The 56880-nt window shown below is 62.8% G+C and carries 52 protein-coding genes, 2 tRNA genes, 1 other RNA gene and 1 pseudogene (2 of these 56 cut by a window edge); 18 read left to right on the top strand and 38 right to left on the bottom strand.

Annotated elements, in window-relative coordinates:
* The 5 genes in view from TQ98_RS22905 to TQ98_RS22925 are tightly spaced (at most 59 nt apart) and all read left to right on the top strand, a layout consistent with a single transcriptional unit that may run on beyond the window.
* A protein-coding gene (locus TQ98_RS22905) for a DUF748 domain-containing protein (RefSeq protein WP_044874083.1) crosses the window boundary here: on the top strand, positions 1-2755 show its 3' portion. Its footprint begins 179 nt before the window's first position; only the last 2755 of its 2934 coding nucleotides appear in the window; its start codon lies off the left edge, out of view; the stop codon is at positions 2753-2755.
* An 8-nt stretch (positions 2756-2763) separates the two neighbouring features.
* Positions 2764-3060: a DUF2845 domain-containing protein gene (locus TQ98_RS22910; protein WP_044874082.1), complete on the top strand. Its 297-nt coding sequence runs from the start codon at positions 2764-2766 to the stop codon at positions 3058-3060.
* A 46-nt stretch (positions 3061-3106) separates the two neighbouring features.
* Positions 3107-3412, top strand: coding sequence for a DUF2845 domain-containing protein (locus tag TQ98_RS22915; RefSeq protein WP_044874081.1), 306 nt, complete (start codon positions 3107-3109; stop codon positions 3410-3412).
* 59 nt (positions 3413-3471) lie between these two features.
* Positions 3472-3762, top strand: coding sequence for a DUF2845 domain-containing protein (locus TQ98_RS22920; RefSeq protein WP_044874080.1), 291 nt, complete (start codon positions 3472-3474; stop codon positions 3760-3762).
* A gap of 10 nt (positions 3763-3772) precedes the next feature.
* On the top strand, positions 3773-5227 hold the full coding sequence (locus tag TQ98_RS22925) for a rhomboid family intramembrane serine protease (RefSeq protein WP_044874079.1): 1455 nt from the start codon (positions 3773-3775) through the stop codon (positions 5225-5227).
* A gap of 62 nt (positions 5228-5289) precedes the next feature.
* Here TQ98_RS22925 and TQ98_RS22930 read toward each other — a convergent pair whose 3' ends face one another.
* The 17 genes and pseudogenes from TQ98_RS22930 to TQ98_RS23010 all read right to left on the bottom strand — a co-directional run bounded on the left by TQ98_RS22930 (position 5290) and on the right by TQ98_RS23010 (position 22411).
* Complete coding sequence (locus TQ98_RS22930; protein ID WP_044874078.1) at positions 5290-5649, bottom strand: BON domain-containing protein; 360 nt, start codon at positions 5647-5649, stop codon at positions 5290-5292.
* A 205-nt stretch (positions 5650-5854) separates the two neighbouring features.
* Positions 5855-7273: a hypothetical protein gene (locus TQ98_RS22935; RefSeq protein WP_044874077.1), complete on the bottom strand. Its 1419-nt coding sequence runs from the start codon at positions 7271-7273 to the stop codon at positions 5855-5857.
* A 92-nt stretch (positions 7274-7365) separates the two neighbouring features.
* Positions 7366-9474, bottom strand: coding sequence for a polyribonucleotide nucleotidyltransferase (gene pnp, locus TQ98_RS22940; protein ID WP_044874076.1), 2109 nt, complete (start codon positions 9472-9474; stop codon positions 7366-7368).
* Between the two features lie 153 nt (positions 9475-9627).
* On the bottom strand, positions 9628-9897 hold the full coding sequence (rpsO, locus tag TQ98_RS22945) for a 30S ribosomal protein S15 (RefSeq protein WP_044874075.1): 270 nt from the start codon (positions 9895-9897) through the stop codon (positions 9628-9630).
* Positions 9898-9991: 94 nt separating this feature from the next.
* Positions 9992-10909, bottom strand: a complete 918-nt coding sequence (gene truB / locus TQ98_RS22950; RefSeq protein WP_044874074.1) for a tRNA pseudouridine(55) synthase TruB — start codon at positions 10907-10909, stop codon at positions 9992-9994.
* Between the two features lie 4 nt (positions 10910-10913).
* Positions 10914-11303: a 30S ribosome-binding factor RbfA gene (rbfA, locus tag TQ98_RS22955; RefSeq protein ID WP_044874073.1), complete on the bottom strand. Its 390-nt coding sequence runs from the start codon at positions 11301-11303 to the stop codon at positions 10914-10916.
* Positions 11304-11397: 94 nt separating this feature from the next.
* Positions 11398-13944 (bottom strand): translation initiation factor IF-2, encoded by a 2547-nt coding sequence (infB, locus tag TQ98_RS22960; RefSeq protein ID WP_044874072.1) that lies wholly within the window; start codon positions 13942-13944, stop codon positions 11398-11400.
* A 26-nt stretch (positions 13945-13970) separates the two neighbouring features.
* A complete protein-coding gene (nusA, locus tag TQ98_RS22965) occupies positions 13971-15452 on the bottom strand; it encodes a transcription termination factor NusA (protein WP_044874071.1) in 1482 nt (493 codons plus the stop codon).
* Between the two features lie 47 nt (positions 15453-15499).
* On the bottom strand, positions 15500-15958 hold the full coding sequence (gene rimP, locus TQ98_RS22970; RefSeq protein ID WP_028630011.1) for a ribosome maturation factor RimP: 459 nt from the start codon (positions 15956-15958) through the stop codon (positions 15500-15502).
* Between the two features lie 130 nt (positions 15959-16088).
* Positions 16089-16165, bottom strand: a tRNA-Met gene (locus TQ98_RS22975).
* A 97-nt stretch (positions 16166-16262) separates the two neighbouring features.
* Positions 16263-16348, bottom strand: a tRNA-Leu gene (locus tag TQ98_RS22980).
* 10 nt (positions 16349-16358) lie between these two features.
* Complete coding sequence (gene secG / locus TQ98_RS22985; RefSeq protein WP_044874070.1) at positions 16359-16742, bottom strand: preprotein translocase subunit SecG; 384 nt, start codon at positions 16740-16742, stop codon at positions 16359-16361.
* 4 nt (positions 16743-16746) lie between these two features.
* Positions 16747-17502, bottom strand: a complete 756-nt coding sequence (tpiA, locus tag TQ98_RS22990) for a triose-phosphate isomerase (RefSeq protein WP_044874069.1) — start codon at positions 17500-17502, stop codon at positions 16747-16749.
* Between the two features lie 65 nt (positions 17503-17567).
* On the bottom strand, positions 17568-18908 hold the full coding sequence (gene glmM / locus TQ98_RS22995) for a phosphoglucosamine mutase (protein ID WP_044874068.1): 1341 nt from the start codon (positions 18906-18908) through the stop codon (positions 17568-17570).
* A 17-nt stretch (positions 18909-18925) separates the two neighbouring features.
* Positions 18926-19777, bottom strand: coding sequence for a dihydropteroate synthase (gene folP / locus TQ98_RS23000; protein ID WP_044874067.1), 852 nt, complete (start codon positions 19775-19777; stop codon positions 18926-18928).
* A gap of 9 nt (positions 19778-19786) precedes the next feature.
* Positions 19787-21700, bottom strand: a complete 1914-nt coding sequence (gene ftsH / locus TQ98_RS23005) for an ATP-dependent zinc metalloprotease FtsH (RefSeq protein WP_044874066.1) — start codon at positions 21698-21700, stop codon at positions 19787-19789.
* 200 nt (positions 21701-21900) lie between these two features.
* Positions 21901-22411, bottom strand: a pseudogene (locus TQ98_RS23010) (RlmE family RNA methyltransferase).
* A 76-nt stretch (positions 22412-22487) separates the two neighbouring features.
* On the opposite strand from TQ98_RS23010, the gene TQ98_RS23015 reads away from it, so the two are divergent.
* Positions 22488-22802, top strand: a complete 315-nt coding sequence (locus TQ98_RS23015) for a YhbY family RNA-binding protein (protein ID WP_044874065.1) — start codon at positions 22488-22490, stop codon at positions 22800-22802.
* Positions 22803-22824: 22 nt separating this feature from the next.
* On the opposite strand, the gene TQ98_RS23020 is transcribed toward TQ98_RS23015, so the two are convergent.
* From TQ98_RS23020 to grpE, 9 genes are all read right to left on the bottom strand, one after another.
* The gene (locus TQ98_RS23020) at positions 22825-23271 is read right to left on the bottom strand and encodes a hypothetical protein (RefSeq protein WP_044874064.1); all 447 of its coding nucleotides are present in this window, start codon (positions 23269-23271) and stop codon (positions 22825-22827) included.
* Positions 23249-23725 (bottom strand): transcription elongation factor GreA, encoded by a 477-nt coding sequence (gene greA, locus TQ98_RS23025; protein ID WP_044874063.1) that lies wholly within the window; start codon positions 23723-23725, stop codon positions 23249-23251. Before greA ends, TQ98_RS23020 begins: the two co-directional genes overlap by 23 nt.
* Entirely contained in the window at positions 23722-26943 is a 3222-nt protein-coding gene (gene carB, locus TQ98_RS23030; RefSeq protein ID WP_044874062.1) for a carbamoyl-phosphate synthase large subunit, read from the bottom strand. The genes greA and carB overlap by 4 nt, the downstream gene beginning before the upstream one ends.
* 19 nt (positions 26944-26962) lie before the next feature.
* A complete protein-coding gene (gene leuE / locus TQ98_RS23035; RefSeq protein ID WP_103103172.1) occupies positions 26963-27613 on the bottom strand; it encodes a leucine efflux protein LeuE in 651 nt (216 codons plus the stop codon).
* Positions 27614-27639: 26 nt separating this feature from the next.
* On the bottom strand, positions 27640-28776 hold the full coding sequence (gene carA, locus TQ98_RS23040) for a glutamine-hydrolyzing carbamoyl-phosphate synthase small subunit (RefSeq protein ID WP_103103061.1): 1137 nt from the start codon (positions 28774-28776) through the stop codon (positions 27640-27642).
* A gap of 184 nt (positions 28777-28960) precedes the next feature.
* Entirely contained in the window at positions 28961-29764 is an 804-nt protein-coding gene (gene dapB, locus TQ98_RS23045; protein ID WP_044874058.1) for a 4-hydroxy-tetrahydrodipicolinate reductase, read from the bottom strand.
* An 81-nt stretch (positions 29765-29845) separates the two neighbouring features.
* Positions 29846-30973: a molecular chaperone DnaJ gene (gene dnaJ / locus TQ98_RS23050; protein ID WP_044874057.1), complete on the bottom strand. Its 1128-nt coding sequence runs from the start codon at positions 30971-30973 to the stop codon at positions 29846-29848.
* A 128-nt stretch (positions 30974-31101) separates the two neighbouring features.
* Positions 31102-33015 carry a molecular chaperone DnaK gene (dnaK, locus tag TQ98_RS23055; protein WP_044874056.1) on the bottom strand — a complete coding sequence of 638 codons (1914 nt, stop codon included), beginning with the start codon at positions 33013-33015 and terminating at the stop codon, positions 31102-31104.
* Between the two features lie 100 nt (positions 33016-33115).
* A complete protein-coding gene (grpE, locus tag TQ98_RS23060; protein ID WP_044874055.1) occupies positions 33116-33685 on the bottom strand; it encodes a nucleotide exchange factor GrpE in 570 nt (189 codons plus the stop codon).
* A gap of 156 nt (positions 33686-33841) precedes the next feature.
* Between grpE and recN the strand changes: the two genes are divergently transcribed.
* Complete coding sequence (gene recN, locus TQ98_RS23065) at positions 33842-35515, top strand: DNA repair protein RecN (RefSeq protein WP_044874054.1); 1674 nt, start codon at positions 33842-33844, stop codon at positions 35513-35515.
* A gap of 57 nt (positions 35516-35572) precedes the next feature.
* Here recN and fur read toward each other — a convergent pair whose 3' ends face one another.
* Positions 35573-35977, bottom strand: a complete 405-nt coding sequence (gene fur / locus TQ98_RS23070; RefSeq protein WP_044874053.1) for a ferric iron uptake transcriptional regulator — start codon at positions 35975-35977, stop codon at positions 35573-35575.
* A 99-nt stretch (positions 35978-36076) separates the two neighbouring features.
* Here fur and TQ98_RS23075 point away from each other — a divergent pair, with 99 nt between their 5' ends.
* The gene (locus TQ98_RS23075; protein WP_044874052.1) at positions 36077-36604 is read left to right on the top strand and encodes an outer membrane protein assembly factor BamE; all 528 of its coding nucleotides are present in this window, start codon (positions 36077-36079) and stop codon (positions 36602-36604) included.
* 53 nt (positions 36605-36657) lie between these two features.
* Here the strand turns inward: TQ98_RS23075 and TQ98_RS23080 are convergent, their stop codons facing one another.
* Complete coding sequence (locus TQ98_RS23080) at positions 36658-36978, bottom strand: RnfH family protein (RefSeq protein ID WP_044874051.1); 321 nt, start codon at positions 36976-36978, stop codon at positions 36658-36660.
* Positions 36971-37405 (bottom strand): type II toxin-antitoxin system RatA family toxin, encoded by a 435-nt coding sequence (locus TQ98_RS23085; protein ID WP_044874155.1) that lies wholly within the window; start codon positions 37403-37405, stop codon positions 36971-36973. The genes TQ98_RS23080 and TQ98_RS23085 overlap by 8 nt, the downstream gene beginning before the upstream one ends.
* 156 nt (positions 37406-37561) lie before the next feature.
* Here TQ98_RS23085 and smpB point away from each other — a divergent pair, with 156 nt between their 5' ends.
* The gene (gene smpB, locus TQ98_RS23090; RefSeq protein ID WP_044874050.1) at positions 37562-38041 is read left to right on the top strand and encodes an SsrA-binding protein SmpB; all 480 of its coding nucleotides are present in this window, start codon (positions 37562-37564) and stop codon (positions 38039-38041) included.
* Positions 38042-38125: 84 nt separating this feature from the next.
* Here the strand turns inward: smpB and TQ98_RS23095 are convergent, their stop codons facing one another.
* Positions 38126-38893, bottom strand: coding sequence for an FCD domain-containing protein (locus TQ98_RS23095; RefSeq protein ID WP_044874049.1), 768 nt, complete (start codon positions 38891-38893; stop codon positions 38126-38128).
* 324 nt (positions 38894-39217) lie between these two features.
* On the opposite strand from TQ98_RS23095, the gene TQ98_RS23100 reads away from it, so the two are divergent.
* The 5 genes from TQ98_RS23100 to TQ98_RS23120 all read left to right on the top strand — a co-directional run bounded on the left by TQ98_RS23100 (position 39218) and on the right by TQ98_RS23120 (position 45961).
* A complete protein-coding gene (locus TQ98_RS23100) occupies positions 39218-40906 on the top strand; it encodes a lactate permease LctP family transporter (protein ID WP_044874048.1) in 1689 nt (562 codons plus the stop codon).
* Between the two features lie 75 nt (positions 40907-40981).
* Positions 40982-42127, top strand: a complete 1146-nt coding sequence (gene lldD / locus TQ98_RS23105; protein WP_044874047.1) for an FMN-dependent L-lactate dehydrogenase LldD — start codon at positions 40982-40984, stop codon at positions 42125-42127.
* Positions 42128-42181: 54 nt separating this feature from the next.
* Positions 42182-44995, top strand: a complete 2814-nt coding sequence (locus TQ98_RS23110; protein WP_044874046.1) for an FAD-binding and (Fe-S)-binding domain-containing protein — start codon at positions 42182-42184, stop codon at positions 44993-44995.
* Positions 44996-45301: 306 nt separating this feature from the next.
* Positions 45302-45580: a hypothetical protein gene (locus TQ98_RS23115; protein ID WP_044874045.1), complete on the top strand. Its 279-nt coding sequence runs from the start codon at positions 45302-45304 to the stop codon at positions 45578-45580.
* Positions 45581-45715: 135 nt separating this feature from the next.
* On the top strand, positions 45716-45961 hold the full coding sequence (locus TQ98_RS23120) for a hypothetical protein (RefSeq protein WP_044874044.1): 246 nt from the start codon (positions 45716-45718) through the stop codon (positions 45959-45961).
* A gap of 37 nt (positions 45962-45998) precedes the next feature.
* Here TQ98_RS23120 and TQ98_RS23125 read toward each other — a convergent pair whose 3' ends face one another.
* Positions 45999-48917: an ATP-binding protein gene (locus TQ98_RS23125; RefSeq protein ID WP_103103062.1), complete on the bottom strand. Its 2919-nt coding sequence runs from the start codon at positions 48915-48917 to the stop codon at positions 45999-46001.
* Positions 48918-49058: 141 nt separating this feature from the next.
* Between TQ98_RS23125 and ssrA the strand changes: the two genes are divergently transcribed.
* Positions 49059-49433: a transfer-messenger RNA gene (gene ssrA / locus TQ98_RS23130) on the top strand.
* 166 nt (positions 49434-49599) lie between these two features.
* Here ssrA and TQ98_RS23135 read toward each other — a convergent pair.
* The 4 genes from TQ98_RS23135 to TQ98_RS23150 form a co-directional block, all read right to left on the bottom strand.
* Entirely contained in the window at positions 49600-50256 is a 657-nt protein-coding gene (locus tag TQ98_RS23135; RefSeq protein ID WP_044874041.1) for a DUF2931 family protein, read from the bottom strand.
* A gap of 4 nt (positions 50257-50260) precedes the next feature.
* Positions 50261-51847, bottom strand: a complete 1587-nt coding sequence (locus TQ98_RS23140) for a DUF2235 domain-containing protein (protein WP_082073276.1) — start codon at positions 51845-51847, stop codon at positions 50261-50263.
* Positions 51848-52280: 433 nt separating this feature from the next.
* Complete coding sequence (locus tag TQ98_RS23145; protein WP_044874040.1) at positions 52281-52580, bottom strand: hypothetical protein; 300 nt, start codon at positions 52578-52580, stop codon at positions 52281-52283.
* A 73-nt stretch (positions 52581-52653) separates the two neighbouring features.
* Entirely contained in the window at positions 52654-52908 is a 255-nt protein-coding gene (locus TQ98_RS23150; RefSeq protein WP_044874039.1) for a hypothetical protein, read from the bottom strand.
* A gap of 120 nt (positions 52909-53028) precedes the next feature.
* Here TQ98_RS23150 and TQ98_RS23155 point away from each other — a divergent pair, with 120 nt between their 5' ends.
* From TQ98_RS23155 to TQ98_RS23170, 3 genes are all read left to right on the top strand, one after another.
* Entirely contained in the window at positions 53029-53301 is a 273-nt protein-coding gene (locus TQ98_RS23155; RefSeq protein ID WP_044874038.1) for a helix-turn-helix transcriptional regulator, read from the top strand.
* Between the two features lie 300 nt (positions 53302-53601).
* Positions 53602-53838, top strand: coding sequence for a helix-turn-helix transcriptional regulator (locus TQ98_RS23160; RefSeq protein WP_044874037.1), 237 nt, complete (start codon positions 53602-53604; stop codon positions 53836-53838).
* Between the two features lie 647 nt (positions 53839-54485).
* Positions 54486-55091, top strand: coding sequence for a hypothetical protein (locus TQ98_RS23170; protein WP_044874036.1), 606 nt, complete (start codon positions 54486-54488; stop codon positions 55089-55091).
* Positions 55092-55415: 324 nt separating this feature from the next.
* Here TQ98_RS23170 and TQ98_RS23175 read toward each other — a convergent pair whose 3' ends face one another.
* The 3 genes in view from TQ98_RS23175 to TQ98_RS23185 are tightly spaced (each overlapping or abutting the next) and all read right to left on the bottom strand, a layout consistent with a single transcriptional unit that may run on beyond the window.
* Positions 55416-55853: a lipocalin-like domain-containing protein gene (locus TQ98_RS23175; RefSeq protein WP_044874035.1), complete on the bottom strand. Its 438-nt coding sequence runs from the start codon at positions 55851-55853 to the stop codon at positions 55416-55418.
* Positions 55850-56692 (bottom strand): alpha/beta hydrolase, encoded by an 843-nt coding sequence (locus TQ98_RS23180; protein ID WP_044874034.1) that lies wholly within the window; start codon positions 56690-56692, stop codon positions 55850-55852. The genes TQ98_RS23175 and TQ98_RS23180 overlap by 4 nt, the downstream gene beginning before the upstream one ends.
* Positions 56689-56880, bottom strand: the 3' portion of a protein-coding gene (locus tag TQ98_RS23185) for a VOC family protein (protein WP_103103064.1). 768 nt of this gene lie beyond the right edge of the window; 192 of the gene's 960 nt are visible here — the last part of the coding sequence; its start codon lies beyond the right edge, outside the window — the gene reads right to left on this strand; the stop codon is at positions 56689-56691. The genes TQ98_RS23180 and TQ98_RS23185 overlap by 4 nt, the downstream gene beginning before the upstream one ends.

Here is a 56880-nt window from a genome sequence, read left to right on the forward strand (position 1 = left end):
GCTGACCCTCTGGGGCCTGCATATCGGTGACGACAAGGCCGAGCAGGCAGGCTTCGAGCGGCTCTATGCCAACCTGCAATGGGACAGCCTCTGGTCCGGTGCCCTGCACCTGGCGGACGTGGAGCTGGACCGATCCACCACCGAGGTGCTGTTCGCCAAGGACGGCACGTTCAACCTGACCCAACTGTTCAAGCTGCCACCCAGCGAACCCAAGCCCGAAGAGCCTGCCGGCGAGCCCTTTCCCGTCCGGGTCGATCGCATCGAGCTGACCGAGGGAGGCATTCACTTCCAGGACCTGCGCCCCAGCGAGCCAATCGAGTTCGTCTACGACTCCCTCAACCTGGAACTGCACCACCTCAGCACCCTGCCCGACGACAATGCCGAGATGTCCCTGGTGGCCACCGGCCCGAATGGCGGGCGCGTCGACTGGCAGGGCCAGATCAGCGTGGTGCCCTTCACCTCCAGCGGCCAGCTGAAGATCACCGACGGCAAGATGAAAGCCTTCTGGCCCTATGTGCGTGACGCCGTGCCCCTGGTGCTGGAACAGGGCGTGATGAGTCTTTCCACGGACTACACACTCAGCCTGGCCAACGGCACCCACCTGAACCTGGACAAGATCTGGATCAAGGTCGCGCCCTTCGCCATCAAGGCGCCGGACAATCGCCCACTGGTCAATCTGGAGCTGCTGGAAGTCAGCGACACCTCCCTCGACCTGGCCAAGCAGGAAGTGGTGGTGGGCAAGATCCACAGCCAGAACCTGGAAACCTGGGCCGCCCGCGAAGCCGATGGCCAGCTGGACTGGCAGAAGCTCTTTGCCAGCGAACCCAAGCCCGCCGCCCAGGCGGAGGCAAAGCCCGCTGCCGAGCAGGCCGATACCCAGGCCGGATCCGCCAAACCCTGGGTCGTGAAGCTGAAGGACACCCAGCTGCGCGGCTACAAGGTCCACCTGGCCGACCGGGTGCCCAAGGAGCCGGTACAGCTCGAACTGGGCCCGCTGAACCTGGACCTCAAGGACTTCGACAGCCGTGGCGAGTCCCCCTTCGGCCTCAGCCTCGACACCGGCCTCGGCAAACAAGGCAAGGTGCAGGCGGTGGGCCAGGTCCAGCTCAAGCCCACCACCGCGCAGCTCCAGGTACAAACCCGCGATATCGACCTGCGGGTGGCGCAGGCCTACATCAGCCCCTTCGTGCGCCTGGAACTGCGCAGCGGCATGCTCGACAGTGACCTCAACGTCGACCTCAAGAGCACCGAACCCCTGGCCCTGGGCATTACCGGCCGCGCCCTGGTCAACCAGATGCACACCCTGGACACGATCAAGGAGCGCGACTTCGTCAAATGGCAGCAACTGCTGATCGACGGCCTCAACTACCAGCACGGGGACAGCCTGAACATCGAGAAGGTGAGCCTGAACCAGCCCTATGCGCGCTTCATCATCAACGAGGACCTGACCACCAACGCCAGCGACCTGGTGATCAAGCAGGCCGCAGCCGACGCTCCGGCTGCCGCCAATGCCCAGCCGGCCGCGAACGGCAGCGCCGAACCCGCCGGCAAGCCTCTGGGCATCCGCATCGGTGGCATCGAGATCAAGGACGGCTCGGCCAACTTCGCCGACTTCAGCCTGACGCCGAACTTCGCCACCGCCATCCAGCAGCTTAACGGCGAGATCGGCACCCTGGACAACCGCAATCCCAAACCGGCCAAAGTGGCGGTGAACGGCAAGGTGGATCGGTACGCACCGGTGACCATCAAGGGCAGCCTCAATCCCTTCAATCCGCTCGATAGCCTGGACATCGCCACCAGCTTCAAGCGCGTCGAACTGACCACCCTGACGCCCTACTCCGGCAAGTTCGCCGGCTACCGCATCCGCAAGGGCCGCCTGAACCTGGACCTGCACTACCAGATCGAAAAAGGCCAGCTGAAGGCGGATAACCACCTGGTGCTGGAACAACTGCAACTTGGCGAGCAGGTCTCCAGCCCCGACGCGGTGGACCTGCCGGTACGCCTGGCGGTGGCCCTGCTCAAGGACACCGAGGGCAAGATCGATATCCAGCTGCCGGTGGCCGGCAACCTGAACGATCCCACGTTCAGCGTCGCCCCCATCGTCTGGCAGACCCTGCGCAACCTGGTGCTGCGCGCGGTGCAGGCGCCTTTCAACTTCGTCGCCGGCCTGGTGGGCGGCAGCGCCGAAGACCTGGGCCAGGTGCCCTTCCCGGCCGGCAGCAGCGAACTGGATGCCGAGGCGCAGAAGTCCCTGGATACCCTGGCCGACGCCCTCAAGAAACGTCCGGGCCTGCGCCTGGAGGTGGAAGGGGCCAGCGCCAAGTCTGCCGACGGCCCGCCGCTGGCCGAACAGCGCCTGGAGCGGGAATTCCAGAGCACGTACTTCAAGATCGCCCAGCGCCGGGGCGACAAAGTGCCGGCCGAAGCCAGTCAGATCGAGGTTCCGGACGACGAGAAAGCGCCTATGCTGGAAGGCATCTACCGCTCCCGCCTGAAGCAGCAGCCGCCGGCGGAATGGACGGAGCTGGATAGCGAACAGCGCGCCGCCAAGCTGCGGGAAGCCGTGCTGGCGTCCTGGGCCCAGAGCGACCTGCTGCTGCGCCAGCTGGGCCAGGCCCGCGCCGCCAGCATCAAGGACTATCTGGTGGACCGCGGCGGCCTCGCCGATGACCGCATCTTCCTGCTGGACGTCAGCATGGTGGAGCCCAACCAGGCTGGAGAGGTGATCACACCGCTGCACCTGGACAGCGAGTAGGAGACCCCATGCGCACGCTGCCGTTTGCCCTGCTGGCGCTCGCCCTGTCCACTGAGGCCTGGGCCGGGGCTGATACCATGCGCTGCGGCAGCAAGCTGGTCAGCCTCGGCGACCGCACTTTCGAAGTCCTGCAGAAGTGCGGCGAGCCAGTCCATCGCGACCTCGTCGGCTACACCCTGGGCTCTTACGACAATCGTGAGTTCGTCGTCGAGGAATGGGTCTACGGGCCCAACAACGGCATGCTTCGCATCCTCACCTTCGAGGCCAACCGCCTGGTGCGCATCGAAACCAAGCGCGGCCCCTGACACCGGGTGTAGGCTGTCGCCCATCCACCACAATTCGAGCCTTTCCGTGAACCTCCGCCCCCTTCTCTGCCTGCCCCTGCTGCTGGCCCTTGGCACTGCCCAGGCATCCTCCACCCTGCGTTGCAACAGCAACCTGGTCAGCCTCGACGACACCACCAGCGAAGTGCTGGAGAAATGCGGCGAACCGGTAAGCCGCGCCGATCTCGGCTTCAAGGAAGTCATCGACGAGTACTACCAGCGCAATGAAGTCCGGGTCGAGGAATGGATCTATGGCCCGCGCAACGGCATGTACCAATTCCTCCGTTTCGAGGGCAATCGGCTGCGGAATATCGACAGCAAGCGCGGCAACTGACAGGCCTTCGGGCGGGATGCTAGGCTCAGTGCCTTTTCCACGGACAGGATGCCCGCCCCATGAAAGCCGCCGTTAGCCTCTTCGCCCTTGCCCTCCTCCTGGCCTCTGGGGCCAATGCCAGTACCTACCGCTGTGAAAGCAACCTGGTGAGCCTCGGCGATCGCAGCGTGGAAGTGCTGCGCAAATGCGGCGAACCTGCTTCCCGCGACCTGATCGGCTACTCGGAAACCGCCAACGGGCGCGAGGAAATGCAGGTGGAGGAATGGATCTACGGGCCGAGCAACGGTATGTACCACTACCTGAGATTCGTCGGCGGCCGCCTCAGCGAAATCGACAGCAAGCGCAACTGAGCCGCGCGCCATGATCATTCTCCCCGCTGAACAACCCCTGGACTGGCGGCGGCCGCCGGTCATCACCCTGCTGCTGATCCTGCTCAATACCCTGATCTACATCGGTTACCAGGGCGGTGACCGGGAAAGGGCCGAAGAAGCGCAGAAGGTGTACCTCGACGGTGGCCTGCTCAACCGCGAGCGTGCCCTGTTCATCGACCACCTGACGGCACGGGAAAAACTCGACACCGAACAACGCAACGCGGTGGACGCCATGCGCCGCCAGGACCTGGCAGCAGTGATCCTTCGCGACTTGGAGTTCGAGGACTGGCTGCACCGTGCCCCGGCGTACCAGGCTGATCCCGCCTGGCAGCAGGCACGACAGAAGGCCGAGGAGGCGCGCGACAGGATCAGCGCCCAGCGCTTCGGCTTCATCCCCAACAAGTTCAGCGTCCAGGGGCTGTTCGGCGCCATGTTCCTGCACGGCAGCTTCGACCACCTGCTGGGCAACATGATCTTCCTGTTCATCTGCGGCTTCGCCCTGGAAGCCGCTCTGGGGCGCTGGGTCTACCTCGGCCTCTACCTCGCCAGCGGCTTGGCCTCGCACCTGCTCTGGTGGGCACTGGACCCGGCCTGGGTCTCCGGCATCGGCGCCTCGGGCGCGGTCTCGGGGCTGATGGGCATGACCATCGGCGTGTACGGCCTGCGCAAGATCAGGTTCTTCTACTGGCTGGGCCCGCTGATCGGCTACTTCAAGGCCCCCGCCCTGTGGATATTCCCCGCCTGGCTCGGCAAGGAACTGTACGGCGTGCTGCTGGCCGATGACCATGTGAACTACTACGCCCACCTCGGCGGGTTGGCCTTCGGTTTCCTCGCCACCTGGATGCTGCACCGGTCGGGCTTCCTCAAGGTGGACGAGGCCTATCTGAGCAAGGAAGACCCGGACGCACCGTTCAAGCGCGAACTGGCCGCCCTGGACCAGTTGATCGGCCGCTTCGCCCTGGACCAGGCGGTGCCCCGGGGCCTGGACCTGCTGCAGCGTTATCCCGGCCGGCTGGCTTTGCTGGAACGTCTCTACCCGCTGGCCAAGGGGCGCCAGGACAAGGCCCTGCTGGGCGCCGTGCTGAAGCAATTGTTCAGCCTGCCTGAACAGGCCGCGGCGCTGCCGCTTTTGCAGAAACTGGCGGACGATGTCGCCGACCCGCAGCAACGGCTCCTGCAGCATCCGGCGGTACTCCTGCACCTGCTGCAGCGGCTGATCAAAGCTGGCGACAGCAGCCGCGCCCTGGCCCCCTGGCGTCGGCTCAGCCAGGCGGACCCGGCACCGGCCCAGCTACCCGGCCTGACCCTGCAGTTGGCCAAGCAACTGGGCCAGCGTCAGGACCTTCGCGCAGTGGCTGAACTTGGCCAGTACCTGCGACGGACCTTCCCCGACGCCGAGCAGACCCGCCAGTTGGCGCTCTATCAGCAGCACCTGGCGCGCTGAGCTGCCATGCATGAAAGGCCCCGCATTGGCGGGGCCTTCTTTCTTCCGTGCAGGGTGACGGCTTAGTCGGCGGACGTCAGGCCGTCAGCGGACACCGCAGTAACACCCTTGATCTTCTTGGCGGTCTCGATGGCGAGTTCGCGCTCGGCATTGGACTTCACCTCACCTGACAGCGCCACCACGCCCTGATTGGTCTCGACATTGATGTCCATACCGCTGAGGTTCTTGTCAGCCAGGAATTTGGATTTGACCTTGCTGGTGATCCAGGTATCGGAGACCACCTCTTCGGCTTTCTGCAAGGTCTCGTTGGCTGCCAGTATCGTGTGACCGCTGGTTTCTGCGTAGGCACCGATCGCGAACGGCAGGCTCAGGGCGGAAGCAGTGACAGCGGCGAAAGTCCACTTGATGAAAGACTGTTTCATGAGGCACATCTCCTCTTTTCTTCGGGACGTCCACGGCCGACTCCCGACCGCGGGCTTGCCCGGAATGCCGCAAGGGCTGTGCCAGCCTCCCCGAAAAAATAAACCTAATTGAATCAATGAGATGGCGTTTAGCCAGAAATTCATACGGCGTGCAGCCTGCACGTTCGCGGCCGAGTTCGCTTGCAGGCTGCACGACTAGACGGGCTCAGCGGGCGGCGTTCTCCAGCCGGGAAAGCGTGCCCTCCAGAGCGCTGACCTGATCCAGCAATGGCGAGGCGGGATAGCGGGTACGGATGAACGCCAGCAGCTTCTGCGCCGCCTCCACCTGCCCCAATCCTTCAGCAAAGCCGCGGGCTGCGAGCAGGTAGGCACGTGCGATATGCGGGTAATTCGGGAAGCGCTGGTGCAGGTTGCGCAGCAGGCTCAGACCTTCGCGCACCTTGTGACGGTCCAGCAACGCGGCGGCGACCTGTTCGCAGACCAGGGCATCGGCGGGCAGGAAGTCTGCGTCGAGCTGTCGAGCATTGAGCAGGGCGGTAGCGGCCAGGGCGGGATTCTGCCGGGCGGCCAGGGGCAGGTAGTGGTCCAGGTGGCGGAGGCAGCGCTCGCGGGCGCCCAGGCCAAATAGCAACTGGTGGAAGCGCTCGTTCAGCCGCAGGTCGTCAGGGTCACGCCGCAACGCATTGGACAGGGTCTCCAGGGCGCCGTCGCTCTGGCCTTCCTTCAGGCGTATCTCGGCTTCGGCCAACGCCTTGCGACGATGCCATTCGTTTTCGGGCAGGCCTTGCTGGGCGCCTTCTTCCGCGATCGCAAAGCCCAGGGCGCCCTGATACTGGAACACGGCGTAGCCCATCATGCTGCACATCACCACGCCGAAGTAGCCGAAGAGGAAGGTGGCGATGGGCATCAGCACCACCCTGGGCAGGCCGCCGGAAAGCATCCAGGCCACATAGCTGGGTGACTGCCAGAGGATGAACAGGAAAGCGCAGAGGATCAGGTAACGCCAACCCATGGCACGGATCACTTCGCCCACCTCGTCGGGGCTCAGGGCGGAGCCCAGTTCCTTGCTCAGAGCAAGGCGGATGATGCTCGCGGGCAGGAGCAGGATGATGGCGATGTTGACCACCCAGAAGATGACTTCGCTGTTGAAGTCCGCCGCCAGCCAGAGCGCGGCCAGGGCGGTGGCGAATACCGCCATCTGCTTGAAGAAGAGCGAAAAACCGTCACCCCCGAAAGCATCGAGCAAGCTGGGCGCTTCACGCTGCCCTTCGCTGCTGGATTCGATCACGCTGTGGAAATACTTGGTGGCCACGCTCAGCAAGGTGACCCAGAGGAACAACGAGCGGGGCATGAACAGGCCGGCGAGGGCCAGCAAGGCGCTGAATGCCAGGGGGCCGGTCTGCAGGCCATAGACGAAGAACTGCGGCAGGCGCTCCCAGAAGGGCTGGGCGGTGTTCGCGGCACCGAGGAAGGTCAGCGAGGTGCGACACAGCGGACAAACGGGGCTGTCATCCGGGGCATCGGCATTGAGCGGAATGCAGCAGTCGCCGAAGTGGCGCTGGCAGGGGGCGCAATGCCAGGTGGCGGGCTGGGCGGGGTGGTACTGGCAGAGCGTCTTGTCCATGACGTGGGTTCCTGGCGCGATGGCGGTTGGCCATTGTCCAGGCAAAAAAAGAGGGCCCGCAAGGGGCCCTCTCTTCTATTGCGTGACGATTATCAGACGCCGGAAGCTTCGGCAGCTTCTACGTCCTTCATCGACAGCTTGATGCGGCCGCGGTTGTCCACGTCCAGCACCAGGACTTTCACTTCCTGGCCTTCCTGCAGAACGTCGGTGACCTTGTCGATGCGCTTGTCGCTGATTTGCGAAATGTGCACCAGACCGTCCTTGCCCGGCAGGATGTTGACGAAGGCGCCGAAGTCGACGATGCGCTCGACCTTGCCCACGTACACCTTGCCGATTTCGGCTTCAGCGGTGATACCCAGAACGCGCTGACGCGCGGCCTCGGCGGCTTCCTTGGTCTCGCCGAAGATCTTCACGCTGCCATCGTCTTCGATGTCGATGGAAGCTTTGGTCTCTTCGCAAATGCCGCGGATGGTGGCGCCGCCCTTGCCGATCACGTCGCGGATCTTGTCCGGCTCGATCTTCATGGCAATCATGGTCGGGGCGTTGGCGGACAACTCGCTGCGGGACTCGGCGATCACCTGGTTCATCTGGCCGAGGATGTTCAGGCGCGCTTCCAGAGCCTGCTCCAGAGCGATCTCCATGATCTCTTCGGTGATGCCGTTGATCTTGATGTCCATCTGCAGCGCGGTCACGCCCTTGGCGGTACCGGCTACCTTGAAGTCCATGTCGCCCAGGTGGTCTTCGTCACCGAGGATGTCGGTCAGGACGGCGAACTTGTCACCTTCCTTCACCAGACCCATGGCGATACCGGCAACCGGCGCCTTCATCGGCACGCCGGCGTCCATCAGGGCCAGGGAGGCGCCGCAAACGGAAGCCATGGAGCTGGAGCCGTTGGACTCGGTGATTTCGGAAACCACGCGGATGGTGTAGGGGAAATCGTCGCCCTTCGGCAGCATGGCGGAAACACCACGACGGGCCAGGCGGCCGTGGCCGATTTCGCGGCGACCGGCGCTACCCATACGACCGCACTCACCGACCGAGAAGGGCGGGAAGTTGTAGTGCAGCATGAAGGCGTCCTTGCGCTCGCCTTCCAGGGTGTCCAGCAGCTGAGCGTCGCGGGCGGTACCGAGGGTCGCGACTACCAGGGCCTGGGTTTCGCCACGGGTGAACAGGGCGGAACCGTGGGTCTTGTCCAGTACGCCGACTTCGATCTTCAGCGGGCGAACGGTGCGGGTGTCACGGCCGTCGATACGCGGCTTGCCGTTGACGATGTTCTCGCGAACGGTGCGGTATTCCAGCAGACCGAAAGCGTCTTTCACTTCGCCACCCGGGAACTGGCCTTCTTCCTCGCCAGCAAAGCGGGCGATGACCTGGTCACGCAGCTCGTCCAGACGGTTGTAGCGATCCTGCTTGATGGTGATGGTGTAGGCCTGGGAGATGGCCTCGCCGAACTCGGCCTTGATGGCGCTGAGCAGGGCGGTGTTTTCGGCCGGGGCGGTCCAGTTCCAGGCAGGCTTGCCAGCTTCGGCAGCAAATTCCTTGACCGCGGTGATCACGGACTGGAATTCCTGGTGGGCGAAGAGTACGGCGCCCAGCATCTGGTCTTCGGTCAGCTCTTGAGCTTCGGATTCAACCATCAGCACGGCGTCTTCAGTACCAGCCACGACCATGTCCAGGGCAGAGGCTTTCAGCTGCTCGTAGGTCGGGTTCAGCAGGTAGCCGGCGTCTTCGTGGTAGGCCACGCGAGCGGCACCGATCGGGCCATTGAACGGAATGCCAGAGATCGCCAGGGCGGCAGAGGTACCGATCATGGAAGCGATATCCGGATCGGTCTTCTTATTGGTGGAAACCACGGTGCAGATGACCTGAACTTCGTTCAGGAGACCTTCCGGGAACAGCGGACGGATCGGGCGGTCGATCAGGCGCGAGGTCAGGGTTTCCTTCTCGGAAGGACGGCCTTCACGCTTGAAGAAGCCACCGGGGATGCGGCCAGCAGCGTAGGTTTTTTCTTGGTAATGAACGGACAGCGGGAAGAAACCCTTGCCCGGGTCGGCTTGCTTGGCGCCAACCACAGTCACCAGCACGGTGACGTCTTCATCCATGGTGACCAGAACGGCACCGGAAGCTTGACGGGCGATTCGGCCAGTCTCGAGGGTGACGGTCGATTGACCGAACTGGAACTTCTTGATTACCGGGTTCACGGTGTTTTCCTTCTCTGTGTTGCCTTGGGGGAAATCGTGGGAGAGTCGGGAGTCGGACCCGTTTCAATCCCTTAAAAAACCAGAAGCTGGAAAGCCGAAAGCTGGAACGATGTCCAGCTTCCGGTTTTCCAGCTTCCAGCTCATCTGAGTCGCTTAGCGACGCAGACCCAGACGACCGATCAGGGCGCTGTAACGAGAGGTGTCCTTACCCTTCAGGTAGTCCAGCAGCTTGCGGCGCTGGTTAACCATGCGGATCAGACCACGACGGGAGTGGTGGTCCTTGCCGTTGGCCTTGAAGTGATCCTGCAGCTTGTTGATGTTGGCGGTCAGCAGGGCAACCTGCACTTCCGGAGAACCGGTATCGCCTTCAGCTTGCTTGTACTCGTTAACGATCTGGGCTTTTTCAGCAACGCTCAGTGCCATGTTGGGCTTCCTCTGAGAGTAATAGGCCGGAACCTGCGTCCCGTGTTCAAAAAAGAGGAATGACCGTGCCTATTAACAGCCATCCTCGGATCGGTCACTCCGACCGAATCAGTCGACGCGGCGCTACGCGCCCGTCATCGCTCACTTCACCGATACCGATGAAGCGACCGGTATGATCCTGTACCCGCATCATGCCGAACTTCGGCGCTTCCGGAGCCCGCACCGGCTGGCCGTGAAGCCAGTAGTAGGCGCTGTGCTCAGTCAGCTGGATCAGGGGCCAGTGCTCCAGCCCGCTGTCGACCGGCAGGAGGAACTGGTCCAGTGCCTCATTGCCGCCTTCGGCGTGGGCCTTCTCCAGGGTCTCCAGGCTTATCGCCTGGGCCAGTACGAAGGGGCCCGCCTGGGTCCGGCGCAGTTCCGCGACATGGGCTCCGCATCCCAAGGCCTGGCCGAGATCCTCGACCAGGGTGCGGATATAGGTGCCCTTGCTGCAGGCTACGGCCAGTCTTGCCTGGCTGTTTTCACAGGCCAGCAAATCCAAGCGCGCAATAGTAACAGAACGCGCTTCGCGCTCCACTACTTCGCCAGCACGGGCCAGCTTGTAGAGGGGCTGTCCGTCCTTCTTCAGGGCGGAGTACATCGGCGGTATCTGTTTGATTTCACCACGGAAACGGGGAAGCAGTGCTTCGATCTCCGGGCGACCAACGGTCACGTCGCGACGCTCGACCACCTCGCCCTCGGCGTCGCCGGTGGAGGTGGTGACACCCAGCTGGGCCAGGGTCTCGTAGCCTTTGTCGGCATCCAGCAGGTACTGGGAGAACTTGGTTGCCTCACCGAAGCACAACGGCAGCACGCCGGTGGCCAGTGGGTCGAGGCTGCCAGTGTGGCCGGCCTTCTCGGCATTAAGCAGCCAGCGCACCTTCTGCAGTGCCTGGTTGGAACTCATGCCCCGAGGCTTGTCGAGGATCAGCACACCGCTGACATTGCGGCGGATTCGTTTCACCTGGGCCACGCCATCACTCCCCGTCGTTGCCCGGGTGCTTGCGGTCTTCCGCCACGGCACGCTCGATCAGCGCCGACAGCTCGGCGCCGCGGCGGATGCTGGCGTCGTAGTGGAAGTGCAGCTGGGGCACGCTACGCAGCTTCATGGCCTTGCCAATCTGCATGCGCAGGAACCCGGCGGCATCCTGCAGGATGCCCAGGTTCAGCTGGATCTTCTCGGCGTTGTCGTCCTGCCCCATCACGGTGATGAACACCTTGGCGTGGGACAGGTCGCGGCTCACGTCGACCGCGGTAATGGTTACCAGGCCCAGGCGCGGGTCCTTGATTTCCCGCTGGATCAGCAGCGCCAGTTCGCGCTGCATCTGATCGCCGATGCGCTGGGTACGGCTGTAGTCTTTAGCCATTTCGTTTCACTCATGAACGCTTAAAAGCCGAAAGCCAGGAGAAGAAAGCATTGGCTTCCTGCTCCTGGCTCCCGGCTTGTGGCTGGCGCCGCCCTTACAGGGTACGCGCCACCTGGACCTTCTCGAAGACTTCGATCTTGTCGCCGACCTTGACGTCGTTGTAGCTCTTCACGCCGATACCGCACTCCATGCCGGCACGCACCTCGGACACGTCGTCCTTGAAGCGGCGCAGGGATTCCAGTTCGCCTTCGAAGATCACCACGTCGTCGCGCAGTACGCGGATCGGGCGGTTGCGGTGTACCAGACCTTCGGTAACCATGCAGCCGGCGATCGCGCCAAACTTCGGCGAACGGAACACGTCACGCACCTCGGCGATACCCAGGATGTTCTCCCGGACTTCGCTGCCCAGCATGCCGGACAGTGCTTTCTTAACGTCTTCGATGATGTCGTAGATGATGTTGTAGTAGCGCAGGTCCAGACCTTCCTGCTCGACGATCTTGCGCGCGCCGGCATCGGCACGCACGTTGAAGCCGAACAGCACGGCGTTGGACGCCAGCGCCAGGTTGGCGTCGCTCTCGGTGATACCACCGACACCGCCACCGACCACACGCACCTGAACTTCCTCGTTGCCGATGTCGGCCAGGGCGCCCTGCAGGGCCTCGAGAGAACCACGCACATCGGACTTGAGCACGATGTTGAGGGTCTTCTTCTCGTCCTGGCCCATGCTTTCGAAGATGTTCTCCAGCTTGGAGGACTGCTGGCGAGCCAGCTTGACCTCGCGGAACTTGCCCTGACGGAACAAGGCCACTTCGCGGGCTTTCTTCTCGTCGGAAACCACGGTCAGGTCGTCACCAGCATCCGGAGTACCGTCCAGACCGAGGATCTCGACCGGGATGGCCGGGCCAGCTTCTTTCACCGGCTTGCCGTTTTCGTCGAGCATGGCGCGGACGCGGCCATAGTTGACGCCGCAGAGGACCATGTCGCCCTGACGCAGAGTACCGTCCTGGACCAGCACGGTGGCTACCGGGCCACGGCCCTTGTCCAGACGGGACTCGACCACGACACCACGGCCAGGGGCCGACGGGGTCGCAGTAAGTTCCAGTACTTCGGCCTGCAGCAGCACGGCTTCCAGCAGTTCATCGACGCCGGTACCGGCCTTGGCCGACACGGGTACGAACTGGGTGTCGCCGCCCCACTCTTCCGGGATCACATCCAGCGCGGCCAGACCGTTCTTGATGTTGTCCGGGTTGGCTTCCGGCTTGTCCATCTTGTTGACCGCGACCACGATCGGCACGCCAGCCGCTTTCGCGTGCTGCACGGCTTCCACGGTCTGCGGCATCACGCCGTCGTCGGCCGCCACGACCAGGATGACGATGTCGGTGGCCTTGGCACCACGAGCACGCATGGCGGTGAACGCCGCGTGGCCGGGGGTGTCCAGGAAGGTCACCATGCCGCGATCGGTTTCCACGTGGTAGGCACCGATATGCTGGGTGATACCACCCGCCTCACCGCTGGCCACCTTGGTACGGCGGATGTAGTCCAACAGAGAGGTCTTGCCGTGGTCGACGTGACCCATCACGGTCACGACCGGTGCACGGGTCAGGGCCTCGCCTTCGAACTTCAGGGATTCGGCCAGTTGCTCTTCCAGGGCGTTCTCGTTGACCAGCTTGACCTTGTGGCCGAGTTCTTCGGCGATCAGTTGGGCGGTCTCGCGATCGAGCACCTGGTTGATGGTCACCGGGGTGCCCATCTTGAACATGAATTTGACGACTTCTGCGCCCTTGACGGCCATCTGGGCAGCCAGTTCGGCCACGGTGATGGTCTCGCCAATGCTGACTTCACGCACGATCGGTCCTGTCGGGCTCTGGAACCCGTGCTGGTTACGCTTCTTCAGCTTGGACTTGCCGCCACGGCCACCGCCGCGACGACCAAAGGCATCGCTCTCTTCGTCGGTGCTACGCGGAGCCACGCGGGGAGCCGGAGCCTTTTCCTTCTCCTTGAGGGAAGGACGGTGCTGCGCGTGCTTGCGGTCCCGGCGATCATCTTCGTCACGAGCACGCTCGGGACGACGAGGCTCTTCCTTCTTGCGCTCAGCGCCCGCTGCAGCTGCAGCGGTACCCGGAGCTGCGGCGGAAGCGGGAGCGGCAGCCGGAGCGGCAGCAACAGCTTCGACCACCGGAGCGGCGTCTACCTTCGATACCTCGGCAGTCGCCTTGGCGCGGGCGTCAGCTTCGCGGCGAGCGGCCTCTTCGGCGCGCTGGCGAGCTTCTTCCTCGGCCTTCACACGAGCAGCCTCTTCCGCTGCACGTTGCTCTTCAAGCTCACGCTGACGCTCGGCCTCGATCTCGTCGGGGCTGCGCTTGACGTAGGTCTTCTTCTTACGCACTTCGACGTTGATGGTCTTGCTGCCGGCAACCCTCAGCGTGGTGGTGGTCTTGCGCTGCAAGGTAATCTTGCGCGGCTCTTCCACGCGCTCGCCGTGGCTGCTCTTGAGATGGGCCAGCAGGGCCTGCTTCTCGTTGTCGGTCACAACTTGCTCGGCGCTGGTGTGCGGCAATCCCGCCTCGCGCATCTGCAGCAGCAGGCGCTCCACCGGTGTATCGACCACCTGGGCCAGTTCTTTCACCGTGACTTGCGTCATGCACTTCTCTCCTCAGGCCGCAATACTTACTCGAACCAATGGGCTCGGGCGGCCATGATCAGCTTGCCGGCACGCTCTTCGTCCATGCCGTCGATGTCGAGCAGGTCGTCGATCGACTGCTCGGCCAGGTCTTCGCGGTTAATTACGCCACGTACGGCGAGTTCAACAGCCAGATCCTTGTCCATGCCTTCCAGGGAAAGCAGGTCTTCGGCAGGCTGGGCATCCGCCAGTTTTTCTTCGGTCGCGATGGCCTTGGTCAGCAGACGATCCTTCGCACGTGCGCGCAGCTCGTTGACGATTTCTTCATCGAAGCCGTCGATGCTGAGCATTTCTTCCATGGGTACGTAGGCGATTTCTTCCAGGCTGGTGAAACCTTCTTCAACCAGTACCTGGGCCAGCTCTTCGTCCACTTCCAGTTCTTCGACGAAGGCGCGCAGGATGTCGCCGGTTTCAGCTTGCTGCTTGGCCTGGATGTCCGCTTCGGTCATCACGTTCAGCGTCCAGCCAGTCAACTGGCTGGCCAGGCGCACGTTCTGGCCGCCACGGCCGATAGCCTGGGCCAGGTTGTCTTCGGCAACGGCGATGTCCATGGCATGGGCATCTTCGTCGACGATGATTGCTACCACCTCGGCCGGAGCCATGGCGTTGATCACGAACTGCGCGGGGTTGTCGTCCCACAGGACGATGTCGACGCGCTCACCGCCCAGTTCGCCGGAAACGGCCTGGACGCGGGAACCACGCATGCCGATGCAGGCGCCCTGCGGGTCGATGCGCTTGTCCTTGGAGCGAACGGCGATCTTGGCGCGGGAACCCGGATCACGGGAAGCGGCCATCACTTCGATCAGCTCTTCGGCGATTTCCGGCACTTCAATGCGGAACAGCTCGATCAGCATCTGCGGCGCGGTGCGCGACAGGATCAGCTGCGGACCGCGGTTTTCGGTGCGGATTTCCTTCAGCAGGGCGCGGACACGGGCGCCGACGCGGAAAGTCTCACGAGCAATGATGTCCTCGCGAGCCAGCAGGGCTTCGGCGTTGTTGCCCAGGTCGACGATCACGTTGTCACGGGTGACCTTCTTCACGGTGCCGGAAATGATGTCGCCCAGCTTCTCGCGATAGGCCTCCACCACCTGAGCACGCTCAGCCTCGCGCACTTTCTGCACGATGACCTGCTTGGCGGTCTGGGCAGCGATGCGGCCGAACTCGATGGACTCGATCTTCTCTTCGATGATGTCGCCGATCTTGGCGTTCGAATCCCGCTCCTGGGCCTGATCAAGGGTCAGCTGGATAGCCGGATCCTCGAAATCGGTCTCTTCGACCACGGTCCAACGACGGAAGGTATCGTAGTTACCGTTGTGACGATTGATCGACACGCGCAGGTCGACTTCGTCCTCATAACGTTTTTTGGTAGCAGTGGCCAGGGCCAGCTCCAGCGCCTCGAAAATCACGCCGGCCGGTACACCCTTTTCGTTGGATACCGACTCAACAACCAGCAGTACTTCTTTGCTCATCGTACGCCTCGCCTTTCGCAATCCATTGGATCCGCGGGATCCGCGTCTCAGTCAAAACGGGGAATGATGTTGGCCTTGTCGATCAGCTCGATCGGCAGGAGGAACTCGCGGTCTTCGATAAGAACCACCACGTCCTGCTCCTCCACCCCGCGGAGAAGCCCCTGAAAATTGCGTCGTCCTTCAAAGGGAGAACGCAGCTTGATCTTGACCAGCTCACCGGCGTGGGCCGCGAACTGCTCAAGGGTAAACAGCGGACGGTCCATGCCCGGCGAAGATACTTCCAGGGTGTATTCACTACTGATCGGGTCCTCGACATCGAGCACGCCACTGATCTGCCGACTGACCTTCTCGCAGTCGTCGACCAGGATGCCGTTTTCGTGATCGATATAGATCCGCAGCAGAGAATGCCGCCCTTGGGACAGGAACTCGATGCCCCAGCACTGATAACCGAGCGCTTCGACTACCGGGGCCAACAAGGCCTGCAACTGTTCTAGCTTGCTCGACACCTGATCGCCTCTCGCATGCTGTGCAAATAAAAAATGGGCGAAACGCCCATCCCTTCAAACCGTCTGATCTGTGATCGGAGGTCAACTGTCCAGCTAGCAAAAAGCCCCTAAAAAGGGGCTTCGCGACTACTGGTTGCGGGGGCTGGATTTGAACCAACGACCTTCGGGTTATGAGCCCGACGAGCTACCAGACTGCTCCACCCCGCGTCAAAGCTGGTGCGAGAGTATACGGCCAGCACCTTGCATGGTCAACCGAACATCCCGCGAAGAAGAAAGCCCGCATTGCTGCGGGCCTCTCTTTATATGGTACCGAGGAGGGGACTCGAACCCCTACAGCCTATGGCCACTACCACCTCAAGGTAGCGTGTCTACCAATTCCACCACCTCGGCAAAACTTGCCTTACTTCTGCTCTGGAGCCTGAGGCACATCACCCGACTGGGTGGCAGGCTTCTGCTCTTCGAGCACCGGCACATCATCAGCTGCCGGCTTGGCGGGCTGAACTTCGAGAGCCGCCGGATCCGGCAGACCTACTTTGCTCAGCGCCTCAGCCTTTTCTTTAGCGAAGAACGCTAAGCCCAGGCTGGTAATGAAAAAAACCGCGGCGAGTATAGCAGTAAACCTACTCAAAAAGGTAGCGGAACCTTGGCTTCCGAAAACGGTTGCCGAAGCACCGGCACCGAACGAGGCGCCAGCATCCGCACCTTTACCCTGCTGCACCAGCACCAGACCAACAACGCCCAGAGCCCCCAGCAGGTGCACCACAATTACGACTGTTTCCAGCATCTTGTCAGCTTCCTGCGGCGCGACAGATCGCACCGAATTCATCCGCATTCAGGGAGGCACCACCAATGAGCCCCCCATCGATATCCGGCATGCCGAACAAGTCAGCCGCGCTGGCCGCCTTAACGCTGCCGCCGTACAGAATCCGTACACCACTTGCCACTTCGGCGCTTTCGGCCGACAGCTGCGAGCGGATAGCTGCGTGAACTTCCTGAGCCTGCTGCGGCGAGGCCGTCAGCCCCGTGCCTATTGCCCAAACCGGCTCATAAGCAATTACCGCTTGCGCAAACGCGCCCACACCAAGCTCTTCGATCACACTTGCCAGCTGACGCCCAACCACATCGAGCGTTTTGCCAGCCTCGCGCTGCTCCAGGGTCTCACCAATGCAAAGCACCGGCACCAGACCACAGGATTGAGCAGCAGCAAATTTGCGACTCACCACTTCGTCACTTTCGCCCAGAATCAGACGACGCTCCGAATGACCAACCAGGACCAGACTGCAACCCACGTCCGCCAGCTGGCTTGCCGCGATCTCTCCGGTGAGGGCTCCCTGCACCGGCTCCACCGCACAATCCTGCGCACCTACGGCAATCGAATTGCCCACCAGACCTTGAATGGCCTGATCGATGTACAGAGCGGGCGGCATGACCGCGACTTCGACACCAGCAGGCAGGACCAATTGGCGCAAGCCTTTGATCAGCTCTGCGACACTGGCGCGGGTACCGTGCATTTTCCAGTTACCGGCTACCAGAGGTCGGCGCATGCTGAATCTCGTCGATCAAAGTGGGCGCAGATATTACCCAAGAGATTTCCAAGTAGCAAGACAAATCAAGCACATACCTCTTTAACGACTTTCGCCAGCTCTTCCGCATGACCGCGCACAAGGCTCTCGTCGTCGCCTTCCACCATCACGCGGACCAAAGGTTCGGTGCCGGACTTGCGCAGCAGCACCCGACCACGACCCGCCATCTGCTCGGTGACTCGGGCCGAAGCCTCCTTCACCGCAGGATGATTGACCGGGTCCACATCACCACCAGCGTAACGCACGTTGATCAGCACCTGCGGGCACTTGCGCATGCCCTGGCGCGCTTCGGCCAGGGACTGACCACTGCGCTGCAGGGCTAGCAGCACCTGAAGGGCGGAGATGATGGCATCCCCCGTGGTTGTGAAGTGGCTGCAGACGATATGACCGGAGTTCTCGCCGCCCAGGGTCCAGCCATTGGCCTTGAGTTCGCTCATCACATAACGGTCGCCGACCTTCGCACGAACGAACGGGACTTCGAGTTCCTTGAGCGCCAGTTCCAGGCCCAGGTTGCTCATCAGGGTACCGACTACACCGCCACTCAGCTTGTCGCGGTTATGCAGGTCGCGAGCGATCAGGTAAATCAGCTCGTCACCATCCACCACCGTGCCAGTGTGATCGACCATCAGTACGCGGTCGCCGTCACCATCGAAGGCGATGCCGAGGTCCGCATTCTGCTCAACCACGGCCGCCTGCAGGCTGGCCATGTGGGTGGAGCCGCAATCGTCATTGATGTTGAGGCCATTGGGCTGCGCAGCGAGCACACTTACCTGTGCACCCAGCTCACGAAAGACGCTCGGAGCAACCTTGTATGTGGCACCGTGCGCGCAGTCCAGCACGATCTTCAGACCGGCAAAGTCGGTGCTGATGGGGGTGGTGCTCTTGCAGAACTCGATGTAGCGACCAGCGGCGTCGTTGATGCGGGAAACCTTACCCAGCTGCTCCGACTCCACCACCGTCATGGGCTGGTCCAGCAGCTCCTCGATCATCAACTCCACCTCGTCCGACAGCTTGGCGCCCTTGCCGGAGAAGAACTTGATGCCGTTGTCGTGGTGCGGATTGTGAGACGCACTGATGACGATGCCGGCATCAGCCAGGAACGTGCGTGTCAGGTAGGCAATGGCAGGCGTCGGCATCGGGCCGAGCAGCATCACGTCAGCACCAGCCGCCAGCAGGCCAGCCTCAAGGGCGGACTCGAACATGTAGCCGGAAATCCGGGTGTCCTTGCCAATCAGGATGCGGCACTTGCCTTGCTTGCGGAACGCCATGCCGGCGGCCCAGCCAAGCTTGAGCATGAAATCCGGAGTAATCGGGAACTGGCCAACCCGGCCGCGAATACCGTCGGTGCCGAAATACTTTCTGCTCATGAAATGCTCCGTGTTTCTTATTCCGCCGCTTGCACTGCGGCGATCATGCGTACGACGTCGACGGTTTCCGCGACATCATGCACGCGCAGGATGCAGGCGCCCTTCGCGACCGCGAGAGCGGCCAGGGCAAGACTGCCATACAGACGCTGATCGACTTCCCGCCCCAGCGTCTGACCAATCATGCTCTTGCGTGAAACGCCGACCAGCAGGGGAAGCCCCAAAACGTGCAGCGCCTCGAGATGCTTGAACAGGCTCAGGTTGTGGGCCAGCGTCTTGGCGAACCCGAACCCTGGATCAAGGACGATCCGGTCGGCCGGAATGCCCGCGGCAACGCACGCCTGCATGCGCTCCGCCAGGAAACTCTGCACTTCCCCTACGACGTCCTGGTATTGCGGGTCCTGCTGCATATTCCCGGGCTCGCCCAGCATGTGCATCAGGCAGACCGAGAGACCGGAATCCGCCGCAGCATCCAGGGCGCCGTCACGACGCAGGGCACGCACGTCATTGATCATTCCAGCCCCGAGGCGTGCACCTTCGCGCATCACTGCGGGAGTGGAAGTATCCAGGGAAATCACCACGTCCAGCTCGCGGGCGATGGCCTCAACCACCGGCGCGACGCGCTCCAGTTCCTCGGTTGGGGACACCGGACGCGCCCCAGGCCGAGTGGACTCGCCACCGACGTCGATCAAGGTCGCCCCCGCGGCGACCATCTCCGCGGCGTGGCGCAACGCAGCATCACGCCCGCTGAAGCGACCGCCATCGGAGAAGGAATCGGGAGTGACATTGAGGATGCCCATCACCTGCGGCTGGGCCAAATCAAGAACCCGGCTGCCGCAAGGCAACCGGGTCTGGTACTGCACTGACTTCATCTACGAGCCTTAGTGTTCGCCTGCCGGCCCGCCGATGGGAGTTTCGGGGCGCTTGGCCTCCTCGCGCGGAGCAGGAGTACCCGAGGCGCCGGAACCACCCTGCCAGTCTTTGGGCTCGCGAGCCGCACGGCCAGCCATGATGTCGTCGATCTGCTCGGAGTCGATGGTCTCGTACTTCATCAGGGCTTCAGCCATCATGTCGAGCTTGTCGCGGTTCTCCACCAGCAGGCGCTTGGCGGTGGCGTAGCACTCGTCGATGATCCGGCGCACTTCTTCGTCGATCAGCTTCGCGGTTTCACCGGACACGTTGGCGTGCTGGGCTCCTGCGCTACGACCGAGGAACACCTCGCCCTCCTCTTCCGCGTACATCAGCGGACCGAGTTTCTCGGAAAGGCCCCACTTGGTCACCATGTTCCGGGAGATCTGGGTGGCACGCATGATGTCGTTGGACGCGCCAGTGGTCACGCCATCGAAACCCAGGGTCATCTCTTCCGCGATACGGCCGCCGAAGAGCGAGCAGATCTGGCTGATCAGCGCACGCTTGGACAGGCTGTAGCGATCTTCCTCGGGGAGGAACATGGTCACGCCCAGGGCGCGACCACGGGGAATGATGGACACCTTGTAGACCGGATCATGCTCGGGAACCAGGCGACCAACGATGGCGTGGCCCGCCTCGTGGTACGCAGTATTGAGCTTCTCTTTCTCGGACATGACCATGGATTTGCGCTCGGCGCCCATCATGATCTTGTCCTTGGCCAGTTCGAACTCCTTCATCTCGACCAGGCGCTTGTTCACGCGGGCAGCGAAGAGCGAGGCCTCGTTGACCAGGTTGGCCAGGTCGGCACCGGAGAAGCCCGGAGTACCGCGCGCAATGACTGCCGGATCGACGTCGTCGCCCATGGGCACCTTGCGCATATGCACTTTGAGGATCTGCTCGCGACCGCGGATATCCGGCAGGCCGACCACCACCTGGCGGTCAAAGCGGCCCGGACGCAACAGTGCCGGGTCCAGTACGTCAGGACGGTTGGTGGCGGCGATCACGATGATGCCGTCATTCATTTCGAAGCCGTCCATCTCCACCAGCAACTGGTTGAGGGTCTGCTCGCGCTCGTCATGACCACCGCCCAGGCCAGCGCCACGGTGGCGACCAACAGCGTCGATCTCGTCGATGAAGATGATGCAAGGAGCATGTTTCTTGGCTTGGTCGAACATGTCGCGGACGCGGGACGCACCCACACCAACGAACATTTCGACGAAGTCGGAACCGGAGATGGTGAAGAACGGCACCTTGGCCTCACCGGCAATGGCCTTGGCCAGCAGGGTCTTACCAGTACCGGGCGGGCCGACCATCAGCACGCCACGGGGAATCCGACCGCCCAGACGCTGGAACTTGCCCGGATCACGAAGGAACTCCACCAGCTCGCTGACCTCTTCCTTGGCTTCGTCGCAACCGGCAACGTCAGCAAAGGTGGTCTTGACCTGGTCTTCCGACAGCAGGCGCGCCTTGCTCTTGCCAAAGCTCATCGGGCCGCCGCGACCACCGCCGCCGCCCTGCATCTGGCGCATGAAGAACATGAAGACGGCAATAATCACGAGGATCGGGAAGCTGGCCACCAGCAACTGAGTCCAGATGCTCTGCTGCTCGGGCTGCTTGCCTTCGATGATGACGTTGTTGTCGATCAGGTCGCCGATCAGGCCGCCATCCTGAATCGCCGGACGAATGGTCTTGAAGGGTTCGCCATCGTTCCGCTTGCCGGTGATGACGAAACCATCGACCGTCACGCGCTCGACCTTGCCTTCTTTAACCTGCTCGATGAATTCCGAGTAGTTAAGGGTCTGCGGTTCGCTCGGGCTTGAGAAATTGTTCATCACCGTGACAAGCACAGCGGCGATGATCAGCCACAAGATGAGATTTTTTGCCATGTCGTTCAATTAGCTACCCTCTGGAACGGGCCCCTTCCTGGAGCGCACCCCGCATGACGGCTGGTGATTAACCGGCCTAACTTACTACACAACCCCTGCCCCTGGCAGGCGCCGTCTGTAACCCTTTATGAGACCTGACGGCCTCCCTGCGGTGCCGAGCCCATTGAAACGGGACCGGTGGGTCAGGTCACCGTTGCAGTCTATTCCCCACGGAAGCCGCGCGCGAGCAGGGATTGCTCGCACGAGCGGTCACGCGACGAAAGCGGCTTGCGCACCTGCACCTTGCCGAACATTTCGCGCACCGGCTTTCGGTACGCGTCGAAGCCTTCGCCCTGGAAGATCTTGGCCAGGAATTCGCCGCCGGGAGCAGAACGCTCGTCCCGCCAGCTTGCACCGATACATGGCGCCCTGCTGGTCGGCACCCTCACTCCACCCATATTGGGGGTCAATTTCGAAATCACAAGGTCTGCCGGGTTGTCACTGATCGCCTCGATAAGGCGCGAGAAGCCTTCATCATCAGTGAAATCACCCTGAACGACCGTTACATCGGGAATGCTATCCATTTCCAGGAAGCCGGATGCGGTCCTTATCCTGAGTCTCGAGCAGCTTGTAGCTGCCGCAGGAACGGTAATCGTCCTTCTGCGCCATTCAGACGTGCAGATCATCGAAGTGTTCTTCCAGCCGATGACGGCTAGTCTTGGAACGGACCACGGGATACCTCGTGTTCGGCTGTGCGCCCCGGAATCACTCGGGTAAACTACCAGCCTTTTTTCGCAGGGGTCTGATTATGCCGCTCTCTCAGGAGCACAAGAAGCAATACAAATCTATCGGTCATCATCTGAAACCGGTATTGACGGTGGCCGAAAATGGTCTGACCGAGGGTGTGCTGGCCGAACTCGATCGCGCGCTGAACGATCATGAACTGATCAAGGTCCAGTTCCGCATCATCGAGCGCGACGACCGCCGCGCCCTGATCGAGGAACTCTGCGCTGCCGGCAACTGCGAGCTGGTTCAGGTCATCGGCAAGATGGCGCTGGTCTATCGCCGCAACCCCAAGCCGAACCGCAACCTGTCCAACATCAGCCGTTTCAGCGGCCTCTAAGCCTACCGCCAAGGGCGCGCCCTCAGCGCGCCCGGCCCTCCACCCGCTTCGCCGGCAAGGGCTGGATCACCAGCAGCAGGCCACAGAAGGCCAGCAACAGATAGCTGAAATTCAGCCAGTACAACGCCTCCGGCAGCCAGAAGCGCACCAGCAGAAATACCACCACCAGGGCCAACACTGCGGCCAGCAACTGCGCGCGCGCGTCTCCCCAGAGACGCACAAGCCCTGCGTGCTGAATCAGCAGCAGGGCCTGAATCAAAGCACAGAAACCAGCGAACGCCACCAGCAGGGGCCGTAGCGTGGCGGCCACTTCATCCACCAGCATTGGCGCAAGGCCAATGCGGCCCAGCGCCGGCAGCATGACGAAGTGCAGCAGCCAGAGGCCGCCAACCCAGAAGGTCTGGGCCAGCTGCCAGGCAATGGCGCCGGCCCGAAAGGGCGAACGATCAGACGTGACGGACTTCGACAATCTCGTACTCGACGACGCCGCTCGGAGTCTTGACGGTCACCACGTCCCCTTCTTCCTTGCCCACCAGGGCACGGGCGATGGGGGAGCTGACCGACAGCTTGCCCTGTTTGATGTCAGCTTCGTCGTCGCCGACGATCTGATAGGTCACGGTCTCGTCAGTGTCGACGTTCGCGATATCCACGGTCACACCGAAGATCACCTTGCCGGTGTGGGGCAACGACGCAACATCGATGACCTGGGCATTTTGCAGGCGCCCTTCGATATCACGGATGCGAGCCTCGACCATGCCCTGCTGTTCGCGGGCGGCATGGTATTCGGCGTTTTCCTTCAGGTCGCCCAGTTCACGCGCTTCGGCGATGGCCTGAGTGATCTGCGGACGCATCACGGATTTCAGGTGTTTCAGTTCGTCTTCCAGGGCGCGAGCGCCTTGGACGGTCATCGGAAATTTGGTCATGCCTTGATTCCTGCATGGAGATCCTGCAAGCGGCGCACGGTCTTCTCGGGACCGAACTTGAGCGCCTCACAGATCGCCTGACCAGCCGCGATAGTGGTGGTGCAGTAGATCTTGTGCTGCAGGGCGTTACGACGGATCGAGTAGGAGTCAGCAATGGACTGACGCCCCTCAGTGGTGTTGATGATGAGGGTAACCTCATCGTTCTTGATCATGTCAACGACATGGGGACGGCCTTCCGTCACCTTGTTCACGCGGCGCACCGGCAGACCGGCAGCCTCGATCACCTTGGCGGTGCCGGCGGTGGCGACGACCTCGAAGCCCAACCCGATCAGGTCACGGGCGACCGCAATGGCCTGGGCCTTGTCATCCTCGCGCACACTGATGAAAGCGGTGCCGGTGTTCGGCAGGATCTCGCTGGCGCCCAGCTGGGACTTGGCGAAGGCTTCGCCGAAGGTGTCACCCACACCCATCACCTCACCGGTGGACTTCATTTCCGGACCGAGGATCGGGTCAACGCCCGGGAACTTGGCGAAGGGGAACACCGCTTCCTTGACGCTGAAGAACGGCGGGATGATTTCCTTGGTGAAGCCGATCTCCGCCAGGGTCTTGCCGGCCATGACACGGGCGGCCACTTTGGCCAGGGATTCGCCGATGCACTTGGAGACGAACGGCACGGTACGAGAAGCGCGCGGGTTCACCTCAATGACGTAGATGTCCTCTCCCTGCACAGCCATCTGCACGTTCATCAGACCGACGACGCCCAGCTCGAGGGCCATCTTCTTCACCTGCTCGCGAATCTCGTCCTGGATGTGCTGCGGCAGCGAATACGGCGGCAGCGAGCAGGCGGAGTCGCCAGAGTGCACGCCGGCCTGTTCGATGTGCTGCATGATGGCGCCGATCACCACGGTCTCACCGTCGCACACCGCGTCGATATCGACTTCGATGGCGCAGTTGAGGAAGCGGTCGAGCAGCACCGGGCTGTCGTTGGAAACCTTCACAGCCTCACGCATGTAGCGCTTGAGCTCTTCTTCCTGGTAGACGATTTCCATCGCGCGGCCGCCCAGTACGTAGGACGGGCGCACCACCATCGGGTAGCCGATGTTCTTGGACAGGGCCAGGGCTTCATCTTCACTGCGCGCGGTGGCGTTGGCCGGCTGACGCAGGTTCAGACGCTGCACCATCTGCTGGAAGCGCTCACGGTCTTCAGCGCGGTCGATGGCGTCCGGGCTGGTGCCGATGATGGGCACGCCGGCCTCTTCCAGGGCACGGCAAAGCTTCAGCGGAGTCTGGCCGCCGTACTGCACGATCACGCCCTTGGGCTGTTCGACACGGACGATTTCCAGCACGTCCTCCAGGGTTACCGGCTCGAAGTACAGGCGGTCGGACGTGTCGTAGTCGGTGGAGACGGTTTCCGGGTTGCAGTTGACCATGATGGTCTCGTAACCGTCTTCACGCATGGCCAGCGCGGCATGCACGCAGCAGTAGTCGAACTCGATGCCCTGGCCGATACGGTTGGGGCCGCCGCCGAGGATCATGATCTTGTCGCGGCCAGACGGGTTCGCCTCGCACTCTTCCTCGTAGGTGGAGTACATGTAGGCGGTGTCGGTGGCGAATTCGGCCGCGCAGGTGTCCACGCGCTTGAATACCGGCAGTACCTTCAGCTTGTGGCGGTGGCTGCGCAGATTCTTCTCGGTCACACCGAGGAGCTTGGCCAGGCGAGCGTCGGAGAAGCCCTTGCGCTTGAGCTTGCGCATCAGGTCAGCGTCGATACCGGACAGACCCAGGGTCTTGACCTTCTCTTCGTCCTTGACCAGGTCCTCGATCTGCACCAGGAACCACTCGTCGATCTTGGTCAGCTCGAAGACTTGCTCGATGGTCTTGCCGGCGCGGAAGGCGTCAGCCACGTACCAGATACGCTCGGCGCCCGGTACGGTCAGCTCGCGGCGCAGGGTGCTTTCGGCTTCCGGATCGTTCAGGTCCAGCTTGGGATCGAAGCCGGCAACGCCCACTTCCAGGCCACGCAGGGCTTTCTGGACGGACTCCTGGAAGGTACGGCCGATGGCCATGACCTCGCCCACGGACTTCATCTGGGTGGTCAGGCGGGCATCAGCCTTGGGGAACTTCTCGAAGGCGAAACGCGGGACCTTGGTCACCACGTAGTCGATCGCCGGCTCGAAGGACGCCGGGGTGCGACCACCGGTGATGTCGTTCTGCAGTTCGTCGAGGGTGTAGCCGACCGCCAGCTTGGCGGCGATCTTGGCAATCGGGAAGCCGGTGGCCTTGGAGGCCAGGGCCGAGGAGCGCGATACGCGCGGGTTCATCTCGATCACGACCATGCGGCCGGTGTCCGGGCAGATACCGAACTGCACGTTGGAACCACCGGTCTCGACGCCGATCTCACGCAGCACCGCCAGGGAGGCGTTGCGCATGATCTGGTATTCCTTGTCGGTCAGGGTCTGGGCCGGGGCGACGGTGATGGAGTCACCAGTGTGCACGCCCATGGGATCGAAGTTCTCGATGGAGCAGACGATGATGCAGTTGTCCTTCTTGTCGCGGACAACCTCCATCTCGTATTCCTTCCAACCGATCAGGGATTCGTCGATCAGCAGCTCGTTGGTCGGCGACAGGTCCAGGCCGCGGGCGCAGATCTCTTCGAACTCTTCGCGGTTGTAGGCGATGCCACCACCAGTGCCGCCCATGGTGAAGGACGGACGAATGATGCAGGGGAAGCCGACCTTTTCCAGGACGCCGTAGGACTCTTCCATGCTGTGGGCGATGCCGGAGCGCGGGCATTCCAGGCCGATGGCCTTCATCGCCTTGTCGAAGCGCGAGCGATCTTCGGCCTTGTCGATGGTGTCGGCGTTGGCGCCGATCATTTCCACACCGAACTTAGCCAGCACGCCGTGACGCTCCAGATCCAGGGCGCAGTTCAGCGCGGTCTGGCCACCCATGGTGGGCAGCAGGGCGTCAGGGCGCTCCTTCTCGATGATCTTGGCCACGGTGGCCCATTTGATCGGCTCGATGTAGGTGGCGTCGGCCATGGCCGGGTCGGTCATAATAGTGGCCGGGTTGGAGTTCACCAGAATGACGCGGAAGCCTTCTTCCTTCAGGGCTTTACAAGCCTGGGCGCCGGAGTAGTCGAACTCGCAGGCCTGGCCGATCACGATGGGGCCGGCACCGAGGATCAGGATGCTCTTGATGTCTGTACGCTTAGGCATGGGACTCTCGTTGCAATAATCAGGACAGGGTTGCGGTGGCCAGCTTCACGCCAAAGCCGACGAACAGGGCGCCGACGCCGCTGGAGGCGCCGGCAGCCAGCCGTTGCCGCCGGCGGAACCAGGCCGCCAGACGCACACCGGAAAAAATCAGGAAACTCAGGTAGAGAGCGCTGAGGACTTCGAGGATCGCGCCCAGCACCAGGAACGACAGACCAGGGTAGGCGTATCCCGGGTCGACGAACTGGATGAAGAAGGACACGAAGAAGAGGATCGCCTTGGGGTTGGACAGGCTCAGCAGCAGCGCCTTGCGGAACGGCTGGTTGACGTCCACATCCTTGACCGGAGCGGCCTGCTCGACCGGCTGGCGCAGCTTCTGCCAGCCACCCCGGAGCATGCCCAACCCTAAGTAGAACAGGTAGGCGGCGCCGACGTACTTCAGGCCGAGGAACAGCATGGGTTCGGCCTTGAGCAGCGAGGCAATCCCCAATGCCGACAGCAGCATCAGGACCGCGTCGCCGAGGAACACCGCGCTGGCCGCCCGGTAGCCGGCACCCACGCCGCGCTGGGCGGCGGTGGCGAGCACGAACAGCGAGTTCGGCCCCGGCAACAGGACGATGAACAGCGTACCCAGGACGTAGGTCCAGAGGTCGGTGATTCCCAAGGTCGGCATCATCTTCGCAAGCCTCTTCAGCGGTCTCAGCGGCGCTCGGCCATCGCCGCGATGAAGCGGTCGAACAGCGGTGCCACGTCGTGCGGACCAGGACTGGCTTCCGGGTGGCCCTGGAAGCTGAAGGCCACCTTGTCGGTACGCTCGACGCCCTGCAGGGTGCCGTCGAACAGCGACTTATGGGTGGCACGCAGGTTGCTCGGCAGCGTCGACTCGTCCACAGCGAAGCCGTGGTTCTGGCTGGTGATCATCACCACGCCCGAATCCAGGTCCTGCACCGGGTGGTTGGCGCCATGGTGGCCATGGCCCATCTTCACGGTCTTGGCGCCGGAGGCCAGGGCCAGCAGCTGGTGGCCGAGGCAGATGCCGAAGACCGGGATCTCGGTATCGAGGAACTCGCGGATGGCCTGGATGGCGTAGTCACACGGCTCGGGGTCACCAGGGCCGTTGGAGAGGAAGATGCCGTCCGGGTTCAGGGCCAGCACTTCGCTCGCCGGGGTCTGGGCCGGCACCACGGTCAGGCGGCAGCCACGAGCCACGAGCATGCGCAGGATGTTCAGCTTGACGCCGAAGTCATAGGCCACCACATGGTACGGCAGATCGCTGGCGGCGATTTCCGGGTGGCTGTCGGTTTCCAGGTTCCACACGCTGGAGCGCCACTCGTACTTCTCGGTAGCGGACACCACCTTGGCCAGGTCCATGCCCTTCAGGCCAGGGAAGCTGCGCGCCAGTTCCAGCGCTTTCTCTTCGGTGGCGTCGTCACCGGCGAGGATGCAGCCGTTCTGGGAGCCCTTTTCGCGAAGGATGCGGGTCAGGCGGCGAGTGTCGATACCGGCGATCGCGACCGTGCCATGCTCTTTCAGGTAGTCCGGCAGCGACTGCTTGTTGCGCCAGTTGCAGGCCAGCAGCGGCAGGTCGCGAATGATCAGGCCGGCGGCCCAAACGCGGTTGGACTCGGCGTCTTCCGGCGTGGTGCCGGTGTTGCCGATGTGCGGATAGGTCAGGGTAACAATTTGCTGGGCATAGGAAGGATCGGTAAGGATTTCCTGATAGCCGGTCATGGCAGTGTTGAACACTACCTCGCCGATGGTATGGCCATCGGCCCCAATGGCTTCGCCGCGAAAAATGCTGCCGTCGGCAAGCGCGAGTATGGCTGGCTTAGTCAAGAAGACCTCCCGTAGATCTAAGGCTGAAGCAAACGCAGGTTGTAAAAAAGCGGGATGACGTTGATACCGTCACCCCGCTTTTTTATCTGAGCCATTTCTGCGTAACTTTTAGTGGACACACTAAAGCTGCAGTTTACAGGAATGCGTCATTTCGGTCCACCCGAAAGACATCCTGATCTGCACATCAACGCAATCCCAGCACATCCTGCATGTCGTAAAGACCCGCCTCCTGGCCATCGAGCCAGAGAGCCGCACGCACAGCACCACGCGCGAAGGTCATGCGGCTGGAGGCCTTGTGGGTGATCTCCACGCGCTCGCCTTCCGCCGCGAACAGCACGGTGTGATCGCCCACCACATCACCGGCACGCACGGTGGCGAAGCCGATGGCCTCACGAGCGCGGGCACCGGTCTGGCCTTCGCGGCCGTAGACGGCCACCTTGGACAGGTCGCGACCGAGAGCGTCAGCCACCACCTCCCCCATTCGCAGCGCGGTGCCGGACGGCGCGTCCACTTTGTGGCGGTGGTGAGCTTCGATGATCTCGATGTCCACTTCGTCACCCAGCACACGAGCAGCGGTATCCAGCAGCTTGAGGCAGAGGTTCACGCCGACGCTGAAGTTGGCAGCAAAGACGATCGGAATATCCTTGGCCGCAGCCGCCAGCAGCGCTTTCTCCTCGGCGGAGAAACCGGTGGTGCCGATCACCATGGCCTTGCCGGCCTGGCGACAGATTTCCAGGTTCTTCAGGGTTACCGACGGATGGGTGAAGTCGATCAACACATCGAACTCATCCACCACCTTGGCCAGATCCCCCGAAAGCGGCACGCCGATGCGACCCAGGGCCGCCAGCTCGCCGGCGTCAGCGCCGACCAGGGTGCTGTCCGGACGATCGATGGCAGCGGTCAGGCCCGCACCCTGGGTCTGCTGGACCGCTTCGATCAGGTTCTTGCCCATGCGCCCGGCGGCGCCCATCACAGCAATACGTCGCATAAAAAAGCTCCAAGCTGGAAGCCTGGAGCTGGACGTCAGCACCGAAGCATTCAGGCCCCGGCAGCAACGTCCAGCTCGTCGTTAGAGATCGCCGAAGAAGCGCTTCATACCCTCGAACCAGCTGCTGGCCTTGGGCGAATGGGATCCGTCGCTCTGCAGCGTCTTGCGGAACTCATCGAGCAGCTCGCGCTGGCGCTTGTCCAGGTTGACCGGTGTTTCCACCACGACCCGGCACATCAGGTCGCCGGCACCGCCGCCACGCACCGGCGCCACGCCCTTGCCACGCAAGCGGAACAGCTTGCCGGTCTGGGTCGCTTCCGGAATCTTCAGCTTGACCCGGCCATCCAGGGTCGGCACTTCCAGTTCACCGCCCAGGGCGGCATCCGCGAAGCTGATGGGCACTTCGCAATAGAGGTGCTTGCCGTCGCGCTGGAAGATCGGGTGCTCGCGCACGTTGACCACCACATAGAGGTCGCCGGCCGGGCCACCCAGGGCGCCGGCTTCGCCTTCGCCGGAAAGGCGGATGCGGTCGCCGGTATCAACGCCTGCCGGCACTTTCACCGACAGGGTCTTGTGCTCTTCCACACGCCCCTGGCCATGGCAACTGCCACAGGGGTCGCTGATCATCTTGCCGCTGCCGTGGCAGCGCGGGCAGGTCTGCTGAACCGAGAAGAAGCCCTGCTGCATGCGCACCTGACCAATACCACCACAGGTGGTACAGGTGACCGGACTGGTGCCCTTCTTGGCGCCAGAACCATCGCAGGTCTTACAGTTGACCAGGGTCGGCACGCGAATGGTGACCGTGGTGCCGCGCACCGCCTCTTCCAGGTCCAGCTCCAGGGTGTAACGCAGGTCGCTGCCACGCTGCGGGCCACCGCGCTGACCGCCACGCTGGCCGCCGAAGAAGTCGCTGAACACGTCGCCGAAGATGTCGGAGAAGCTGGCACCGCCGAAACCGGCACCGGCGCCCGCCCCCATTTGCGGGTCGACGCCCGCGTGGCCGTACTGGTCGTAGGCCGAACGCTTGCCGGCGTCAGACAGGATTTCGTAGGCCTCGTTGGCCTCTTTGAATTTCTCTTCCGCAGCCTTGTCCCCCGGATTGCGGTCCGGGTGGTATTTCATGGCGAGGCGGCGATAGGCCTTCTTCAGCTCGGCCTCACTGGCGCCCCGCTCGACACCGAGGATTTCGTAAAAGTCACGTTTAGCCATAGGTTTCCTGCACTCTCGAATTCACCTGCCCCAGACACGCCAACGCGGGAGCAAGCTCCCGCGCGGCGGATCAGTCAGGCGTACGGGACGTCAAACCCCGCACGCTGGAGCGGAAGCAAGCGTGACACTTACTTGTTTTCCTTGACCTCTTCGAACTCGGCGTCGACGGCGTCGTCGGCAGCCTTGTCCGCGGAAGCGCCCTGAGGCTGCTCGCCCGGCTGGGCCTGTTCGGCATACATCTTCTGGGCCAGCGGAGCGGAGGCCTGGGACAGGGCATTCATCTTGGCCTCGATCTCGGCCTTGTCGTCACCCTTCACAGCCACTTCCAGTTCGCCCAGCACTTTCTCGATGGCAGCCTTCTCCTCGGCGGTGGCCTTGTCGCCTGCCTCGGTGATCATCTTGCGAGTGGCATGAACCAGCGCGTCACCCTGGTTGCGGGCAGCGGCCAGCTCTTCGAACTTGCGGTCTTCCTCGGCGTTGGCCTCGGCGTCGCGCACCATCTGCTGGATCTCTTCCTCGGACAGGCCGGAGTTGGCCTTGATCACGATGGACTGCTGCTTGCCGGTAGCCTTGTCCTTCGCGCTGACGTGCAGGATGCCGTTGGCGTCGATGTCGAAGGTCACTTCGATCTGCGGCACGCCACGCGGAGCCGGCGGAATCTCGGCCAGGTCGAACTTGCCCAGGGACTTGTTCTGCGCGGCCTGCTTGCGCTCGCCCTGCAGCACGTGAATGGTCACGGCGGACTGGTTGTCGTCAGCAGTGGAGAACACCTGGGACTTCTTGGTCGGGATGGTGGTGTTCTTCTCGATCAGCGCAGTCATTACGCCGCCCAGGGTTTCGATACCCAGGGTCAGCGGGCTCACGTCGAGCAGCAGAACGTCCTTCACGTCACCGGCCAGTACGGCGCCCTGGATGGCAGCACCGATAGCGACGGCTTCGTCCGGGTTCACGTCCTTGCGCGGTTCCTTGCCGAAGAAGTCGGCCACCTGCTTCTGCACCAGCGGCATGCGGGTCTGACCGCCGACCAGGATGACTTCCTGGATGTCAGCCACGTCGAGGCCGGCGTCCTTCAGGGCGATACGGCAGGGCTCGATGGTGCGAGCGACCAGGTCTTCAACCAGCGCTTCCAGCTTGGCGCGGGAAATCTTCACATTCAGGTGCTTCGGACCGGTCTGGTCTGCGGTGATGTACGGCAGGTTGACGTCGGTCTGCTGGCTGGAGGACAGCTCGATCTTGGCCTTTTCGGCGGCTTCCTTCAGGCGCTGCATGGCCAGGGGGTCACCCTTGAGGTCCATGCCGGATTCTTTCTTGAATTCGTCGACGAGGTAGTCGATCAGGCGCAGGTCGAAGTCTTCACCACCCAGGAAGGTGTCGCCGTTGGTGGCCAGTACTTCGAACTGGTGCTCACCGTCGACTTCGGCAATCTCGATCACCGACACGTCGAAGGTACCGCCGCCCAGGTCGTAGACGATCACGGTGTGGTCGCCCTTGGCCTTGTCCATGCCATAGGCCAGCGCAGCCGCGGTCGGCTCGTTGATGATGCGCTTGACGTCCAGACCGGCGATGCGGCCGGCGTCCTTGGTGGCCTGGCGCTGGCTGTCGTTGAAGTAGGCCGGAACAGTGATCACCGCTTCGGTCACAGTCTCGCCGAGGTAGTCTTCGGCGGTCTTCTTCATCTTCTTCAGCACTTCCGCAGAGATCTGCGGCGGCGCCATCTTGTTGCCCTTCACTTCTACCCAGGCGTCACCGTTGTCGGCCTTGGCGATCTTGTAGGGAACCATCTTGATGTCTTTCTGTACGACGTCTTCTTCGAAGCGACGACCGATCAGACGCTTCACCGCGTACAGGGTGTTCTGCGGGTTGGTCACTGCCTGACGCTTGGCGGACTGGCCCACCAGGGTTTCGCCATCGTTGGTGTAGGCGATGATCGACGGCGTGGTGCGAGCGCCTTCGGCGTTCTCGATCACCTTGACGTTGCCGTTCTCCAGGATGGCCACGCAAGAGTTGGTGGTCCCCAGGTCGATACCAATGATTTTGCCCATATTCTCTCTCCCGAAACTTTGGATTCTCCGCGGCCTCATTTCACGGGCCGCGGCAGCACTAAAACGCTTGAATTAACAGATGGGGGCCCGAAGGCGGATTTCAAGCCTGCTCGTCAATCGACGGCGGAGTCGCGCTCGGCGCCTTGCTGACCACCACCATGGCGGGGCGCAGCAGACGGCCGTTGAGCAAGTAGCCCTTCTGGAACACCTTGAGCACGCTGCCCGGCTCCACGTGGGTGCTCTCTTCCATGGCCATGGCCTGGTGGTGCTCCGGATTGAACGGCGCGCCTTGCGGGTCAACGGCTTCCAGCTGGTAGCGCTTGAGGGTGTCGTGGAACAGCTTGAGAGTCAGCTCCATGCCCTCGCGCACTGCCTTGATCGAGTCGTCGCTGGCGCTGGTGATTTCCAGGCCACGCTCCAGGCTGTCGACAACCGGCAGCAGGTCGTTGGCAAATTTTTCCAGCGCGAACTTGTGTGCCTTCTCCACGTCCTGCTCGGCGCGGCGACGCACGTTCTGCAGCTCGGCAGCGACACGCAGCGACTGATCCTGGGCCGCGGCCAGTTGCTCTTCCAGCACCTGTACGCGGGTGGCGAGCTCGTCGCCTGACGCGGCTTCAGCAGCGGGATTCGCTTCGGGGGTCTGGGTATCCAGGGTCTGTTCGTCGGCCATGCCTTCCTCCTCATACAAAGACAGCTGCGGGAAAGACCCGCTGATATGTCCGCCTATATGGGGTCGCAATTTGTCGCTTCAAGGGGGAGAGGCGATTGTCAGCCAGAAAACAAACACTGTATAAATAGCCAGCCATCTCAGCGCGGGAGTCGCACCATGCTGGTACACCTGTCGATTCACAACTACGCGATCGTCGAACACCTGGACCTGGAACTCGAAGGCGGCATGTCCGTGATCACCGGCGAAACCGGTGCCGGCAAGTCCATCATGCTCGACGCCCTCGGCCTGGCCCTGGGCGATCGCGCGGACAGCGGCGTGGTGCGCCCTGGCGCCGACAAGGCGGATATCCTCGCCAGCTTCGACCTCGGCGACATTCCCGAAGCCAGCGCCTGGCTGGCCGAACGCGACCTGGACAATGACGGCCCCTGCATCCTGCGCCGGGTCATCACCGCCGAAGGCCGCTCCCGCGCCTATATAAATGGCAGCCCCTGCCCCCAGGGCGACCTCAAGACCCTGGGCGAACTCCTGATCGATATCCACAGCCAGCACGAGCACCAGTCCCTGCTCAAAGCCGACACCCATCGCCGCCTGCTGGACGAATTCGCCGGCGCCAGCGACCTCGCCCGCCAGGTGCAGCTGGCTGCCCAGCGCTGGCGGCAAACCCGCCAGGAACTGGAGCGCGTATCCAGTGCCGGTGAGGAGCAGCGCGCCCGTCACCAATTGCTGAGCTACCAGTTGGACGAACTGGAGAACCTCGCTCTGGGCGAGCACGAGCTGGAACAACTGGAGCTGGAACACAAGAACCTGGCCAACGCCGAAAGCCTGCTGGCCGCCTGCCGCCAGGTCATGGAGATGTGCAGCGAAAGCGACGCCGGCAACGTCCTCAGCGCCCTGACCGCCAGCCTCAACCGTCTCACCGCCTTCCATACCCAGCCGGGCGCCCTTGCCGAAGCGGTAAACCTGCTGTCCAGCGCACAGATCCAGGTCGAAGAAGCCATGGGCGAGCTGAACCGCTTCCTCGACCACTTCGACGCCGACCCGGAGCGCCAGCAGGCCCTGGAGGAGCGCCTCGACAGCATCTACACCCTGGCACGCAAGCACAGGGTCCAGCCGTCCGACCTGGCCGAGCTGCAACAGCGGCTGCTGGACGAACTGGAAGCCCTCAACGCCGATGACGAAGCAGCGGAACGCCTTGCCGAAGAACTGGCCGCCTATGAACGCCATTACCGGGAGAAGGCCTCGGAGCTGAGCAAGCTGCGCGGCGACGCTTCCGGGCAACTGGCCGGCGCCGTGGAAACCGAAATGCAGCGCCTGGGCATGCCCGGCGGGCGCTTCAGCATCCAGCTTCACGCAAGTGAGGTGGGCGACCCCCAACACTACGGCCTGGAACAAGTGGAGTTCCTGGTCAGCGCCAACCCCGGACAACCGCTCAAAGCCCTGGCGAAGGTGGCCTCGGGCGGCGAACTCTCCCGTATCAGCCTCGCCATCCAGGTGATCACCGCACAGACCTCGCGGGTGCCCACCCTGGTCTTCGACGAAGTGGACGTCGGCATTGGCGGCCCCACCGCCGAAGTGGTGGGGCAGTTGCTGCGCCGTCTCGGCGAACGCGGGCAGGTCCTCACCGTCACCCACCTACCCCAGGTGGCAGCCCAGGGTCACCACCACCTGTTCGTGCACAAGGAACGTGGCACCCAGGAAACCCGCACGGCGGTGGCCAAGCTGCAGGAAGCCCCACGCATCGAGGAGATCGCGCGGATGCTGGGCGGGGTCGACCTCACCGAAGAGTCCCTGGCCCACGCCAGGAAGATGGTGACCAGCGCGCAGGGCTGATCTGACTCCGAAACAAAAAAGGCGACCCTCAGGTCGCCTTTTCTTTACGCAAAACGCTTACTTCTTCTTACGGATGTACAGCACCAGGTTGTGGTCGACCAGCTCGAAGCCACGCTCCTTGACGATCTCCTTCTGGCGCTTCTCGATCTCCGGGTCGAAGAATTCGATCACTTCACCGGTGTCCACGCACACCATGTGATCGTGATGGCCGCTATCGGCCAGCTCGAACACAGCATGACCGCCGTCGAAGTTGTGGCGCACCACCAGGCCCGCTGCCTCGAACTGAGTCAGTACCCGGTAAACAGTGGCCAGACCGACGTCCTCACCCGCTTCCATCAGAGCCTTGTAAACATCCTCCGCGCTCATGTGGCGTTGCTCGGTGGAATCGAGCATCTGGAGGATCTTGACCCGAGGCAAGGTCACCTTCAGGCCGGCTTTACGCAGTTCGTTGTTTTCAACCATGGTCAGCTTTTCTCGAGGAATGCTGCTTTCGCAGGTTCCCTTAATGCAGGTATGATCGGGCTTTTAATGCCCAGCCAAGATAGTGGAAGTCTCCCACCGATGCAAAACACCAAGCTCCTGCTGACCAGCCTCTCCTTCGCAGGCTTGCTCGCACTCGCCGGTTGCTCGTTTCCTGGGGTCTACAAGATCGACATCCAGCAGGGCAACGTCGTCACGCAGGACATGATAGACCAGTTGAAGCCTGGAATGACCCGACGTCAAGTGCGGTTTATCATGGGCAATCCGCTGATCACCGACACCTTCCACGCCAATCGCTGGGACTACCTCTACAGCATCCAGCCGGGCGGCGGTCAGCGCCTCCAGGAACGTGTCAGCCTGATGTTCGACAGCAATGACCAGCTGATTGGCCTGGCCGGCGACTTCATGCCCGGCGTGAGCCGTGACGAAGCGATTCTGGGCAGCGACGGCGCCGCCACCGAAGCGAAGCCGGAACAGCCGAAAGAGCAGCCCAAGGCCGAAGAGCCGCCGGCACCGGGCTCGCTCCTGGAAAAGATCCAGAAGGAAGTGGACACCGCAGAACCGGTACCGGTACCGATTCCGGAGCCGCTGGAAACTTCGCCGCAATAAAATGCGGCAACAAAAAAGCCCGGGCTGGTCCCGGGCTTTTTCATGGGCGGGATTCAGGCGTCCCGCTCACCGGCGCGAGCCTGGGCCGCCTTGGCCGCACGCAGCTTTCGCACTTCCTTGGGATCGGCAATCAGCGGGCGATAGATCTCCACCCGATCGCCCTCCTCCAGCAGTCGCTCCTCGGGCTTGGCCAGCGCCTTGCCGAAGATGCCCAGCGGGCAACTGGCAAGGTCCAGCTCAGGAAAGTAAGCCTCCATCCCCGAACGCAAAACAGCGTCACGGGCACTGATCCCCTTGGCAACACTCAGACGCAGCAACTGCTGGCGACCAGCCAGGGCGTAGACCACCTCGACCTGGATGTTGTCCTCAGCCATAAAGCTGCTTCGCCCGCTGACAGAACGCGTCCACCAGGGTGTTGGCGGCCTGGTTGAACAGCGGCCCCAGAGTGGCCTTGACGATGGGGCCGGCGTAGTCGAAACGCAGGTCCAGACTGATCTTGCAGGCCTTGTCGCCGAGCGCCTTGAAGTGCCAGACGCCGTGCAACTGAGAGAAGGGGCCTTCCTCCAGATTCATCTCGATAGCCTTGCCGTGGTCCAGCTTGTTGCGGGTCACGAAGCGCTGACTGATGCTGCCCTTGGCCACCTCCAGGCTGGCGAGCATATGGCTCTCGCTCTCCTCCATCACCGTGGCGGCCGAGCACCAGGGCAGGAATTCCGGATAGCGCGCCACATCGTTGACCAGGTCGTAGAGCGCCTGCGCAGGGAAAGGCAACAGGGCGGAGCGCTGGATATGGGTGGTCATCTTGTCCTCGAACAGGGTTCCGAACCACGTCGCGCGGGACATGCGCAGGGCCGGACTGGTCAGAAAAAAGTGCCGCATTGTCGGAGATCCGCCAATAACGCTCAAGCCTACGCCGCCGTAGCCGCGCCGTCTGCGACTCCCTATAATGCGCGGCCTATGGCTAAGCAAAAGAAACATCCCGAAGGCTCCATCGCCCTCAACAAGAAGGCGCTGCACGACTATTCCATCGAACAGAAGTTCGAGGCCGGCCTCGCCCTGGCTGGCTGGGAAGTGAAGAGTCTGCGCGCCGGCAAGGCACAGCTGGTGGACAGCTACGTGCTGCTCAAGGACGGCGAAGCCTGGCTGCTGGGCAGCCACATCACCCCGTTGAAAACCGCCAGCACCCACGTGATCGCAGACCCCGTGCGCACCCGCAAGCTGCTGCTGCACAAGCGCGAGCTGGGCAAGCTGTTCGGCGCGGTGCAGCAGAAGGGCTATGCCTGCGTGGCGCTGTCCCTCTATTGGAAGAAGCACCTGATCAAGTGCGAGATCGCCTTGGCCAAGGGCAAGAAGGAATTCGACAAGCGCGCCACGGAGAAGGAGCGGGATTCCGATCGCGAGATCGCGCGCGCGATGCGCACCAAGGGCAAGGAATAAGCCCCACCCAGAAAAACGCCGGGCATTGCCCGGCGTTTTTGTTTGTGTCGCTCGCGAGCGGCGCTCGCCCCGACGGCTGCCGCGTCAGATACCCTGCCGCCGCTGCGCCCGCGCCAACCGCTGAGCTTCCAGCTGAGACTCTTCCAGCACCTCCTGCACGTACTGGATGTGCCGATGGGAAATCTCTCGCGCCTCTTCAGCCCGCCGCTCGACGATCGCGGTGTACAGCGCGCGGTGCTGCTCGATCAACATCCCGCGGGTCTCGCTGCGCTGCAGGTACATGCCGCCGATATTGGTCACCACGTTGTGCTTGAGCAGGTCGAACAGCCCCCGAATGGTGTGCAGCAGCACCGCGTTGTGGCTGGCTTCGGCGATCGCCAGGTGGAAGCGCGCATCCGCCGCCCCTTCGTCCGCCCGGGTCGCCTTGCTGCCTGGCGCGTAGCAGGCCTGCAGAGCCTCATAGGCATCGGTCAGCCGCTCATGATCCACCGGCGTCGCCCGCTGCGCCGCGTAATAGGCACAGGAGCCTTCCAGGGTGTGACGAAACTCCAGCAGATCGCGCTGGGCTTCAGGATTGCTCTCCAGCAACTGCAGCAGCGGATCACTGAACGTGGTCCCCAGTTCGGCAGCCACATAGTTGCCACCGCCCTGACGACTGACCAGCAACCCCTTCGCCACCAGCTTCTGGATCGCCTCCCGCAAGGAGGGACGCGACACCCCGAACTGCTCGGCCAGCGCGCGCTCAGCCGGTAGCCGCTCACCGGCCTTCAAGGTGCCTTCGAGGATCATCGCCTCCAGCTGACTGACGATATCGTCCGACAGACGGCGCTGACGTACCTGACCGAATCCCATTGCTCTACCCACCCCTTCACGCCACCTCGGGCGGCCTTCTAACACGGCGCTTTCGGCGCGCGACGCGGCAGCCTAACCAGCCCGCAGACCACGCACAAGCCGAGCGACCTTCCGCCACCCCTCGACCAAAGTCGCAAAGCGGCAAATTGACACAAGGATAGACCTGCTTTTACCCTGAGCCGTCGCTTTTGTAAATTGGTATTACCAATTTTACCGACAAGCAGCGCCGACTCGGTCTTCGCCTGCCCCAGCGCCACAAACGCAACGGTCATTGCCCGATACGGCTAACAGGCACTCCAAAAACAATTAGGGAGCCACCCCAAGATGCAAACCTGGCAGCAGATCTATACCCCCCTTGGCAGCCTCGGACTGTCGGCGCTCGTCGCACTCATTCCCATCGTGTTCTTCTTCCTGGCCCTGGCGGTGTTCCGCATGAAGGGCTACATCGCCGGCACCATCACCCTGGCACTGTCGATTGCAGTGGCCATCTTCGCCTTCCAGATGCCGGTCGACATGGCCTTCGCCGCCGCCGGTTACGGCTTCGCCTACGGCCTCTGGCCCATCGCCTGGATCATCGTCGCGGCGGTGTTCCTCTACAAACTCACGGTCAAGAGCGGCCAGTTCGAAGTGATCCGCAGCTCGGTGCTGTCCATCACCGACGACCAGCGCCTGCAGGTGCTGCTGATCGGCTTCTCCTTCGGCGCCTTCCTCGAAGGTGCGGCGGGCTTCGGCGCGCCGGTGGCCATCACCGCCGCCCTGCTCGTGGGCCTGGGGTTCAACCCGCTCTATGCCGCAGGCCTGTGCCTGATCGCCAACACCGCGCCGGTGGCCTTCGGCGCCCTGGGCATCCCGATCATCGTCGCTGGCCAGGTGACGGGCATCGACGCCTTCAAGATCGGCGCCATGACCGGCCGCCAACTGCCCTTCCTGTCCATCATCGTGCCCTTCTGGCTGGTGGCCATGATGGACGGCTGGCGCGGCATCAAGGAAACCTGGCCGGCAGCCCTGGTGGCTGGCGCCAGCTTCGCCATCACCCAGTACTTCACCTCCAACTTCATCGGCCCGGAACTGCCTGACATCACCTCCGCCCTGGTGAGCCTGGTATCCCTGACCCTGTTCCTCAAGGTGTGGCAGCCCAAGCGTGCCGAAGACCGCGAAGTGGTCGGCGTGTCCGGCGGTGCCGCGGTAATGGGCGGTTTCGGCGGCCCGCGCAGCACCACTCCGTCGCCCTACAGCTTCGGCGAGATCCTCAAGGCCTGGTCGCCCTTCCTGGTGCTGACCGTGCTGGTGACCATCTGGACCCTGAAGCCCTTCAAGGCGATGTTCGCCCCGGGCGGCGCGCTGGAGCAGTTCGTCTTCCTGTTCGCCATTCCGCACCTGGACCAACTGGTGATGAAAGGCGCACCCATCGTCGCCACCGCAACCGCGATTCCGGCCGTGTACAAGTTCGACCCGGTATCGGCCACCGGCACCGCGATCTTCCTTTCGGCCCTGGTTTCCATGGTCATCCTGAAGATCAACATTAAAAGTGGTCTGACCAATCTTGCTGAAACCTTCGTCGAGCTGAAGTGGCCGATTCTCTCCATCGGCATGGTGCTGGCCTTCGCCTTCGTCACCAACTTCTCCGGCATGTCCACCACCCTGGCCCTGGTACTGGCCGGCACCGGCGCAGCCTTCCCGTTCTTCTCGCCGTTCCTCGGCTGGCTGGGCGTGTTCCTGACCGGTTCGGATACCTCGTCCAACGCCCTGTTCGGCTCGCTGCAGTCCACCACTGCGCACCAGATCGGCGTCAACGACACCCTGCTCGTCGCCGCCAACACCAGCGGCGGCGTAACCGGCAAGATGATCTCGCCCCAATCCATCGCCGTGGCCTGCGCCGCCACCGGCATGGTTGGCAAGGAATCCGACCTGTTCCGCTTCACCCTGAAGCACAGCCTGCTCTTCGCCGCCATGGTCGGCCTGATCACGCTGGCCCAGGCTTACATATTCACTGGCATGCTCGTCGTTCATTGATCGAGCGCCCGGGCTGCGCCACGCCGCAGCCCGGTTTCCTTTCACTGCCCTGAAGCCCCGACTCGGATCGAATTCATGATCATCTCCGCCTCCACCGACTACCGCGCCGCCGCCCAGCGCAGGCTCCCGCCCTTCCTGTTCCATTACATCGATGGCGGCGCTTACGCCGAGTACACGCTGCGCCGTAATGTCGAGGACCTGGCCAGCATCGCCCTGCGCCAGCGCGTGCTCCGGAACATGTCCGAGCTGAGCCTGGAGACCACGTTGTTCGGCGAGACCCTGTCCATGCCGGTGGCCCTGGCCCCGGTAGGCCTGACCGGCATGTACGCCCGCCGTGGCGAAGTGCAGGCGGCCAAGGCGGCGGCGGCCAAGGGCGTCCCCTTTACGCTTTCCACCGTCTCGGTCTGCCCGATCGAAGAAGTCGCGCCGGCCATCAACCGGCCCATGTGGTTCCAGCTCTACGTGCTGAAGGACCGTGGCTTCATGCGCAACGCCCTGGAGCGCGCCAAGGCGGCCGGCGTGACGACGCTGGTGTTCACTGTCGACATGCCCGTACCCGGCGCCCGCTACCGCGACGCCCACTCCGGCATGAGCGGCCCCAACGCGCCGCTGCGCCGCGTGCTCCAGGCCATGACTCACCCGACCTGGGCCTGGGACGTCGGCCTGCTGGGCAAGCCCCATGACCTGGGCAACATCTCCACCTACCGGGGCAACCCCACCGGCCTGGCGGACTACATCGGCTGGCTCGGCGCCAACTTCGACCCGTCGATCTCCTGGAAGGACCTGGAGTGGATTCGCGACTTCTGGGAAGGCCCCATGGTGATCAAGGGCATCCTCGACCCCGAAGATGCGAAAGACGCCGTGAAGTTCGGCGCCAACGGCATCGTCGTCTCCAACCACGGCGGCCGCCAGCTCGACGGCGTGCTCTCCAGCGCCCGCGCCCTGCCGGCCATTGCCGACGCGGTGAAGGGCGACCTGAAGATCCTCGCCGACTCCGGCATCCGCACTGGCCTTGATGTGGTGCGCATGCTCGCCCTCGGCGCCGACACCGTGATGCTCGGCCGCGCCTTCGTCTACGCTCTGGCCGCAGCAGGCGGTGCGGGCGTGAGCAATCTGCTGGACCTGATCGATAAGGAAATGCGCGTGGCGATGGTGCTCACCGGCGCCAAGTCCATCAGCGAGATCAGCGCCGACTCGCTGGTACGCGAACTCGGCCACTGAGCCCAACAACCCGGCGGGCTGCACCGCAGCCCGCACTACCAGACGGGACACTGCATGAGCCTGCCGATCCCCTTTCTCAACACCGTCGAGCGCCTGATCCCCCGTGAGCGCCGCTTCGACGACCCGTTGTCCACCCTGGCCTTCGGCACCGACGCCAGCTTCTACCGCCTGATCCCCCAGTTGGTGATCCGCGTCGAGAGCGAAGCCGAAGTCATCGCCCTGCTGAAAGCCGCCCACGCCGAATTGGTGCCAGTGACCTTCCGCGCCGCCGGCACCAGCCTCTCCGGCCAGGCCATCACCGACTCGGTGCTGCTGGTCCTGGGTGACAACTGGAACGGCCGCGACATCCGCCAGGGCGGCCAGCAGATCCGTCTGCAACCCGGCGTCATCGGCGCCCATGCCAACGCCTGGCTCGCCCCCTTCGGCCGCAAGATCGGTCCGGACCCGGCGTCCATCAACGCCTGCAAGATCGGCGGCATCGTCGCCAACAACGCCAGCGGCATGTGCTGCGGCACCGCCCAGAACAGCTATCACACCCTGGCCGGCCTGCGCCTGGTGCTGGCCGACGGCACCCTGCTCGATACCGAAGATGCCGCCAGCGTCGCCGCCTTCCGTCACAGCCATGGTCCGCTGCTGGCGGAGCTGGCCGAACTGGGCCGGCAGACGCGCGCCAACACCGAACTGGCCGCGAAGATTCGCCACAAGTACCGGCTGAAAAACACCACCGGCCTGTCCCTCAACGCCCTGGTGGACTTCGACGAGCCCCTGGACATCCTCAGCCACCTGCTGGTCGGCTCCGAAGGCACCCTGGGCTTCATCGGCGCGGTGACCTACGACACCGTGCCCGACCACCCGCACAAGGCCAGCGCACTGATCGTCTTCCCCGACGTGGAAAGCTGCTGCAAGGCCGTGACCCTGCTCAAGAGCCAGCCAGTCTCGGCAGTGGAACTGCTGGACCGCCGCAGCCTGCGTTCAGTGGAGAACAAGCCCGGCATGCCCGACTGGGTGAAGGGCCTGTCGGCCAACGCCTGTGCCCTGCTGATCGAATCCCGCGCGGCCAGCCAGAACCTGCTGCACGAGCAACTGGCGCAGATCACCGCATCCATCGCCCACTTCCCGCTGGAGCAGAAGGTCGACTTCAGCGAAGACCCGGCGGTGTACAACCTGCTGTGGAAAATCCGCAAGGACACCTTCCCCGCCGTCGGCGCCGTGCGCCAGACCGGCACCACCGTGATCATCGAAGACGTCACCTTCCCCATCGAGCAACTGGCCGAAGGCGTCAACCGCCTGCTGGCGCTGTTCGACAAGCACCACTACGACGAGGCGATCATTTTCGGCCATGCCCTGGAGGGCAACCTGCACTTCGTCTTTACCCAGGGCTTCGAGCAGCCCGAGCAGGTGGCGCGCTACGAAGCCTTCATGCAGGACGTGGCGCAACTGGTGGCGGTCGAATTCGGCGGTTCCCTCAAGGCCGAACACGGCACCGGGCGCAACATGGCGCCCTTCGTCGAGCTGGAATGGGGCAGCGACGCCTATCAGCTGATGTGGCGGATCAAGCGCCTGCTGGACCCGCGCGGCATCCTCAATCCCGACGTGATCCTCAGCGAAGACCGCGACATCCACCTGAAGCACCTCAAGCCGCTGCCGGCCGCCGACGAGATCGTCGACAAGTGCATCGAATGCGGCTTCTGCGAGCCGGTCTGCCCGTCCAAGGGGCTGACCCTGAGCCCACGCCAACGCATCGTGATCTGGCGCGATATCCAGGCCAAGCAACGCGCCGGTATCGATACCACCGATCTGGAGCAGGCCTACCAATACCAGGGCATCGACACCTGCGCCGCCACCGGGCTCTGTGCCGAGCGCTGCCCGGTGGGTATCAACACGGGCGATCTGGTGCGCAAACTGCGGGCGAAAGCGGCCCATCACGAAGGGAGCGCCAACTGGCTCGCCAACCACTTCGCGACCGCGCTGAAGGGCACGCGCCTGACCCTGCGGGTCGCCAACGGTGCTCGCCGGGTGCTGGGAGCGCCGCTGCTGGAGAAGACTGCCGGCGCCCTGCGCCAACTCTCCGGCAATCGCCTGCCGCAATGGACGCCCGCCCTGCCCCAGGCAGCAGCACCTGTCCACGTCATCCCGCCGGCCAGCAACGACCGCCCGCGCGTGGTCTACCTGGCCGCGTGCGTGTCCCGCGCCATGGGCCCGTCCACCCGCGACCGCGAGCAAGTGCCCCTGATCGACAAGACCCGCATGCTGCTGGAGAAAGCCGGCTACCAGGTGGTGTTCCCGGAGAACCTGGACAACCTCTGCTGCGGCCAGCCGTTCGCGTCCAAGGGCTACCCGGAACAGGGCGACAACAAGCGCCGCGAACTGGTGGACGCCCTGCTCGCGGCCAGCCGTGGTGGCCTTGACCCCATCTACTGCGACACCAGCCCGTGCACCCTGCGCCTGGTGCAGGACGGCCTGGATTCGCGGCTGCAACTGTTCGATCCGGTGCGCTTCATCCGCAGCCACCTGCTGGAGCGCCTGGAGTTCACGCCCCAGGACAAGCCGGTCGCCGTGCATGTCACCTGCAGCACCCAGCACCTGGGTGAGGCCCAGGGGCTGATCGATATCGTCCGGCGCTGCACCACGGAAGTGGTGATCCCGGAAGGCATCCACTGCTGCGGTTTCGCCGGGGACAAGGGCTTCACCACGCCGGAACTCAATGCCCACGCCTTGCGCTCGCTGAAAGATGCGGTCCAGTACTGCGAGGAAGGCATTTCCACCAGCCGAACCTGCGAGATCGGCCTGAGCCAGCATGGCGGTATCGACTACCACGGGCTGGTCTACCTGGTGGACCGCGTCACCCAGCCCCGCGCAGGGCTTTAGCCCCTGGGTCCCGTAGGTTGGTGCCGAGCGCAGCGAGGCCCAACAAGACCGTAGGGTGCGCTGCGCGCACCGGGAAGCCCGTGCGGAATCTCCGGTGCGCACGGCGCACCCTACCGGATTGGCTTCATCCGTCTCGCCCGGGCATTCAATCGCCACAAGCCCCCTCGCCCCCGCCGCTGTAACAAAAAAACCTGAACCCACGGAAAACAAGGCAGTCCACCGCCAGGAGCCCGGTTTTCGCCCGTGGCTTATCCGTCTCGCCCACATAGGCACCCCGTGCCGAAGCAATCGAGAGGAGGTTTCCCCATGAAACGCACAGCCCTGTTGTTCAGCGCCGCCCTGCTGGCCTCGCCCGCATTCGCCGATGACTTGTGCGCGATCAATCTGCAGAAACTCGACGACGCCATGGCCAGCTATCCGACCATTGGCGAACCCCTGCGCCAGCAAGTGACGGACCTTCGCACGAAGGCTGAGCAGGCCCAGCAGGTGGGAGACACCGAAGCCTGCGTCAACGCCAGCACCCTGGCGCTGCAACGCCTGCAGCAGCCCGACAGCAACGGTAATGGCGCTGGCGGATCGAGCTGACGGGACATCAGCTACGGAAGCGACTGGAAACGCGAAGGGCCGCATCGCGGCCCCTTTTATCCATGGCACAGCGCCCGGCAGATGCACGGCGCTTTCCTATACTGCTCAGCGGTTACCCCCATTAGGAGCTTCGACATGCGCCGTCTTGCCGTTTTCCTTGCCGCCGCCCTGCTCAGCACTCCACTCCTCGCCTCCCACTGTCCTGCGGACATGGCGAAGATCGATCAGATCCTCAAGACCGATCCCCCTGCTGACCCCTCTGTACTCGAGCAAGTGAAAAAGCTCCGCGCCGAAGGCGAGGAGCTGCACAAGTCCGGCGATCATGCCGAGGCGGAAAAAGTACTGACCGAAGCGCTGAATCTGCTGCAAGCCAGCGAATAGGAATCCGTTCAGGGTCCAGCGAACCGGACCCTGAACCTCACGCCTCCTGACCGAGCAGCGACAGCGCCATCCGGCGCACCTGCTTCAGGTCCACCGGTTTACTCAGGCAGGCGTCGGCGCCACGCCGACGCGCTTCGGCCAGGACCTTCTCATCCACTGCCGCGCTCACGACCAGTACAGGCGTCATCGTCAGACGCGGGCTGGAACGCACGAAGTCGAGCACATCCAGGCCATCGCCGTCAGGCAGGTCCAGGTCCAGCAGCAGCAAGGACGGCGTGATGTCCGCCAGCATCCCCAGCGCCTTGCCCACCGACCCCGCGCCGCGCACATCGGCCATGTCCCGCAGGCCTTCCTGCAGCACCTTGAAGCAGGCAGGGTGGTCCTCCACGCAGAGCACCGTCGGCAACGTCGTCGGCTCCTCCACCTCAGGCGTGGCCGGTGCCGGCGGCTCGAAGTCATCGGACGCGGCGACGCTGGGCAGATCGATCCAGAAGCGGCTGCCGATATCCGGCGCGCTGCTGAAGCCCATCTCGCCGCCCATCAACTCCGCCAGCTCGCGGCACAGCACCAGGCCGATGCCGGTGCCAGGGATGGTGGAATTCTCCCGGCCCAGGCGCTGGAAGGGTTGGAACAACATCGCCTGCTGCTCCTGGCTGAGGCCCGGACCACTGTCGGCCACCCAGATGCGTACCGCGGCCGGCCGCACCTCGTAGCCCATGCTCACCAGGCCCTGCGGGCTGTTGTACTTCACAGCGTTGGACAAGAGGTTCAGCACCACCTGACGCAGGCGACGGGCGTCGGCCATCACGTGCAGCGGCGCCATTGGCGGCTGCATTTGCTGCAGCTGCAGGTGGCGGGATTGCAACTCAGGCTGAATCAGCTCCGCGCAACTGGCCAGCAGCGGGCCGATATCCACAGGCTTGAGCTGCAGTTTCTGGCGGCGGTTCTCGATGCTCGACAGGTCGAGGATGTCATCCACCAGCGAGGTGAGGTGGCGGCTGGCGTTGACGATTTCCTGGGCGTAGTCGCCCTCCACCTTGCGGTCTTCCTGCCCCTCGGCCTCCAGAGCGATCAGCTGGGCGAAACCGTTGATGGCATTGAGCGGCGTGCGCAGCTCGTGGCTCATGCTGGACAGGAACCGGCTCTTGGCCTGGCTGGCCGCCTGGGCCTCGCGGCTGGCGACGCGCAGTTCCTCTTCCACCTGCTTCAACCGGGTGATGTCCACGTGGGTACCCGCCACCCGCAGGGCACGGCCGTCGGAGTCGCGCTCCAGCACCTTGCCGCGGCTGAGCAGCCAGGCGTAGCGGCCCTCCACATCGGCGAAGCGGTACTCGGCGTCGAAGTTGTCCTGGTCACTCACCGAGAACAGCATCCGCAGGCGACGCACCCGTTCCACATCATCCGGGTGCACGCGCTCGTTGAATTCGGAGAAGGTGATGCTGTCGCTGCGCAGCCCGAAGCGCTTCACGAAGCGGCCGCTCATCTTGATCGACAGGGTGATGGCGTCCACTTCCCAGAGACTTTCCGTGGTGCTTTCCAGGACCAGGTCGAGGTTGCGCCGGGCCTCCAGGCGCTCTTCTTCGCTGGCCTGCAATTGCGCGCCGCTGAACTGGACCGCCTCGGCCAGGGCCTGCAGTTCGGCAATGCGGCTGCTCGGCGCCGGCGGGCGGAAGTCGCCCTGACCGATGCGTTTCATCATCCCCATGATGAGGGACATGGGCGTGGCCAGTTCGCCGCTGAGCCGCCGCGAACGCGACCACATCCAGGCGAAGAACAGCGCATAGAAGAAGCCCAGGCCGGCGATCAGCAGGTAGCCGATCTGCTGGTAGCGCTCGGCGAGGCGGTTGGTTTCCTTGAAGATGTTGGCCTCGTCCACCACCATCATCAGTCGCCAGCCGGTCTGCGGGATTTCGCTCCAGGCCACCAGTTGCTTGCGGCCACCCAGCTCCACTTCCTGCACATTGCCCTTGCCGGCGGCCATCGCCTCCAGCAGTGGCTGCATCTCGCGATGGCGAGCCAGGTTGAAGTCCTCGGGCTTGAGCACTTCGCGGCGCACCGCTTCGTCGTAGGAGAAGCGGGTCAGCTCACGCAGGCCGAAGTCACGCTCGCCCGCCTCCGGCAACGCCATGATGCTGTGATCGCGGCTCACCAGCATGGCGTAACCCTGCCACGGCACCTTGAGGCTGCCGATCTCACCGAGCATCTGCCCCACCGTGATATCCAGCCCCACCACCCCTTCGAGGAAATCGCCCCGGTAGACCGGGGTGATCGCCGACATCATCCAGCCGAGGCCGGCCGGGTCCAGGTAGACATCGGTCCAGACAGTCTTGCGCTGCGGGTTGTGCTTGGCGTCGGCGAGGTAATAGAAGTTGTAGTTGGGTATCACCATGTCATGGGGATACTGCTCGGGGGTCATGAAGAACGGGAAGATGCGGTTGTAGCTGTCCCAGCTGTTGAAGTAGACCGCCGCCACCAGCGGATTGGACTCGCGGATGGAGCGCATCAGCGGGTCCACCTGGGACAGGCGCAGCGCCTTGTCGTGATCCTGCTTGTCCACCGGCGTGCTGCTGGCATAGAAGGACGCCGCGCGGCCATCGTCGCTGCGGGTGTAGTAGACCCCGTCGGAACTCAGCACATGGCGCTGCCGCTCCACGTCGTCCGGCTGGAAATTGCGATCGTGCAGCGCACGCCCCACCGCATCGCGGAAGAGCCGGGTGGGCACCTCGATGCCCTGCAGGCGCATATCGATCACCTTGCCCTCGCGCAGGACCGCGCTGCTCAGGTCCTCCAAAGCGCTCTGCTGCAGGTAATCCACCTGCGCATCCCGGATCGCGCTATTGGTCAACAGATAAGCCGTGATCAACACCGATTCGACAAGAATCAGCGGGATCAGGGCACTCTGTACGAAGGCACGCCAGATCCACTGACGGAGGGGGGTTCGGGCAGAACGCAGCATGGCGTCGTCTCGGCTCAAAGGTCTTCCTGACAATAGCCTGCAATCATATAGCAAGCACCCATGACATTAGGTCAAAAGCGTGGTCGACGCTGAAGCCCTTTTTGCCGTAGAATCCGCACCGTTGTACACCCTGCAGTTCTTGGGGCCGATTAGGATTCGACGCCGGTAACAAAACTCTAGGGGCATGCCGAGCTGGTAGCAGACCTCGTAAATTAGCTGCTGCAAACTATTAGTTGCCAACGACGACAACTACGGGGCGGCCCTCGCGGCCTAACCCTTCTGGCGGCTTCGGCTGCCAGCAGTCATAAGGGGATGCCTGTAAACCCAAAATGACTGTCAGATAGAACAGGATCGCCGCCAAGTTCGCTGTAGACGTAACGGCTAAAACTTATACAGCTCGCTCTGAGCACCCTGCCAGTCGGGCCGCAAAGAGCTAACTCAGTAGACTTGGCTAAGCATGTAGTCCCGAAAGCGGAGAGCTGGCGGACGGGGGTTCAAATCCCCCCGGCTCCACCAAAATCCAAGACGAAGCCCCCGAATTTCTTAGCGAGATTCGGGGGCTTTTTCGTTGGGGCCCAGAGTGTCGACGGATACCCCACAACTCAACTGACTAGGGACAGCGGGTCCATGGCCTGGCAGCCGCTGACCAGCAGCAGGCCCAGGAGGGTAAGCAGAGCACGCATCACCAGCTCCCATAGGGAATGCCGAAACGTTCGATATAGCGTTTGGAAGCGTCCGACTGGGGATAATAGTGACCGCCCGATTTGCCTAAATGTGGCCCCAGGGGCTCCACCTCGGCCTGGGCGCGGGCCACCTTGACCGACCGGTAGCAGCGGTTGTAGACCCAGACCTGGATGGCGCCGCCGGGAGCCAGGCCCAGGTACAGCGTGGCCTTGTAACTTGACACCCTGTGGGGTTTCTCCGGGCAGCGCCAGGCGACGGAGTCGCGCATGATCTGTCGCGCTTCCTCCGGAATCTCCACCCAGGCGCGGTAGGTTTGCGGCTCGACGATGGACTGCCAGCGCACGTAGATGCGCTGGGGCAGGTCGGCACCGACCACGGCGACGCCGGTGGGGCCGGCACCGCCACCCCAGCCGCGCGCAGCCTCGGTGCCATCCTCCGGCTCATCGCCAGCGGCAGTGCCGCCGCCGGTATTTCGGAACAACCGGCCGCGAATATCGACGACTGCGCTGTCCTCGACCCAGACCTTCATATAGGCGGGTTGGACGAAGCCCAGGCTCCACCAGGGATCATGAGGGTCGTTGGCACCCGACAGCGGGTCCATGGCCTTGCAGCCGCTGACCAGCAGCAGGCCCAGCAGAAGAAGGAAATACCGCATGAGATCAGGCTCCTGTCTGGGAGTGGGGATGGCGCACGCGCTGGCCATCGGCGGCGGGGGCGTTCACAAAGGTCAAGGCAATACCGGTGCGCGGTGTTTGACCTTGCAGGCGCGAAGGCGGGTTCCAGTGGGCCGAGCAGTGGATGTAGTGCAATTGCAGCAGCCGTTCTTCGGCGGGCGTGGTGCTGTAGTCGCCTGCGATAAATCGTCCGGAAAGAGGGCGGAGCTCTGCAGGGAGCATCAGGTTCGGGGCATGTTCGTCGATAGGATCAAACCTTACCCCGTGCTGCTGGGCTAATTGATGCATCAGCCGCAGGTAGACCCGCGACAGTTCGCCCCGCACTGGGCGTTTCAACTGGAGGGCGGCATAGACCCGCTTGCGCGGTGGGGCCAGGCGGTCCGTGGGATCGGGCGGCAATCGCCGGGCCTCGGGGGTGACAATGGTCAACATCTCCACCGGCCAGCCCTTGGCCAGCCAGGCATCCCTGGCTCGCTCGGCATCGCGGTGGATGGAGGTGCTGCGCACGTCGGTGTGCAAGGGGACGTCCAGCGCCTGCATAGGGCTGACCAGCAGGCATTCCTCGGCTTCGGCCAGGTAGCCGCCACCGAGGTCGGCATGGGCGCCGGGGAGGATGAGTTCGCGGTGTTCGGGCGCGGTGCTGTTGAGGGCGAAGTTGGCACGGTATTCGTCGCGTGCCACCAGGTGTACCACCGTCGGGAAGTAGTCGGGCGCCAGGTAGAGTTGCAGGCCCGGGGTGCTGGCGCTGCGTACATTGCCCAGATTGGCCAGACCGGCGGTGGAAGCGACGGTATCGAACAGGCCGATGAAGGCCACCTGAACCCCCTGCCTGTAGCGACCGCTCAGGTCTTTGCTAAAGGTGCCGCTGGTATCGGGGAGCAGCATTCCCAGGGGACCGTTGCGGCCCTTGGCCAGCTCATTGGCGAAATGCCGGGCCGCCGCCGCGCCGCGGCTGAAGCCGAAGATATCGAGGGTCAGCCACTCAATTTCATAGTCGGGGTTTTCGTCAGAGAATCGATAGCAGCTCGCCCTAATCTCATCGAAGGCCTTTTTTACTCGTCCGACTACCCCGGTGGCGCCGCGCCCGGTGCCGGCACCAAACAGGCTGTCCTCCTCGCCCGTTCGGGTGCCGATGCCCTCGATGTAGATGCGTCGATGGCCCTGTTTGGCTGCGGCCGGCAGCTTCTGGGTTTCGGGATATAGGTCGTGGAGCAACTTGATATTGGTCACGCCATTGCCGTAACTGCTCTCCGGATCACGCATATAGGGCTTGCAGCTGGCGTCCAGGTCGTCCTCGGTGATGGCGTGCTGGGCGCCGCAGAGTTGGCCCTGGGCGGCGTTGGCGGCATTGTTGTAGGTGCCGTCGAAGAACACGCCAATGCGCAAGGCGATGCGCTGTTTCACCAGGGGTGCTGGTTCTGGCTGTCGCTGTTCGAGCACTGTCGGCGGGGGATCGGACAGGAAGTAGTCACCGTCGAGAAACGCATCCCGAGCCCTACTCAGAGGGACGAACGGCTCACGGGTGACCACTAGCCATTCACCGCTGTCGATCTCTTCGAGAATCCGCTCCATTGTGTCTTCATCCGTGCAGTCCAGTTCGCTTGCGCCACATTCGTGTACAAGCTCTTCCAGCCCACATGGCCACTCGTCGTAATCGTCGAACAAGGCTTCGCGAACCTCCTCGACGGCAAAGAAAGGGCTCTCCACGTATTTTTTGTCGACCGAGTCGAGATCGGACCTCCTGATCAGCCTCTCTATCACTATCACTCTGTTCCTCCTTCACAAGCTAAGTGGATGAGGAATGAGGCTTTCACAGGCGTGCCGTCCTGTCGGCGTAATGCAGGCTGAACACCCTATCGGAAAGGTCTGGTTTGCTTTCGGCGCCCGGCTCGCCGTCGGACGCGTCAGAAGAAGCGGGCTTTTTCGTTGGCCTCTAGGGTGTCGAAGACTATCGAATCCCCCACGGCTCAACCGATGAGATCAGCGGTCCCAAGCCCTGACCGCATCAGGCCACCGAGCGAAGCGAGGCCAGATCGATACCTTCCAGCGGGCGCTGCTGGAGCGTGGTCATGCTGCGAATGTTCGACCAGAACACTTCGGTGGGAAAAGGCTCGGGACTGACGGCGCTCAGGACCAGGAAGTGCCCATGGTCGTAGATGCCCTCCACAGGCATCACCACCCCCACGATATGGAAGCAGCCCCAAAGAGACTCAGGGTCCTCGTCCCACACCAGCTCCATGAGTACGGTCTGTCCGAGGCAGGAAAGTGCCGTGGCAGCATCCACGGCTATGCGCTGGCTAGACATGGCAATAGTCCTCCGCAGTGGGCACGGCTTTTTGTGCCCGGATGAAGTCCGTTTCGGCGCGCTGACACCTGCATTACTCCGGCAAGACCGCCAACTCGGCAAGGCGACAGAAATCGTCAAAATTGCTGCGCGACAAGTGAACCACCGCGTCCATCAAGGCCCCTTCCCGATAGCCATCGAAATAAGGACCGGGAACGCACTCTCGCAGCGTCGCGTTCTCAAGAATGATCTCGGCGATCACCTGGGTCGTGTGCAGCCTCGCCTCCAGGCGGTCGGCCAGCTCCTTCAGGCGGCGCTGGTCGTGTGTGAGGGTGACTGCTCTATTCATATTGGCTCCTCCTTGAGAGACCCGAAGTCGTCGGGTGAAAGCTCAACCTCAGAATATCCTATTTTGGGATAAACCTAAATTAGGTTTATTGAGACCACCGGCCTTCATTCCGGTGATCTCATGAAAACGATTAACTCCCCGCCTTACCAACGGCTGCTTGAGCTGCTCATCGACGCACGCAAGAAATCCGGAGTGACGCAGCAACAGCTCTCCAAAAGGCTGCTGCGGCCCCAGTCCTACGTATCGAAATATGAGCGGGGCGAACGAAGGCTCGATGTCATCGAGTACCTCCTGGTCGTCCAGAGCCTGGGGGCTGATCCCTTTGAGCTCTTGCGGGAGGTCCAGCCACTACTTGGAAAATCCGTTCAGGGCGAGATGCCAGTTCTCAATTGAACGTACCTACCGCTGAAGCGGGCTTGCCAAAGCAATAATTCGACCTTGGCAAGCCTGAGCACAGTGCCGCCTTCGCGCTCGAGCAGAAAGAGAACGGCCCAGAAATGCGCCAAAGCTGATTGAACGGCGATTGCAGAAACGCACACGTTGCTCCTTGCGAAATTCCTGGTTTTCGGCGCGAGGCATCCTTGATCCGGCGCCACCCTCCTTGCTCGCAGCACCAGCGAGAGCCGGCATGACACGAGACAGCGCTAACCATAGTATGTAGAACGATAGTATGCAACGAACCAGATTGGCCGGATGCCTATCCAGCCAGATCAATGCCAACTCGTAGCCGTCTTCGCCGCCAATGTGAGGCGCAAGCGTCTTGAACTCGGTTTCTCGCAAGAGGAGCTAGCCGAACGCGCAGGCGTGCATCGCACCTATGTCGGCATGCTGGAGCGAGGAGAAAAGAACGTGACGATTTACAACATCGAACGGATCGCGCTGGCCTTGAGCGTCAAACCGGCATCTCTTCTAGAAAGCGATGCTCACTAGCGGCTTGATGAGGCTGGCGCTCCTGCATGAACTAACAAAAAGGGGACAGTTCTATTTTTTCCGATCTAATTTTCATCCTGCGCCTCACGATCACCGTATGCGCTGCCAAACCTAGAGTAGGAAAATAAATCTGTCCCCATTTCTCCCGGATTGTTCAGATGCAGTCAGACGAATACCTCGATGGGCATTACATTGGCATCCGGAAAGAATCCGAGACCGATTCATCATGCACCTATCGGTTCATTGCCAACAGATACCGCCGCATTGGTAACAGGCGTCTTGAAGATCTTGGCCCTGTCTTTGGCTCCTTCAGGATAGACAAAGGTAGCGGCAGCACAGAACTCATTGAACCAATGCCTGGGGATGACAAGGGAGGCACATATGTCCGAGCCGCTCAAAAGATCAGTCGCTACTGGCGGGAAGGCGAGCTACCCGACTCTGCGATCTACTGCGCCGGCTAATGAGGCCTAACAATTCATTCAAGCCGAAGCCGCTTCACAATACGAAAAGGGGACAGATTTATTTTCGTTACTCTAATTTCATCCCACGAGCCACAATTCACCGTGCGCGCAGCTAAACCTAGAGCAGAAAAATAAAATCTTTCCCATTTCCCCCCTTCGTCCACTGCCAATTCGGAATGAAGCCCTATGCCCAAGCTACCTCATGTAGTTATCACGAAGGAGCGCGAACTCCATACATACGCGGAGCTTTGGCACGCATCAGACTGTGTTCTTGAAAATGGACTGAAGAACCCCGAAGGCTCTACGTGGCAGTTTCTATCCAGTGCGCTGCTTACCGCGTTTACGTTTGAGGCCTACCTAAATCACGTCGGTCCGACCTTGTTCACGCAGTGGCACCATCTTGACCGACTGCCTCCATGGTCAAAATTTGAGCTTATTTGTGAGCGGCTGAAGGTGTCCTTTCCAAATGGCCAAGGCACACGTCCGCTGCAGACAATCACTAAGCTTTTGGACTTTAGGAATACGATGGCTCATGGGAAATCGCGCCAGCTCAAAGCCAAGCCAATCGAAAAGTCAGTCGAGAACTATCACCACGCGATGGGTGAAGACCTTCTTGCTGATTGGGAGGTCCTAATCCAGTCAGACCGCTTTGCGCAGCAGGCTCGAGAAGACGTCAGAGAGGTGTTTAAGCAAATCCACGATGCCCGGCCGGAGCCGAAGGAGGCGCTATTTAGTTTCGGTACAGGGCTCTACGGCGCAACGCTTGTTCTGGACCCAACTCCCGGCGTGTAAAAGGCCCCTGCCAGGGGGCTACCCCAGCACGACTGTTGCGACACCGCACGGTAGTCATTTACGACGCTGACATCTCAGGGACAGCTCAAGCCCCCTCCAGCAAGGATGACCGTGTATCCCGCGTAAATTTAGAAACCAAAAAAAACATCGCAAGATCAATAGGTTAATAATCACGGTCAACCGACCCGGCCCCACCAAACCAAAAGCCCCTGAAGATCGATAAATCTTCAGGGGCTTTTTCATGAGGGCCGCTAAATCGCCCCTCACCCGGCACCATCGAGAACCACTGATCGACAACCCCGCCCTCTGACCAGGCGCAGCGTCTCAGGCCCCGCCGCCGATCACGGCTCGTTTCCAGCGCAGCCGTGCGGTGCGCGCCTCCGCTGTCCCCTCCTCCAGGCGTGCCGTCAGTTCCAGGGTGTCGCCATTGAAGAGGGCCACACGCTTCTGGGTGCCGCCTTCCCAGTTCGGGAACAGGCTGTGCCGCACGTGGTGGCGGATCACGCCGTCTTCGATGTCGTAGCCGCCGGCGTAGGTCAGGTAGCTGTCGTAGGCCTTCGCCTTTTCGGCGTCGCTGGCGGACCACTGGCCGCCTTCCAGGGGTTCACGGTCCTTTCTGGCGATCAGGCAGAACATGCCGTGGTCACCGTACTCGATGAACCCCTCCAGTTCGGTTCCCATGGGATGGACCAGGCGGCCATCGTCATAGGCCTGCTCCCAGGAAAGGATCTGCCAGCGTCCCACAATGCTTTCACGGTTCATGCCCGCGTCTCCTGCTGTTCAAGGTTGAAGAAGTCCATCAGCAGCCCGGTGAATGCCTGGGCGCGCTCGATCTGCACCCAGTGGCCGCACTCACCGAACACATGCATCTGGGCGTGGGGAATCAGCCGCAGCATCCGCTCGGAAACCTCCAGCGGGATGACCTTGTCGTCACGGCCGTGGATGATCAGCGTGTCCTGGCGCAGGCCCCGCAGTGCCTCTTCCGGCAGCGCCAGCATCTCCACACCCTGCTGGCGTGGCTCGGGGAAGAGCTGTTCGAAGCGGCTCTGGACGTCGTCGCGAATGCTCGCCTCGTAGCGCATGCGTACCAGATCGTCGTTGATCAACCCCTGGTCGTAGGCGAAGACGCCCATCAGTTCACGCATGGCTGCGATCGAGGGCTGGTAGCCCCAGACCTTGTTCAGGCCTTCGGTAATCGGGAAGGACAGGCCGACGGCGCCCATCAGGACGAGTTGCCGTACCCGTTCGGGGTGGCGGTGGGCCAATGCCAGCGCAATCGCGCCGCCGAAGGAGTTGCCGACCACCGACACCTGCGGAATATCCAGCGCATCCAGCAAGCCGATGAGTTGGCCGACCCAGGCATCCGGGTCGAGACGACGCCCCGGCGGGCATTGCGTATAGCCAAAGCCCAGCATGTCCGGCGCGATGACCCGCGCATGCCTGGCGAGCTGGGGGATCACCCCACGCCAGTTGGCCCAGGCGGTGACGCCGGGACCGGAACCGTGAATCAGCAGGATGACGTCGCCCTCACCCTGGTCGTGATAGTTGAGCGTGCAGTCGCCGACCTGGAGGCTGTTGGCGATTTCCGGGGAAGTGGTCATGGTCTGGCCTTGGCGGTGTGTGAAGGGATGACGACCGGTGCGCGCACACCCTCAGCCGCCAGTCGTTTGAGAATTTGCCGCGCTTCTTCGCGCTTGTGATCGGGCAGCCAGGTACGGTCGTGGCCCCACAGGCTCATGCCCTGCAGCTCCTCGACCTGCCACTCCGGGCCGATGGTGCGGGCCGCCCA

Origin of the sequence: Pseudomonas sp. LFM046, assembly GCF_000949385.2 — a bacterium.
In the GTDB taxonomy this organism is placed as follows: domain Bacteria; phylum Pseudomonadota; class Gammaproteobacteria; order Pseudomonadales; family Pseudomonadaceae; genus Metapseudomonas.

Bases quoted from the DNA above. Each gene is read 5' to 3' on its own strand.
- TQ98_RS23110 (WP_044874046.1), top strand. From the start codon at position 42,182: ATGAGCCTGCCGATCCCCTTTCTCAACACCGTCGAGCGCCTGATCCCC.
- TQ98_RS22925 (WP_044874079.1), top strand. From the start codon at position 3,773: ATGATCATTCTCCCCGCTGAACAACCCCTGGACTGGCGGCGGCCGCCG.
- rbfA (WP_044874073.1), bottom strand. From the start codon at position 11,303: ATGGCTAAAGACTACAGCCGTACCCAGCGCATCGGCGATCAGATGCAG.
- dnaJ (WP_044874057.1), bottom strand. From the start codon at position 30,973: ATGGCTAAACGTGACTTTTACGAAATCCTCGGTGTCGAGCGGGGCGCC.
- lldD (WP_044874047.1), top strand. From the start codon at position 40,982: ATGATCATCTCCGCCTCCACCGACTACCGCGCCGCCGCCCAGCGCAGG.
- tpiA (WP_044874069.1), bottom strand. From the start codon at position 17,502: ATGCGCCGACCTCTGGTAGCCGGTAACTGGAAAATGCACGGTACCCGC.
- TQ98_RS23115 (WP_044874045.1), top strand. From the start codon at position 45,302: ATGAAACGCACAGCCCTGTTGTTCAGCGCCGCCCTGCTGGCCTCGCCC.
- dnaK (WP_044874056.1), bottom strand. From the start codon at position 33,015: ATGGGCAAAATCATTGGTATCGACCTGGGGACCACCAACTCTTGCGTG.
- folP (WP_044874067.1), bottom strand. From the start codon at position 19,777: ATGAAGTCAGTGCAGTACCAGACCCGGTTGCCTTGCGGCAGCCGGGTT.
- nusA (WP_044874071.1), bottom strand. From the start codon at position 15,452: ATGAGCAAAGAAGTACTGCTGGTTGTTGAGTCGGTATCCAACGAAAAG.
- TQ98_RS23075 (WP_044874052.1), top strand. From the start codon at position 36,077: ATGCAAAACACCAAGCTCCTGCTGACCAGCCTCTCCTTCGCAGGCTTG.
- TQ98_RS23125 (WP_103103062.1), bottom strand. From the start codon at position 48,917: ATGCTGCGTTCTGCCCGAACCCCCCTCCGTCAGTGGATCTGGCGTGCC.
- TQ98_RS23175 (WP_044874035.1), bottom strand. From the start codon at position 55,853: ATGAACCGTGAAAGCATTGTGGGACGCTGGCAGATCCTTTCCTGGGAG.
- glmM (WP_044874068.1), bottom strand. From the start codon at position 18,908: ATGAGCAGAAAGTATTTCGGCACCGACGGTATTCGCGGCCGGGTTGGC.
- secG (WP_044874070.1), bottom strand. From the start codon at position 16,742: ATGCTGGAAACAGTCGTAATTGTGGTGCACCTGCTGGGGGCTCTGGGC.
- TQ98_RS23015 (WP_044874065.1), top strand. From the start codon at position 22,488: ATGCCGCTCTCTCAGGAGCACAAGAAGCAATACAAATCTATCGGTCAT.
- TQ98_RS22910 (WP_044874082.1), top strand. From the start codon at position 2,764: ATGCGCACGCTGCCGTTTGCCCTGCTGGCGCTCGCCCTGTCCACTGAG.
- TQ98_RS23120 (WP_044874044.1), top strand. From the start codon at position 45,716: ATGCGCCGTCTTGCCGTTTTCCTTGCCGCCGCCCTGCTCAGCACTCCA.
- TQ98_RS23170 (WP_044874036.1), top strand. From the start codon at position 54,486: ATGCCCAAGCTACCTCATGTAGTTATCACGAAGGAGCGCGAACTCCAT.
- rpsO (WP_044874075.1), bottom strand. From the start codon at position 9,897: ATGGCACTGAGCGTTGCTGAAAAAGCCCAGATCGTTAACGAGTACAAG.
- TQ98_RS22930 (WP_044874078.1), bottom strand. From the start codon at position 5,649: ATGAAACAGTCTTTCATCAAGTGGACTTTCGCCGCTGTCACTGCTTCC.
- fur (WP_044874053.1), bottom strand. From the start codon at position 35,977: ATGGTTGAAAACAACGAACTGCGTAAAGCCGGCCTGAAGGTGACCTTG.
- smpB (WP_044874050.1), top strand. From the start codon at position 37,562: ATGGCTAAGCAAAAGAAACATCCCGAAGGCTCCATCGCCCTCAACAAG.
- TQ98_RS23160 (WP_044874037.1), top strand. From the start codon at position 53,602: ATGCCTATCCAGCCAGATCAATGCCAACTCGTAGCCGTCTTCGCCGCC.
- TQ98_RS23135 (WP_044874041.1), bottom strand. From the start codon at position 50,256: ATGCGGTATTTCCTTCTTCTGCTGGGCCTGCTGCTGGTCAGCGGCTGC.
- leuE (WP_103103172.1), bottom strand. From the start codon at position 27,613: ATGCCGACCTTGGGAATCACCGACCTCTGGACCTACGTCCTGGGTACG.
- TQ98_RS23085 (WP_044874155.1), bottom strand. From the start codon at position 37,405: ATGACCACCCATATCCAGCGCTCCGCCCTGTTGCCTTTCCCTGCGCAG.
- ftsH (WP_044874066.1), bottom strand. From the start codon at position 21,700: ATGGCAAAAAATCTCATCTTGTGGCTGATCATCGCCGCTGTGCTTGTC.
- TQ98_RS23100 (WP_044874048.1), top strand. From the start codon at position 39,218: ATGCAAACCTGGCAGCAGATCTATACCCCCCTTGGCAGCCTCGGACTG.
- TQ98_RS23080 (WP_044874051.1), bottom strand. From the start codon at position 36,978: ATGGCTGAGGACAACATCCAGGTCGAGGTGGTCTACGCCCTGGCTGGT.
- TQ98_RS23180 (WP_044874034.1), bottom strand. From the start codon at position 56,692: ATGACCACTTCCCCGGAAATCGCCAACAGCCTCCAGGTCGGCGACTGC.
- carB (WP_044874062.1), bottom strand. From the start codon at position 26,943: ATGCCTAAGCGTACAGACATCAAGAGCATCCTGATCCTCGGTGCCGGC.
- infB (WP_044874072.1), bottom strand. From the start codon at position 13,944: ATGACGCAAGTCACGGTGAAAGAACTGGCCCAGGTGGTCGATACACCG.
- TQ98_RS23150 (WP_044874039.1), bottom strand. From the start codon at position 52,908: ATGAATAGAGCAGTCACCCTCACACACGACCAGCGCCGCCTGAAGGAG.
- recN (WP_044874054.1), top strand. From the start codon at position 33,842: ATGCTGGTACACCTGTCGATTCACAACTACGCGATCGTCGAACACCTG.
- TQ98_RS23095 (WP_044874049.1), bottom strand. From the start codon at position 38,893: ATGGGATTCGGTCAGGTACGTCAGCGCCGTCTGTCGGACGATATCGTC.
- TQ98_RS23155 (WP_044874038.1), top strand. From the start codon at position 53,029: ATGAAAACGATTAACTCCCCGCCTTACCAACGGCTGCTTGAGCTGCTC.
- TQ98_RS23140 (WP_082073276.1), bottom strand. From the start codon at position 51,847: ATGGAGCGGATTCTCGAAGAGATCGACAGCGGTGAATGGCTAGTGGTC.
- TQ98_RS23145 (WP_044874040.1), bottom strand. From the start codon at position 52,580: ATGTCTAGCCAGCGCATAGCCGTGGATGCTGCCACGGCACTTTCCTGC.
- grpE (WP_044874055.1), bottom strand. From the start codon at position 33,685: ATGGCCGACGAACAGACCCTGGATACCCAGACCCCCGAAGCGAATCCC.
- dapB (WP_044874058.1), bottom strand. From the start codon at position 29,764: ATGCGACGTATTGCTGTGATGGGCGCCGCCGGGCGCATGGGCAAGAAC.
- greA (WP_044874063.1), bottom strand. From the start codon at position 23,725: ATGACCAAATTTCCGATGACCGTCCAAGGCGCTCGCGCCCTGGAAGAC.
- TQ98_RS22935 (WP_044874077.1), bottom strand. From the start codon at position 7,273: ATGGACAAGACGCTCTGCCAGTACCACCCCGCCCAGCCCGCCACCTGG.
- TQ98_RS22920 (WP_044874080.1), top strand. From the start codon at position 3,472: ATGAAAGCCGCCGTTAGCCTCTTCGCCCTTGCCCTCCTCCTGGCCTCT.